Genomic DNA, 46,925 nt, shown 5'->3' with positions numbered 1-46,925 from the left:
CCGCCGATCATGGGGGTTCATGCCGAGGCGAGCCGGCGCCGGAGCGCGTCGATCGCCGCCGGGATGCCCGACGGGTCGGTGCCGCCGCCCTGCGCGAGGTCGGGCTTGCCGCCGCCCCGGCCACCCACGGCCGCGGCGAACGAGGGTACGAGCTTGCCCGCGGCCAGCCCGGCGTCGCGGGCGGCCGAGGTGGTGGCCACCACGAACGAGAGCTTGTCGCCGTCGGCGGAGAACAGCGCGACCACACCCGGCCGCGCCCCCAGCCGGCCGCGCACGTCCGACGCGAGCGCGCGCAGGTCGTTGCCGCCGATGCCGTCCGGCGCGGCGACGGCGACGAGCGCGGTGCCGGCGACGTCCTCCGCGGAGTCGGCGAGCGCACCGGCCGAGGACAGCACGGCGTCGGCGCGCACCTTCTCCAGCTCGCGCTCGGCCACCCGCAGCCGCTCGACGACGCCGCCGATGCGCTCGGGCAGCTCCTCGGGCTTGGCCTTGAACTGCTCGGCCAGCTGGGAGACGAGCACGTGCTCCTTGGCGAGGAACCGGAACGCGTCCAGCCCGACCAGTGCCTCGACCCGTCGCACGCCCGAGCCGATGGAGGCCTCCGACAGCAGCTTGACCAGGCCCAGCTGCCCGGAGCGGTGCACGTGCGTGCCACCGCAGAGCTCGCGGGAGTAGTCGCCGATCTCGACGACGCGCACCCGGTCGCCGTACTTCTCGCCGAACAGAGCCATGGCGCCGATGCGGCGGGCCTCGTCCTGCGTGGTGACGAACGCGCGCACCTCGTGGTCGTTGAGCAGGACGTCGTTCACCTCGTCCTCGACGTCGGCCAGCACGGAGGCGGGCACGGCGCCGGCGGGCGAGGTGAAGTCGAACCGCAGCCGGCCCGGCGCGTTGAGCGAGCCGGCCTGCGCGGCGGCGTCGCCCAGCGCCTTGCGCATGCCGGCGTGCACGAGGTGGGTGGCCGAGTGGGCGCGCGAGATGGCCTGGCGCCGGGTGACGTCGACCTCGGCCTGGACGGGCGCGTCGATCGTCACCTCGCCGTCGGTGACGGTGCCGCGGTGGACCGACAGCCCCGCCACCGGCGACTGGACGTCGGTGACCTCGACGCTGAAGCCGTCCCCGCGGATCCAGCCGGTGTCGGCCTGCTGGCCGCCACCCTCGGCGTAGAACGGGGTGCGGTCGAGCACGACCTCGACGGCCGTGCCCTTCCCGGCCGCGGGCACCCCCACGCCGTCGACGATGAGGCCGACGACCCGCGACTCGCCGGTGACGTCGGTGTAGCCGAGGAACTCGGTGCCCCCGGCGGCGTCGAGCACGGCGCGGTAGGCGGTGCCGTCGCTGTGGCCGGTCTTGTGCGCCTTCGCGTCGGCCTTGGCGCGGTCGCGCTGCTCGGCCATGAGCGTGCGGAAGCCCGGCTCGTCGACGGTGAGCCCGGCCTCGGCCGCCATTTCGAGGGTGAGCTCGATCGGGAAGCCGTACGTGTCGTGCAGCTTGAACGCCTGGTCGCCGGGCAGTCGGGTGCTGCCCGCCGCCTTCACGGTGGTGACGGCCGTGTCGAAGATCCGCGAGCCGGCCGTGAGCGTCTGGAGGAAGGACTCCTCCTCGTTGCGGACGACGGCGGAGATGCGCTCGAAGTCGGTGGCGAGCTCCGGGTAGGAGGGCGCCATCGCGTCGCGGACGACCTCGGCGAAGGAGTTCAGCACCGGCTCCTGCACCCCGAGCAGGCGAGCGGAGCGGACGATGCGGCGCAGCAGGCGGCGCAGCACGTAGCCGCGGCCCTCGTTGGACGGCGTGACGCCGTCACCGATGATCATCACACCGGAGCGCGCGTGGTCGGCGATGACGCGGAACCGGACGTCGTCCTCGACGTTCGCGCCGTAGCGGCGGCCGGAGAACTCCTCGGCGCGGCTGATCACCGGGCGCACGAGGTCGGTCTCGTAGACGTTCTCGACGCCCTGGAGCAGCGTGGCCACGCGCTCCACGCCCATGCCGGTGTCGATGTTCTTCTTGGGCAGCGTGCCGATCGGCGGGTGCTCCTCCTTGGGGCTCAGGTCCCCGCGGATGTCCTGCATGAAGACGAGGTTCCAGATCTCGAGGTAGCGGTCCTCGTCGGCCTCGGGTCCCCCACTCGTGTCGACACCGTCACGGCCGTGCTCGGGGCCGCGGTCGAAGTAGATCTCCGAGCAGGGCCCGCCGGGGCCGGGCACGCCCATGTCCCAGTAGTTGTCCTTGCCGCCGCGGCGCTGGATGCGCGACTCCGGCAGGAACTTCCGCCACAGCTCGAGCGCCTCGTCGTCGGTGCGGTAGACGGTGGCCCAGAGCTTGTCCGGGTCGATGCCGAAGCCCGCCCCGGAGGTGATCAGCTCCCAGGCGTGCTCGATCGCGCCGGCCTTGAAGTAGTCGCCGAAGGAGAAGTTGCCGGCCATCTGGAAGAAGGTGTTGTGCCGCGTGGTGCGGCCGACCTCCTCGATGTCGCCGGTGCGCACGCACTTCTGGATGGACGTGGCGCGCGGGTAGGGCGCGGGCGCGTCGCCGAGGAAGTAGGGCTTGAACTGCACCATGCCGGCGTTGACGAACAGCAGCGTGGGGTCGTCGAGGATCAGCGACGCGCTGGGCACGCGGGTGTGCCCGGTGGAGACGAAGTGGTCGGTGAAACGGCGGATGATCTCGTGGGTCTGCACGGGAATGGCCTTCGGATGCTGGGGTCGAGTGGGAGACGGGGACGGCAGGAGCCGGGAGAGATCAGGCCCCTGCCCGTGGCGCTCGCGCCCGCTTCTCGGGCGCCAGCGCCTCGGAGTAGGTCGGAACGTGGTCGCCCGTGCGCCGCTCCACCAGCTGCGTGAGCTCCTGCTCGCGCTCGCTCATCCCGGCGCGCACCTCGGCACCGAACGCGCCGAGGCCGGCCCCGAGCTCGCGCAGGCCGTCGGCGATGTTGGCGCCGATGCCCGCGGGCGTCAGGGCCTGCGCGGCGGCGGTGGCGCGGCGGGAGGCGTACACGCCGGCGGCCACTCCCACGCCCAGCCAGAAGAGCCGCTTCACTTCTTCTTCCCCCGACGCAGACGCCCGGGACGCGAGCGCAGCGAGTGCTGGCCGGCGTCCTTCCCGGCCCGGCGGGCCTTCACGGCCTTGTTCAGGCCGTAGGAGAACGCGGCGGCGCGCACGAGCGGGCCACCCATCGTGGCCGTGAACAGCGACGTCAGCACCGAGACGTTGCTCGTGACGGTGCGGGCGCTGGAGGTGATGCCGTCGACGCGCTCCAGCTGGGTGTTGACCTGGTGCAGCGTGGTCTGGGCGTTGTCGAGCAGCGGCGCGCTGCCCTCGTGGGCCTTGCGGATCGCGATCGTGGCCTCGTCGAGCGTCCTCCCCAGCTTGAGCAGGGGTACGGCCAGCAGCACCACGAGGACGACGAAGGCCCCCGCGGCCACCAACGCAGCGATCTGGCCAGCCGACACGAAGCTCTCCTCACCTACCGCACTCGACACCTCACCGACCGGGAGATGATCGCCGATCAGGCTACTCCCCGGACGGTGCGGCGCCGGACGGGGTCACACCTCGGGGACCACCGTGAGCGGCACGTAGTCGGCGGGGTCGACCTCGTCGTCGTCCGGGCCGCCGATGACGCCGCGCAGCCGGTTGAGCGCACGGTGCTGCGTGACCCGGACCGCACCCGGGGTGGATCCGACCATCCTGGCCGTCTCCTCCGCCGAGAGCCCGACCGCGATGCGCAGGACGAGGACGTCGCGTTGACGGGGGGTGAGGCAGTGCAGCAGGCCGCCCAGCCGCTCGACGCGCTCGGCGGCCAGGAGGCGCTGCTCGGGCCCGTCGAGGACGAGCTGGGTGTCGGGCAGCTCGGCCACCGGCTCCGACTTGTTGCGACCGATGGCCCGGAACGCGTCGGTGACCTTGTGGGCGGCGATGCCGTAGACGAACGCACGGAACGACAGGCCCTTGATGGTGTAGCTCGGCAGCGCACCGACCACGGCGAGGCATACCTCCTGCGCGACGTCGTCGGCCGAGCCGATCGCGGTCTCCTGGCGCCCGAGCCGGCCGCGGCAGTAGCGCAGGACGAGCGGCTGGATCTCGGCCAGCAGGCGATCGCGTGCCCCGCGATCACCCGCCACGGCGTCGGCCACGAGGCTCTCCAGCAGCGCGGGCGTCCCGGTGGTCGCCCCGGCGATCTCCGCGATCTCCGCGATCTCCGCGACGAACTGGACGTCGCCGACCGGGTCGACGAGCTCGATCGGCCCGACCGCTTCCTTCACCGGCTGGGACTCGGGGTAGGCGAGAGCGCTCATCGGGCGGTGCCGTACGAGGCGGTGCTGGTGCTGGTGGCGATCGTCTCGCCGGAGTACGCGGACATCATGGGTTCCCCTCCCCTACGCCGGCGACTACCGCCGGCGTGACACGGATGCGTGTCACCCGACCGGTTTTCTGGGGCCGGGTTCCACATGGCGCAGCCGTACCGTCGTACGCACCGAGGAGAGAGCGCAGGACCTGCTGGATACCTGCGATGTCCCCCGACTGCAGGTGCCCTGCTGTTCCCTCGGCGCCGCCGCGCAATCACCGTGCCCTGTGACTGTCCGACGTCGTTCTACCTTCAAGTAAGCATTTTGGGTGACACCCCAGTTGGAGTCAAGAGAAGTTTGGCTTCGGATTGGTTACTCTGCGCGCGATGCCTGCCTCCGACGAGTCCCACGAGGACGACCCCAGGGCCCGCGCCGCACGCACGAAGCGTGACCGCACCCGACGCGCTCTGCTCGACGCCGCCGACTCGGCCTTCGGCTCCCGGGGGTGGGCCCGCACGCGCATGGAGGACATCGCGCAGTCGGCCGGGGTCAGCGCCGCCACGGCCTACAACCACTTCCCCACCAAGCACGCCCTGCTCGGGCACGTCTACCAGCCGCTCGTCCGGCCGCTGATCGTCCAGGCCCACAACGACATCGCCGCGGGCCGGTCGATGCTGGACGCGATAGACGACCAGGTCAGGGCCCTGTGCCGGGTGACGGATCGGAACCACGAGCTCACGGCGGCGCTCTGGTCGGCCGTGCAGGAGTACACGATCCGCGTCGGCGGCGCTGCGGACCCGGACGACCAGGACGACCCGCGGACGCTCGTCCCGATCCCGGAGGCCCTGCTGCTGCTGATCGCCCACGGGCAGGAGACCGGCGAGCTCCGCCCGTACCCGTCGGCCCTGGAGATGAGCACCCTGGTGGTCAACCTGCTCCTGCTGCGCAGCGTCAACCGGCCCGGCGAGACGCCGCAGACCACGGCCGAGCTGCTACTCACCGTCATCTTCGGATCACTGCGCCCCGACCTCATTCTGATCACCGACAGCGACGAGCGGCCGTTCCGACGCGCCCAATAACGTAGGACGCCCTACTACTGACCGTGTACGGCCACCCCCCGAACGGGCGAACGGCCACCGTTGCTCCGTGCGCGAGTCGACGGTCTCCCGTGCGCGAGTCGGCGGTCTCCCGCCCGCGAGTCGGCGGTTCTCCGCCCGCGAGTCGGCGGTTCTCCGCCCGCGAGTCGGCGGTTCTCCGCCCGCGAGTCGGCGCGTTCCGGTCCGCGGGTCGCCGGGTCAGGGCGAACGGGTCGACCTCCGGAAACCGCCGACTCGCGCTCCGGAAACTGCCGACTCGCGCACGGAGAACCGCCGACTCGCGGGTCAGGGCAGGTCGGACAACGCGCCGGTCAGGGCGTCGACCGCCTCGTGCAGCTCCCGCTCGGTGATCACCAGCGGCGGGGACAGGCGGATCGTCGAGCCGTGGGTGTCCTTGACGAGCACGCCCCGACGCATCATCGCCTCGCTGACATCGCGACCGGTACCCAGCCGCGGGTCGACGTCGACCCCGGCCCACAGCCCGGTCCCCCGCACCGCGACGACGCCGTGACCGACGAGCGCGGCCAGCCGCCCGTGCAGCACGTCGCCCAGACGCCGGGCGCGGGCGAGCATGCCGGCTGGTCCCTCGTCGGCGAGCAGGGTGATGACCGCGCGGCCGACGGCGCAGGCCAGCGGGTTCCCGCCGAACGTCGAGCCGTGCTGGCCGGGGTGCAGCACGCCGAGCACGTCGGCGTCGGCGACCACGGCCGAGAGCGGCATGATCCCGCCGCCGAGCGCCTTCCCGAGCAGGTAGACGTCGGCGTCCACGCCGGTGGCGCGGGTGGCCAGCAGGTGCCCGGTGCGCCCGAGGCCGGACTGCACCTCGTCGGCGACGAACAGCACGCGCGCCGCGTCGCAGACCGCCCGGACGGCCGGCAGGTAGCCCGCGGGGGGGACGACCACGCCGGCCTCCCCCTGGATCGGCTCGACCAGCACGGCCACGGTGTCGGGGGTGATCGCGGCCTCGAGCGCCGCGGCGTCGCCGTAGGGCACCACGACGAACCCCGGCGTGAACGGGCCGAAACCGCCGCGGGCGTCGGGGTCGGTGGAGAAGCCGACGATGGTGGTGGTGCGGCCGTGGAAGCCCCCGGCCGTCACGACGATCTGCGCGCGGTCCACCGGCACGCCCTTGACCTCGTAGCCCCACTTGCGGGCCACCTTGATCCCCGACTCCACCGCCTCGGCGCCGGTGTTCATCGGGAGGACCGTCAACCTGCCCGACCAGGACTCGCGGTAGGACCCAGGGGCCGGCGGTCCGGAGTTCTCCGCATGCCTGCCGAGGAGCCCCGACAGCTCCGCGCAGAACGGCCCCAGCTGGTCGCTGCCGAACGCGCGGCTCGTCAGCGTCACGCGGTCGAGCTGGCGGTGTGCGGCGGCGAGCAGGTCCGGGTGGCCGTGGCCGAAGTTCAGGGCGGAGTATCCGGCGAGGCAGTCGAGGAACTCGCGGCCCTCGACGTCGGTGACCCGCGAGCCGTGCGCCTGCGCCACGACGACCGGCAGCGGGTGGTAGTTGTGCGCCGAGTACTGCTCGACGAGGTGCTCGTGGTGCTCGGTCGCGGTCTCCGTCGTGGTCATGCCCGAACCTCCAGGGTGCAGCACTTGGGTCCGCCACCGCCCTTGAGCAGCTCGGACAGGTCGATCGGGACGGGGGTGAAGCCGCGCTCGGCGATCGCGGCGGCCAGACCGCCCGCGGCGACGGGGAGGACGACGTTCCGCCCGTCGCTCACGGCGTTGAGCCCGAGCACGTCGGCGTCGGCCGGTCCGGCCTCGAACGCGTCGGGGAACCGCATCCGCAGCACGGCCTGCGACGCCGGGGAGAACGCCGCGGGGAGCCAGGCGATCGTCGAGTCGTCCAGCACGGCGATCGCGGTGTCGAGGTGGTAGAAGCGCGGGTCGACGAGCTCCAGAGGCACGATCTCGCGGCCGAGCACTCGCGCGGCCTCGACGTGGGCGAGCGGGTCGGTGCGGAACCCGGTGCCGGCGAGCACGAGATCGCCGACGGCGAGCAGGTCGCCCTCCCCCTCGTTGACGAACTCCGGATCGACGACGCGCGCGAACCCGTGGCCCCGGAACCAGGCCAGGTGCGACGCGGCCTCGGCCGCCCGCTCGGCGTGGCGGAACCGGGCGCCGAGCACCACCCCGCCGACGACGGTGGCGCCGTTGGCCGTGTAGACCATGTCGGGCAGCCCGGCGACGGGGTCGAGCAGGTCGACGCGGTGGCCGAGGTCGACGTAGGTCGCGCGGAGGTTCTCCCACTGGCGGACGGCGAGGTCGCGGTCGACGGGGACGGTGACGTCCATCCACGGGTTGATCGCGTAGGTGACGTCGAAGTGCTCGGGCCGGCACATGACGTAGTGCCGGCGGGTGGCGGTGCGCCGGGTGGACGGGGCGGGAAGAACGCTGGTCACGGGCTCGCTCCACGGTTGAAGGCGGGGTGGGCCGCGGCCTCGATGCCGGGGTGGCTCAACGGTAGGAAGCGCGCCATCGGCGGACAATCAGCGGATGTTGTCCCTGGGCGACCGATCGTTGCGTGTTCTCCGGGAGTGACGACGGATCGTTGCGTCAGCTCGCCGGGCGGTGCGGCGCGGCCGGGCGGCGGAGCAGCGGGCTCAGGACGAGCACCGATTTCGTCCGCGAGACGAACGACGCCGCGCTGATCTTCTCCAGCACCTGCTCGAAGTGGCGCATGTCGACGGCGAGGATGCGCAGCACGGCGTCGGCCTCGCCCGAGACCGTGCTGGCCTCCACCACCTCCGGGAACCGCTTGACCGCGGCGCGGATCGTCTCCGGCGCGGTGCGGGCGCGGCAGTACAGCTCGACGTAGCCCTCCACCGACCAGCCCAGCGCGCCCGGGTCCAGCCGCACCGTGAAGCCGGTGATGGCGCCGCCCGCCCGCAGCCGGTCGACCCGCCGCTTCACCGCCGACGCGCTCAGCCCGACCTCCGCGCCCAGGTCGGCGTAGCTGCGCCGCGCGTCGTCCACGAGGAGGGCGACGATCTGCTCGTCCAGGCCGTCGAGATTCACGGCAGTATCTTGCCCATGTACCGAGTCGACTCCGAGGTCGGACAGCTCCGTCAGGTGATCCTGCACCGGCCGGGCCTGGAGCTGAAGCGCCTCACCCCGGGCAACAAGGACCGCCTCCTGTTCGACGACGTGCTGTGGGTGCACCGCGCGCAGGAGGAGCACGACCGGTTCGCCGAGGTGCTGCGCGAGCGCGGCGTCACCGTGCACCTGTTCGGTGAGCTGCTGCGCCGGACCGTCGCGCTGCCCGAGGCCAAGAAGTACGTGCTCGACAGCATCTTCGACGAGCGCGTGTACGGCCCGATGGCGATCGACGCGCTGCGCAACTGTTTCGACGCCATGGACGACGACACGCTCACCGAGCACCTGATCGGGGGCATCACCAAGCGTGAGGTGCGCGACCGCATCCCGGAGCCGCGCTCGGTGGCGTTCCACGTGCTCGATCCCGACGACTTCGTGCTCGAACCCCTGCCCAACCACCTCTACACGCGCGACACGTCGGCCTGGATCCATGGCGGTGTCTCGATCAACAGCATGCGCAAGCTCGCCCGGATGCGCGAGACCGTGCACTACGAGGCCGTCTACCGCTGGCACCCGCTCTTCGCCGACGGCGACTTCGAGGTGTGGTCCGAGGGCGCCGTCAACGGGCCGGCCACCACCGAGGGCGGCGACATGCTCGTGCTCGGCGGCGGCGCCGTGCTGATCGGGATGAGCGAGCGGACCACGGCGGCGGGCGTCGAGCGGCTGGCGCGGCGGCTGTTCGCGGGCGGCGAGGTGGACCGGATCGTCGCACTGCGGATGCCCGAGACCCGCGCGCTGATGCACCTCGACACCGTGATGACGATGGTCGACCCGGAGACGTTCACGAAGTACGCCGGGCTCGGGATGCTCCCGGCGTACACGGTGCGGCCGGGTGACAACGACAAGGAGCTCGACGTCACCGACCACGAGCCCCGGGACATGCACGCCGCCATCGCCAAGGCGCTGCACCTGCCGGAGATCCGCGTGCTGACCGCCGAGCAGGACGTGCACGCCGCCGAACGCGAGCAGTGGGACGACGGCTGCAACACCCTCGCCGTCGCGCCCGGCGTGGTGATCACCTACGAGCGCAACGTCACCACCAACGCGTTCCTGCGCGGCCACGGGATCGAGGTGCTGGACATCCCGGGAGGCGAGCTGGGTCGGGGCCGGGGCGGCCCCCGCTGCATGAGCTGCCCGGTGCAGCGGGACGCGGTGTGAGGGCTTGCCGGAGTGCCAGTAAAGCCACTTTGCTGGCACCAGATGACAGGAAAGCCACTTTGCTGGCACCGGGGGGCGCTCCGTGAAGCTCGCGTCCAAGGTCCGCGATCTCACCGGGCCCGGCCACACCGACCGCTTCGACATCGGGGGCACCGACCTCGGCGCCACCGTCACCGCCCCGGACGGGCGGCTGGTCTCGGTCTTCGGTGACACGTTCGCCCGGGCCGGCGTGGGCGGGCGCGGCTGGCGGGCGCCCGTCGTGCTCTTCGGCGACCCCGCCACCGCTACCACCGGCATCGAGTGGACCGGCTCCGCGGGCCGGGGCGAGCGGGCGCGGCAGGTGGTGCGCTACGTCCACAGGACCGTCCGGCGGTGGGGGCGTCGGGTCCGGCGTGTCACCACCGTGCTCCCCACCGACCTCATCACGATCGGTGACACCATCTACCTGCACGTGATGGTGTGCCGCGAGCTGGGCAACGTCCGCTGGACGGAGCTGCACCGCTCACGCGACAACGGCGCCAGCTGGCGCCCGACGGGCGTGCGCTGGGCCGCCGGCCACCACGACGGCTTCTTCCAGATGCTCACCTGGGAACGCGGCGACGACGGGTTCGTCTACGTGCTGTCCACCGGTTTCCAGCGCGACAAGGGCCTGATCCTGCAGCGGGTGCCCGAGGACCAGCTCGCCGACAGGGACGCCTGGGAGGGCTGGGGGCTCACCGACGCCGACGGCTGGGGCTGGGGCCGGCCACCGACCGTCGCCCTGACCGGGCGGTTCGGGGAGCTGTCGCTGCGCCGCGTCGAGGGCCGCTGGATGCTCGCGTTCTTCGACCAGGAGCACTACGCGATGGACGTCATGGCGCTCGGCTCCCCCACCGCCGACCTGTACACCGCCCCCCGCGCGACGGTGCTGCGCGGCTGCAACTGGGAGGACGAGGACCACGCCGCCGGCCGGGTGGCCCAGCTCTACGGCGGCTACATCGTGCCCGGGAGCACGCTCGCCGACCTGCACCTCGTCGTGAGCCAGTGGAACACCGCGACGAACTGGCCGTACCGGGCGATGCAGTTCCACGTCGACGCCAGCGGGCTGGTGGCCACTTCCCCGTAGGTGGCCGTGGCCCCCGTGCCCGTCGCGCCGCCTACTGGACACATGATCAGCACCGCCTCGGCCGTCGGCATCGCGCTGGTGGCGCTCGGCCTCGTCCTCACGCCCGGCCCGAACATGATCTACCTGGTCTCGCGGTCGATCACGCAGGGCCGACGGGCCGGGCTGGTGTCGCTGGTGGGGGTGGCGATCGGGTTCGGGGTCTACCTCGCCGCCGCGACGGCCGGGGTGGCGTCGGTCTTCGCGACGGTTCCGGTGGCGTACGAGGTGCTCAAGGTCGCCGGTGCCGGGTACCTTCTGTTCCTGGCGTGGCAGGCGGTGCGGCCGGGCGGCACCGCCGTGTTCGCGCCGAAGGAGCTCCCCGTCGACACCCCGCGCCGGCTGCTGGTGATGGGCCTGGTCACGAACCTGCTCAACCCCAAGATCGCCGTGCTGTACGTGGCGCTGCTGCCCCAGTTCGTCGACCCCGCCCGCGGTTCCGTGGCGGCGCAGAGCCTGGTGCTGGGGTCGATCCAGATCGCGGTCGCGCTGACCGTCAACGCACTGATCGTGCTGAGCGCCGGCGCCCTGGCCGCGTTCCTGGGTGGACGCCCCGCCTGGCTCCGCACCCAGCGCTGGGTGATGGGCGGGGTCCTGGGCGCCCTGGCGGTGCGCCTGCTCGCGGACCGCACCCGGGCGGCGCCCTGATCCATGCCCGTTCGATCAGCGGCCGCGGATCGCGCGCCTCAGCTTCTCCAGCCTCTCGCGCAGCGTGCGTTCGCCGCCGTGGGGGGTGGGGCGGTAGTAGTCCTTGCCCACCAACGCATCCGGCGGGTACTGCTGCGTGACCACCCCGGCGGGGTCGCTGTGCGGGTAGCGGTAGCCCACCGCGTTGCCGAGCTTCTCCGCACCCGCGTAGTGGCCGTCGCGCAGGTGCGGGGGCACCGCCCCGGTCGCCCCGGCCCGGACGTCGGACATGGCCTCGTCGATCCCGACGATCACGGCGTTCGACTTCGGGGCCGTCGCGAGATGCAGCGTGGCCTGGGCCAGCGCGATCCGGCACTCCGGCAACCCGACGAGCTGCACGACCTGCGCGGCGGCCGTAGCGGCCTGCAGCGCGGTCGGGTCGGCCAGGCCGATGTCCTCGCTCGCGTGCACCATCAACCTCCGCGCGATGAACCGCGGGTCCTCCCCCGCCACGAGCATGCGGGCGAGGTAGTGCAGCGCGGCGTCGGGGTCGGAGCCGCGGATGGACTTGATGAACGCGCTGATGACGTCGTAGTGCTGGTCGCCCTGGCGGTCGTAGCGGACGGTGGCCTCGGTGACGGCCCGCTCGACCCCGACGACGTCGATCACGGTCTCGCCCGTGCCGACCACGCCGTCCGCGGCGGCCTCCAGGGCGGTCAACGCCCGGCGCCCGTCCCCGCCGGCCAGCCGCACGATCGCGTCCTCGGCGTCCTGGTCCAGGGTGACCGTGCCGTTGAGGCCCCGCTGATCGGTGACGGCCCGGCGCAGCAGTTCACGCACGTCGTCCTCGGTGAGCGACTGCAGCTGCAGCACCAGCGACCGCGACAGCAGCGGCGACACCACCGAGAACGACGGGTTCTCCGTGGTCGCGGCCACGAGCAGCACGAGCCGGTCCTCGACGGCGCCGAGCAGGGCGTCCTGCTGGGTCTTGGAGAAGCGGTGGACCTCGTCGATGAACAGGACGGTCTGCTGGTCGTGGTGGTCGCGGCGGCGACGCGCGTCGGTGATCACCTCGCGCAGCTCCTTCACCCCCGAGGACAGTGCCGACAGGGCGACGAAGTGCCGCGAGCCGACCTGCGACAGCAGCCGCGCGATCGTGGTCTTGCCGGTGCCGGGCGGGCCGTAGAGCAGCACGGACGCCGCCGCGCCGCCCTCCACGAGCCGGCGCAGCGGCGCGCCGGGGCGGAGCAGATGCTCCTGGCCGACCACCTCGTCGAGAGTCCGGGGGCGCATGCGGGCGGCCAGGGGCGCTGTGACTTTCCGCGCCTCCGGCGCCGCGACTTTCCGCGCCTCCGGCGCCGCGACTTTCCGCGCCTCCGGCGCCGCGACTTTCCGTGCCTCCGGCGCCGCGACCCTTCGCGCCTCCGGCGCCGCGACCCTTCGCGCCTCCGGCACGGTGGCCCCGACCCGGTCGACGGCCGGAGACGGCTCTGGCTCGTCGATGTCGAACAACCCTTCGCCGGTCACCACTCCACCCTGCCACCGGCCGCCGACATCGTCGGAGGTGCCCATGCCGGTCGGGGCCCGGTGGGAACGTCCGAGGCGTCGGAGGGAGAGACGAACCCGGCCCGGTTCGCGGCAGCAGACATCCTCGTCGACGTGGAGATCCTGTCCGCCACCGTCACTCCCGACCCGGACGCCCGCACCACCCGATTCTCCCATATATCGGGAATCGAGTTCCGATCTGCGGGACCGCCCGGCATCATCGACGGCAGGCCCCACCGCGGCCCGCGCCCACCCGCCCTGTCGATCCAGGACGTGACCACCCCGTCCGATCGACCGTGAGGTTCCCGTGATCACGCTCTCCACCAGGCTCGATGCCGTCCGCGGCTCCGCCATCCGCGACCTGCTCACCCTCACCGCCCGCCCGGAGGTCCTGAGCCTCGCCGGCGGCCTTCCCGCCGCCGACCTGCTGCCCCGCGAGCGCATCGCCGAGGCCGCCGCGGCGGCACTCCACGACCCCGCCTCCGTCCAGTACGGCGAGACGGCCGGCCTCGCCCGCCTGCGCGAGGTGCTGGCCGAGCACGAGTCGCGCCGCTGCGGGAGGCCCGTGTCCGACGTCGTCGTCACCACCGGCTCCCAGCAGGCCCTCGACCTGCTCGCCCGCGTCCTGCTCGACCCCGGCGACACCGTGGTCGTCGAGGACCCCGTCTACGTCGGGGCGCTGCAGGTGTTCCAGGCCGCCGGCGCCGCGCTGCACACCGTGCCGCTGGACGGCGACGGCATGCAGGTCGACGTGCTGGCCCAGCGTCTCGCGGCCGGCCTGCGGCCGAGGCTGGTGCACACGGTCAGCAGCTTCCACAACCCGCGCGGCGTCACCATGAGCCCGGAACGCCGCCGCGAGCTGGCCGCGCTCGCCGACCGCCACGGCTTCCTCGTCGTCGAGGACGACCCGTACGGGCTGCTCGCCTTCGACGGCACCCCGCCCGTCCCGGTCGCGGCGCACGGCGAGCGGATCGTGCGGCTGGGCAGCGCGTCGAAGATCCTCGCCCCCGCCCTGCGCGTCGGGTGGATCACCGGTCCGGCCCCGGTCTGCGCGGCCGTCGAACGCCTCAAGCAGTGCACCGACCTGTGCACGTCGTCACTCACCCAGGCGATCGCGGCCGACCTGCTCGCCGACACGGCCTGGTTCGGCGCGCACCTGGAGCGCGTCCGCACCGTGACCGCGGCCCGCGCCCGGGCGTTCTGCGGCGCCGTCGCCGAGCTGTTGCCCCAGGCCGGCTGCACGGTGCCGACCGGAGGCATGTTCTGCTGGCTCACCTTCCCGGACGGCACCGACACCGCCGCACTGCTGCCCAGGGCGCTGGAGCACGGTGTCGCGTTCGTTCCCGGCAGCGCGTTCGCCGTGGACGCGACCCTGCCGTCGTCGATGCGCTGCTGCTTCGCGTCCCTCCCGGCGGGTGACCTCCGCGAGGCGGTGGGGCGGCTCGCGGCGAGTGCGACGTAGGGTCGGTCCGTGCGGCAGATCCTCGAACTCCTGGAGCGCGACGCCCAGCTCTCCCCCGACACCATCGCGACGATGCTGGACCTCCCGGTCGAGCAGGTGCGCGAGGCGATCTCCGGATGGGAGGCCTCGGGCGCGATCCGCCGCTACAAGGCCGTGGTCGACTGGGACGCCGTCGACGAGGACCCCACACGCGAGACCGTCACCGCCTTCATCGACGTCTCCCTGGCCCCCGCCCGCGGCGTCGGGTTCGACGACGTGGCCGCCCGCATCGCGCGGTTCCCCGAGGTGCGCAGCGTCTACCTCGTCTCGGGCAGCCAGGACCTGCGCTGCACCGTGGACGGCGCCACGATCCGCGCGGTCTCGGACTTCGTGTCGCAGAAGCTCTCCACCATCGACCGCGTGCGCTCCACGGCCACGCACTTCGTCCTCAAGACCTACAAGCGCGACGGCGACGACTTCGCCAAGGCCGAGCCCGACCACCGTCTGCCGGTCACGCCGTGAAGCCGCTGAACTCGGTCATCGCCGCCTGCCCGCCGTCGGGCATCCGGCGGTTCTTCGACATCGCCGCCGATATGGACGACGTGATCAGCCTCGGCGTCGGTGAGCCCGACTTCGTCACGCCGTGGCGCGTGCGCGAGGCCGGCATCTACGCCCTGGAGCACGGCTACACCACCTACACCTCCAACGCGGGCCTGCCCAAGCTCCGCGAGCTGATCTGCGCCGATCTCGCCTCCCGCTACGGCGCCACCTACGACCCCGGTGCCGAGTGCCTGATCACCACCGGCGTCTCCGAGGGCCTCGACCTCGTGTTGCGGGTGCTGCTCAACCCCGGTGACGAGGTGATCGTCCCGGAGCCCTGCTACGTCGCCTACGAGCCCTGTGTGGCGTTCGCCGGTGGCACCCCGGTGCGCGTGCCCACGCGCGCCGACGACGGCTTCGCGATCGACGCCGACGTGGTGGCCACCGCGATCACGCCGAACACGAAGGCCATCCTCATCGGCTCGCCGGCCAACCCGACGGGCGCCGTGCAGCCCCGGGCGGCGCTGGAGGCCCTGGTCCGCCTGGCCGAGGAGCACGACCTCTACCTGATCTCCGACGAGATCTACGACCGGCTCACCTACACCGGCGCGCACACGTGCCTGGGCACGCTGCCCGGCGCGCGCGAGCGCACGGTACTGCTGGGCGGGTTCTCCAAGGCCCACGCCATGACGGGCTGGCGGGTGGGCTGGATCTGCGCGCCCGCCGCCGTCGCGGAGCTGTGTGTGCGGGTGCACCAGTACACGATGCTGTGCGCTCCGCACGTCTCCCAGCTCGCCGCCGTCGAGGCGCTGTCCGGGTCCGACGACGACGTCGAGGCGATGGTCGCCGACTACGACCGGCGCCGGCGCGTGTTCGTGAAGGGGCTGCGCGAGATCGGGCTCGACTGCCCCGAGCCCGGTGGCGCCTTCTATGCGTTCCCGTCGATCCGCGCCTCGGGCCTGGACTCCGAGACGTTCGCGGAGAAGCTCCTGCAGGCCGAGCACGTGGCCGTGGTGCCCGGCGGGGTCTTCGGGCCGTCGGGCGAGGGCCACGTGCGGTGCTCCTACGCGACGGCGCTCCCCCAGCTGGAAGAGGCCCTGGTCAGGATCGACCGGTTCCTGCGAGCCCTGTGACGTCCGGTAGTCGGACGTCAACGCACCGCACCCTTCGCACGCCGTTCACAGCACCGCAAAGTGCGGCCGCCACTCTTCGGTGGCATGGAGACCCACACATGCCCTCTCTGCGCCCTCGCCCGCACCACCGCTGATGCCGCCGGGCTCAGCTGGAGCAGCCAGCACGAGCGCGACCGTACCGTCACCTGGATCTGCCCCACCTGCACCCGCGCGCAGCTGTGGCTGATCGAGGCCGGCCTGCCCGTCACCGGCGACTTCACCGCACGCGAGCTCGACCAGGCCGCCTGACCAGCTCCGACACCAACCCCTGTACGACCACCGGGCCGAGGTCGCGGCTGCGGTGGACCAGCCACGGCACACCCTTGGCGACCAGCCAGGCCACGCGGTGCGCGGCCGTCACCTCCCGCCCACCCGCGCACTCCAGACCCACCGGACGCGGCACGGCGAACCCCGCCCCGGCCAGCAGCGCCGCGAAGCCGGCCGCGAGCATCCGGTGCCCCTGCTCCGAGGGGTGCAGCCGGTCCACCGCCCACGCGGACCGCTCGTAGGCGCCCGGCAGGTCGCCGACGTCCAGCACGTCCACCCCCGGCCCGGCCATCCCGTCGACGACGCCGTTGAGGGCCTCGATCCGGCGGCCCAGCGCCCGCCGCAGCGGGGCGGGCAGCCGGAACACCCGCGTGTGGTCGTGGTAGCGCACCAGCAGGACGTGGGCGCGGGCGTCATGCAGCTCGCGCACGATCGCGGCGGCGTCGGACCGCATCGCCGCGGGGTCGAAGTCCGACCGCAGCGTGTCGTTCATCCCGACGAACAGCACCACGACGTCCGGGGCCGCGGCCAGCGCCACCGGGAGCTGCTCGCGCCGCACGTCGGCCATCCGGGCGCCGGTGCGCGACGGGTTGACCAGCACCGACGCGCCCAGGGCGTCGCGGAGCAGGACGGGGAAACCGCGCCAGCCACCACCCGGAGCCGGGTCGCCGAGGCCGACGGAGGTGGAGTCGCCGAGCGTCACGAGGGTGCGCGCGACGCGCAGCACCGGGAGGGGCGGAGTGATCCATGCCGGCACGGCCGACACGATCACCGACGTGGGCTCACCGGCGGTGTGCGCAGGGTGACGCGTCGGCGTCGGATCGGGGAACTTACGCGGCGGTGCGGAAGGCCGGGTAGACCGGCAGCGCGTTGGGCGAGTCGGGGAACCGCTTGCCCAGCGCCTCGGCCACCATCGTGCCGAGCTCGGCCGTGGCCGGGCGGTCCGCCGACTCCGCGGCCACGGCGAGCTGGCGCCAGTAGTGGGCGAGCGCCGTGCTGATCCGCGGGGAACGGGTGGCGTCGGGGCCGACCGGCAGGTCCTTCACCCGGATCCGCGGCAGCATCCACCAGGTGCACAGCCACACCCACAGCAGGTGGGCGTCGAGCAGCCGCTGCTCGAGCACGCCCGGCACGTCCAGGTCGGGCCACACGGCGGCGACCTCGTTGCGCCAGGCCTCCAGCATCGTCTCGGCCATGCCGTCGGGCAGTGCGAAGCTGGCCTCGCAGCCCGGGAACGGCACGCGGAAGTAGGCGGCGTCGAGGGAGATGTCGCGGAAGCAGCCCCATTCGAAGTCGACGAACCGCACGCCCTTGCTGGTGACGAGGTTGTTGTCCGGGCAGGTGTCGGACGGGCTGAACGCGCGGTAGCGGGTGCCGCCCAGCAGCCGGGCGGTGTCGTAGGCCTCCCGCGTGGCGGCGGGCGGCACGTGCACCCCCAGCTCCTGGGCGAGCAGCCCGGCCACGCCGGCGAACGCGGCGCGGGCGTCGTCGGCCATCGGATCGCGCCACGTGCGTTCCCCGAGGCGGCGCAGCAGGGCCCCGAAGTCGTCCTCCCGGCCGGCCGTTGCCGCCTGCATCCGGCCCAGCCCGCGCGCCCAGCTCAGCAGGCAGCGCTGCGCGGCGGCGGGATCGGGGCCGAAGAGCTTGTCGGCGAGCGTGGAGCTGCGGCCGAGGTCCTCCAGCACGAGCAGCCGCGCCTGGGGGTCGTGGGCGATGAGGATGGGGCTGGGGCGGGCGTCGGCGGGCAGCGCCGTGAACAGCTGGCAGCTGGCCACCTCGTAGCGGAAGGGATCGGGACGCCCCGGCGTGGGCTCGTCGAGGTAGTGCTTGACGACGAGCGTGCGGGGCAGCGAGAAGGGGTTGCGGGCCACGCGGGCCCGGGCGACGACCGACCGGTCGCTGCCGCCGAGGTCCTCCGGATCGGCCAGCACGACGCCGGCCCCGGCCCTGCGGGTGAGCAACCGCTCCGCCGCGGCCAGCGCCGCGAGCACCGGCCTGGGGAACCTGCCCAGGTCGTCGTCCATTGCCTGCGACCCTACCCCGCCGACAGCCGCCGCCGTCCCCGCCCACGCATGCCGGGACGGCGCGCGAGCATCAGGACCAGCACGGCCGCGACGACGATCCCCACCACGTTGACGACCAGCTGCAGCGCCGACCCCAGGGCCTCGGCGTAGCGGCCCTCGACCAGCGCGACCGAGGCGAACGCGGCCGCCGGCACGGTGGTGACCGAGATGAACACCCCCACCAGCGACGCCGACTTCGCCGAGGTCAGCGCGAGCATCCCGGCCGCGCCCGCGAGCAGGGCGACGATGAAGGAGAACGGCCCGACCTTGTAGATGAAGTCCACCTGGTCGAGGTTGTCCAGGGCGGAGGTCGACAGGAACCCGACCGCGTCGAACAGCAGGGTGGCCAGCGCCGTGACGACCATGGCCAGCGGGAAGCCCGCCGTGAGGGCGATCACACCGCGCCGCACGAGATCGCCGCGCCGCAGCACGAGGCCGACGGCCACCGCGGCGAGCGGCCCGAACTCCGGGCCCAGCACCATCGCGCCCACGACCGTGACCGACGAGTCGGTGATCGCCCCGATCGCGGCCAGCAGGCACGCGATCGTCAGGAACGCCTGGTAGCCGATCGACAGCCGCGAGTCCTCGCCGGTGCGGGCCACCAGCTCGTCCCAGATGACCGCGTCGTTGGGGTCGCCGGGCACCGCCTCCTCGGCGGCGTCGGCGTGGTCGGACAGGGTGGTGTCGATGATCTCCAGCGTGACGCCGCCGCTGTGGTCGACACCGAGGTCGCGAAGGCCGGCGAGCACGTCGTCGACGGCCTCCCGGGTGACGTCGGCCTCGACCAGGTCCCCCGCCGGCTCCACCGCCACGCCCGGCTGCACCGTGACGTGGGTGGCGCCGGGCTCGGCGATCAGGAGGTCGCGGACCGCGTCCGTCCGGTCGGACGGCGCGATCACCCGAAGATGTTGCACAGCCTGCGATCAGGCCTGCTTCGGCGGGGCCGGCTTGGCGTCGACCCCGGCCTCCTTGCGCTGTTCGGGCGTGATCGGCGCGGGCGCGGAGGTCAGGGGGTCGAAGCCGCCGCCCGACTTCGGGAACGCGATGACGTCACGCAGCGAGTCGGCGCCGGTGAGCAGCATGCAGATGCGGTCCCACCCGAACGCGATGCCGCCGTGCGGGGGCGGGCCGTAGGCGAACGCGTCGAGCAGGAAGCCGAACTTCTCCCGCTGCTCGGCCTCGTCCATGCCCAGCAGCGCGAACACGCGCTCCTGGACGTCGGAGCGGTGGATACGGATGGACCCACCGCCGATCTCGTTGCCGTTGCAGACGATGTCGTAGGCGAACGCCAGTGCCTCCGACGGGTCCTCCTCGAACCGGTCCATCCAGTCGCCGTTGGGCGAGGTGAACGGGTGGTGCACGGCGGTCCAGCCCAGCTCGTTGCCCTTGTCGTCGCGGATGCGCTCGAACATCGGCGCGTCGACGATCCAGACGAACGACCACGCGCTCTCGTCGACCAGCCCGCAGCGCTGCGCGATCTCGCCGCGCGCCGCCCCGAGCAGGGCGCGGGCGTCCGACGGGTGCCCGGCGGCGAAGAAGATGCAGTCACCGGGGGCGGCGCCGACGGCCTTGGCCAGCCCGTCGCGCTCGGCCTCGGACAGGTTCTTGACGACCGGCCCGCGCTCGTCGACCGTGCCGTCCTCGCCGATGAGCACGTAAGCGAGCCCGCGGGCGCCGCGCTGCTTGGCCCATTCCTGCCAGCCGTCGAGCGTGCGCCGGGCCTGCGACGCCCCGCCCGGCATGACGACGGCGCCGACGTAGGGATTCTGGAACACCCGGAACTGGGTGTCGGCGAAGTACTCCGTCATGTCGGTGAGCTCGATGGCGAAGCGCAGGTCGGGCTTGTCGGAGCCGTAGCGGGCCATCGACTCGGCGTAGGTGAGCCGCGCGATCGGCCGCGGGATCTCGTAGCCGAGGAGCTCCCTCCACAGCGCCGCGGTGATGGTCTCGCCGAGCTCGATGACGTCGTCCTGCTCGACGAAGCTCATCTCGATGTCGAGCTGGGTGAACTCCGGCTGGCGGTCGGCGCGGAAGTCCTCGTCGCGGTAGCAGCGCGCGATCTGGTAGTAGCGCTCGGTGCCGGCCACCATCAGGAGCTGCTTGAACAGCTGCGGGCTCTGCGGCAGCGCGTACCAGGAGCCGGGCTTGAGCCGGGCGGGCACGAGGAAGTCGCGGGCACCCTCGGGCGTGGAACGGGTGAGCGTGGGCGTCTCGACCTCGACGAAGTCGCGGTCGTGCAGCACCGTGCGCGCCACCCGGTTGGCCTCGCTGCGCAGGCGCAGGGCCGCAGCGGGGCCGCTGCGGCGCAGGTCCAGGTAGCGGTGCTTGAGCCGGATCTCCTCACCGACCTCGCTGTAGCCGTCGATCGGGAACGGCAGCGGCGCCGACTCCGACAGCACGGTGAGCGCGGTGACGGTGACCTCGATGGCGCCGGTGGGCAGCTCGGGGTTGTCGTTGCCGTCCGGGCGCAGCACGACCTCGCCGGTGACCTGCACGCAGAACTCGGAGCGCAGGCGGTGGGCCCGCTCGGCCATCTCGCCCTCGCGGAACACGACCTGGGCCGATCCGGAGGCGTCGCGGAGGTCGATGAAGATCACGCCGCCGTGATCACGGCGGCGGGCCACCCACCCGGCGAGGGTCACGGACTGTCCGGCGTTCTCGGCACGCAGGCTGCCGGCGGGGTGGGTACGCATCACGGTGCGAGGTTATCCGGGCACCCCCGGCACCCGGCCACCAGGTTTGCCGCACCGCCCACCGCGACCGGCCCAGCGCTCGGCACGTGATGTCACGATGAGCTCGTCGACTCCTTAGCGTGACGTCTACCCCTCTGATTACTACGGAGAGTGCTCGACATGCGCCGAGGGGTAGCAGGGTCCGCGGGTCCCTGGCCGGGCTTCCCCTCCGCGCGGAGTCGGCCGCCCGGAGGCTCGGAGGACGCCACGCGGCGACGCTCCGGCCGCGGCGGCGGCGCGTCGCGTTCGCCCTCGCCGCCCCGGTCGTGATGCTCGCGGCCGGTGGATGGTCCTAGAGCAGGCTCAGCTGCTCCCCCTCGTCGGTCGGTGGATCGGCGACCACCGCGCCCACCCCGCGGAGCACCGGGAAGCTCCCGGCCAGCCCGTGACGGCGCAGCAGCGGCGTGACCCGCTCCCCCAGCGCACGCCGGTACTCCGGGTCGACGTAGGCCCCGCGCCGGTAGAGCCGCGCGTACCGCTCGACGAGGCCGGGGTGCTCGCGCGCCAGCCAGGCCAGGAACCACTCACGGGTGCCCGGGCGCAGGTGCAGGGCCATCACGCTGGCCCCCGTGGCGCCCGCGGCCGCGATCGGCCCGAGCAGGGCGTCGAGGGCCTCGGCGGAATCGGTGAGCAGCGGCAGCACCGGGGCCACCATCACCCCGCACGGCAGCCCGGCGTCGGTGATCCGGCGGACGAGGTCGAGCCGCGCCGCCGGGGACGGCGTGCCGGGTTCGAGGCGGCTCTGCAGACCGCGGTCGACCAGCGCGATCGACACCCCCAGCCCGACCGGCACGTCGGCGGCCGCGGCCGTCAGCTCGGGGAGGTCACGGGCCAGGACGGTGCCCTTGGTCAGGACCGAGAACGGGGTGCCCCACCGGGCCAGCGCGCCGATGACGCCCGGCATCAGCCGGTAGCGGCCCTCCGCGCGCTGGTAGGGGTCGGTGTTGGTGCCCATCGCCACGGCCTCGCGCTCCCACGACGGCCGTTTGAGCTGCCGTTCCAGCACGCGCGCGACGTTGACCTTGACGACGATCTGGCTGTCGAAGTCGGCCCCGGCGTCCATGTCGAGGTAGGTGTGGGTGTTGCGCGCGAAGCAGTTGTGGCTGACCACGCCCTCGGCCACGAAGTCGCCCGTGCCGGTGGTGATGTCGTACATGGTCATCGTCAGTCCCAGCGGGCGGACGTCGACGACCTCGAGCTCGGGCCCGCCGGTGACCGGCACCCCACCCACCGGGTGCCGGTGGCGCCCCACGGCCGGGTCGGCCACCTGCACCAGCCGCGTCAGCGACGCGGGCCCGCCGACCACCCGCACCACCCGCTCGCCGCCGCGGCGTCCGACGGCGAAGCGGAACCCGAGCCGGTGCAGGGCACCGGCGGCGGACCCGACGAGCTCGTCGTCGACCCCCGCCCCGACCACCAGCTCCCCGGCCTCGACCCGGCCGCGGGCGTCGATCAGCCCGCCCAGGAACCCGGCGCACCACTCCGAGCCGGGACGCTCCGGAGCGCGCACGACGTCGGCCAGCACCGGTCGGGGACGCGGTCGCAGCGCGACCCGGCCCGGTTCCGGCGCCCCGACCGCGACGGGGCCGTGGCGCGCGGGTGACCCGGCCGCGAGGAAGTGGTGGGCGCGGCCCAGTGCCTCGAGCTCGACCTGCGCCGAGGGGAAGCCGTTCCCGTCGTCGTGCACGCCGTCGCCGCGCACCAGTCCGGCCAGGTAGCCCTGGCGGTAGGCCGGCGTGTGCGGCCGGGGCCCCGCGACCTGACCGGGCCCCAGCAGCGCGCTCCCCGGTTCCAGCCGCGGCCGCCGCCCGGACCGGCACCAGCCCGCCGCGACGTGCCGCCAGCCCCGGTCGGTGAGGAACCGGTGCTCGCCGCTCGCGACGATCTCGGTGCCGCCCGCCAGCCGCACGCGGTGCGCGGGCTTGGTGGTGGACCAGTGGGCGAGCACGGTGGTGGGCACGTAGGTGCGCCGGCCGTCGACCTTCGTGGTGCCCATGACCGCGTCGCCCACCCTCAGCTCCGCGATGGGGCGGGTGCCGCCGTCCGCGAGGAGCACGCGGGTGGGGCCCGCCAGGCAGTAGACGCAGGCGTGGGAGCAGCCGCGGTAGGGGTTGACCGTCCACCGGAACGGCATCGGTGACGGCCCCGGCACCCGGTTGAGCACCGACCGCGCCTCCACCTCGTGGAACACCGTGCCGGCGAACTCCGGCGTGCGCACCGTGCGCAGCAGGCCACGCATCCCCGGCAGGGCATCGTCGGACCCGACGCCGTCCTCGAGAACCTGCTGCCCGCTCCACCGCATGACTCTAGTCGAACACACGTTCGAGTCGAACGCAACGGTTCACTGTCCGTCGCCGACGGCCCGGTGCGGACCCCCCGATCGTGTGACCCGCATCCAGGCGGATCCCCGAGCGCGACGCACAGCGGGGTTGGCAGGATGGGTCGATGCCGACCGCCCGGGGGGTCTCCCCGACGCCCGACGACGCCGGCCGGCACCGCCACGGCCGCCCGGGCACGGTCCCGCTGACCCCGCCCCGGGGCATGCCCCCGCAGCCCCCGCGCAACGTCGCGGCGCGCCACTCCGAGGCCCGCACCGAGCCCGTTCCGGTCGTGCCTCCCGACGAGCTGTGGTCCAGGCCCGCGGGGCTCCGCAAGCAGGAGGAGCCGGCACCCGATCACGATCATGGCCACGGCCACGGCCACACCCCCGCGGCCCCGGCTGGACGCCGCGTACGGCTGTTCATCGCCGCGCTGCTCGTGCCGTGCGCGATCGCCACGCTCGTCGGGCTCGCCGTGCTGTGGCCCACCGCCGCGGCCCCGGCCGCCAACTCGGGCACGCCGGTGCACGGCCGGATCACGGCCACCAAGGTCTCGGAGTGCTCCCCGGGCAGCGGCGACAACGGTTGCCTGGCGCTCGTCGTCCACATGACCGACGGGCCACTGCCCGGTCGCGACCTCGCCCAGCTGGTCCCGGTCGAGCCCAGCACGCCCCGGTACGCGGTGGGCGACGAGATCGTGTTGAGCTTCTCCGGCGGCAACCCCGACGACCCCGGCTCGTACTCGGTCGTCGACTTCGAGCGCGGCGCCTCGCTCTGGTGGCTCGCGGGCCTCTTCGCCGCCGCCGTGCTGGTGCTGGGCCGCTGGCGCGGGCTCGCGGCGCTCGTGGCCCTGGGCCTGAGCTTCGTGGTGCTGATCGTGTTCGTGCTCCCGGCGATCCTGCAGGGCCACAACCCGCTCGCCGTCGCGATCGTCGGCGCCTGCCTGATCATGTTCGTGGTGCTGTATCTGACCCACGGCCCGTCCGCCCGGACGTCGACGGCCGTGCTGGGCACCCTGGTGTCACTGGCGCTGATCGGGGCGCTGAGCTACGGCTTCTCCGTGGCCTCGGAGCTCACCGGGCTCGACGAGCAGACGAGCACGCTGATCCAGTCGCTCGGCACCGCCGTGGACGCGCGCGGCCTGCTGCTCGCCGGGATGGTCATCGGCGCGCTGGGCGTGCTCGACGACGTCACCGTCACGCAGACCAGCGCCGTGTGGGAGCTGCGGCGGGCCGACCCCACCATGAGCGCCCGGGGCCTGTTCGCCTCGGCGATGCGGATCGGCCGCGACCACGTCTCGTCGGCGGTGAACACGCTCGTGCTGGCCTACGCGGGCGCGTCGTTGCCCCTGCTGCTGCTGTTCACGCTGTCCGGGCGCGGCCTCGGCGACGTGATCACGAGCCAGGACGTGGCCACCGAGGTGGTCCGCACGCTGGTGGGCAGCATCGGGCTGGTGGCCTCGGTGCCGATCACCACGGCCCTGGCGGCCCTGGTGGCGAGCCGGGAACGCCACTGACCGCGTCATGGCCGACCGGGTGTGCTGCTCGCAGGGGTTACGGGGCCCGCGCGGAGGATGCGGGGTCTGCGCGGACGGCCCGGGCCACGATGTGGGCCTCGCCGTCGACCTCGCGCTGGAGGAGGACGTCGAGGCCGGCGAAGGCCCCCTCCAGTTCGCCGGCCGGGGCGCGGAAGGGGCCGGGCTCGTCGTCGACCTCCGAGAGCACGGTGACCACCAGCAGGCCACCGGGCGCGAGCCGCTCGACGAAGGTCGGGTAGAGCGCGGGGTCGCGGAACCGCTGGCAGACGACGACGTCGTAGGGCCCCGCGCAGACCGGGGGAAGCCCGAGATCGAGGTCGGCGCGGACGGCCCGCACACCCTCGACCTCGGCGACGGTGGCGAGCGCCACCGGGGACACGTCCACCGCGTCGACGACGAACCCGCGCTCGGCGAGCCACCGCGACACCGCCCCACGCCCGCACGCGACATCCAGCGCGAGCCCGCCGGACGGCAGCAGGTCGAGGCGCCCCCGCAGCGCGTCGGGCGGCAGCGGACCCACCGCGTCGACGGCGCCGTGCCGCGCGTCCCACCGCCGGGCGTCCTCGTCGCTCACCGTGCGGCTCCCACGTGATCGCCACGGACCGCACACCGACGCCCTGACGAGGACGTCAGCGTGCGGCGCGCCGCGATCACCGGCCGGCCGCTCACCCGATGATCGCCGCCGTCGATCAGCGCGCCCGCCCCTGCGCCGCCGCACCCGTTGCGCGTCGTGCGGGATCGGGAGGCGCCCCGACGTCGCAGCCCGCCGCGCACGTCGCAGCCCGCCGGCGTGCTGCGACGACACCCCACGGGCTGCGAGGTGCTCACGCGAGGCGGGTGAGCAGGTCCGCCACCACCGCGTCCAGGGCCACCGACTCCTGGGAGCCCGCCACCAGGTCCTTCACCCCGACCGTGCCCGACTCCAGGTCGCGATCGCCCAGCACCAGCGCGAACCGGGCGCCGGAGCGGTCGGCGGACTTCATCGCGCCCTTGAGGCCGCGGCCGCCGTAGGACAGGTCGACGCGCACCCCGGCCGTGCGCAGCTCCCCCGCCAGCACGACGAGCCGCTGCTGGGCCGCGTCGCCCAGCGGCACCCCGAACACCTCGCAGCGGGCCTCCGACCAGGGCGCGAGCCCCTCGGCGCGGCACGCCAGCAGGGTGCGGTCGACGCCGATACCGTAGCCGATGCCCGACAGCTCCTGGCCGCCGAGCGTGGCCATCAGCCCGTCGTAGCGACCGCCGCCGCCGATGCCCGACTGCGCGCCGAGCCCGTCGTGGACGAACTCGAAGGTGGTCTTGGTGTAGTAGTCCAGGCCGCGCACCATCCGCGGGTTCTCGACGTACGCGACGCCCAGGGCGTCGAGGTGCTTGAGCACGGCGGCGTGGTGCTCGGCCGAGACGGGCGAGAGGTGGTCGAGCAGCAGCGGCGCGTCGGCCATCAGCGCCTTCACCTCGGGGCGCTTGTCGTCCAGCACCCGCAGCGGGTTGAGCGCGGCGCGGGCGCGGGTGGGCTCGTCGAGGTCGAGGCCGGCGAGGAACTCCTGCAGCAGCTCCCGGTAGGCGGGACGGCAGTCGGCGTCGCCCAGCGAGGTGAGCTCCAGCCGGTAGCCGGTGAGACCCAGCGCGCGGAAACCCTCGTCGGCGATCGCGATGACCTCGGCGTCGAGCGCGGGGTCGTCCACCCCGATGGCCTCGACGCCCACCTGCTGCAGCTGCCGGTAGCGGCCGGCCTGCGGGCGTTCGTAGCGGAAGAAGGGTCCGGCGTAGCGCAGCTTGACGGGCAGCCCGGCGCGGTCGAGGCCGTGCTCGATCACCGACCGGACGACGCCCGCCGTGCCCTCGGGCCGCAGCGTGACCGAACGCTCGCCGCGGTCGGCGAAGGTGTACATCTCCTTGGACACGACGTCGGTGGACTCCCCGACCCCCCGCGCGTAGAGCCCGGTGTCCTCGAACACGGGCAGCTCGATGAGCCCGTAGCCCGCCCGGTCGGCCGCGGTGAGCAGGGTGGAGCGGACGTGCTCGAACCCGGCCGAGGACGGCGGGTAGTACTCCGGGATGCCCTTGGGGGCGGCGAAGGTGCTCACATCCCACGTCCGGGAGCCGGCGTGCCGAGGTCCTGCAGGTACGGGTTGGACGCCCGCTCGCGACCGATCGTGGTGGTGGGCCCGTGGCCCGGCAGGACGACGCCCGAGTCGTCGAGGGTGAGGATCTTGTCGCGCAGGCTGGCCTGCATCTTCGCGAAGTCGCCGCCGGGCAGGTCGGTGCGCCCGATGGAGCCCGCGAACAGCGTGTCGCCCGCGATGATCACCTCGACCCCCTCCTCGGTGGGCGTCGTGAAGATCACCGAGCCCTCGGTGTGGCCGGGCGTGTGGGCGACGCCGAGGGTGAGCCCGGCCAGCTCCAGCGAGCCACCGTCGGCGAGCGTGCGGACCTCCTTCGGCTCCCGCAGCTCGATCCTGCCGCCGAAGAACGCGGACGCCTGGGTGGACATGCCCTTCATCGGGTCGGCGAGCATGTCCTTGTCGTCCGGGTGGATCCAGGCGGGCACGTCGTGGCCGTCGCAGACCGGGGCGACGGAGAAGGTGTGATCGAAGTGGCCGTGGGTGAGCAGTACCGCCACCGGCGTCAACCGGTGCTCGGCGAGCAGCGCCTCGAGGGGCTCGACGGCGTCCTGGCCGGGGTCGACCACCACGCACGCCTCCCCCGCGGCGGACGCCACCACGTAGCAGTTGGTCTGGAACGACCCGGCCGGAAAACCTGCGACAAGCACAGCCCAACCCTAGACAGCGAGGGCCACGGGGTTCTCTCAGGATGGCTGGTTATCCTGCGCGCGATCGGGCGAGCGAGGGAGATGTGTCGGTGGCGACGAACCAGATGCGGCGTGAGGCGGCGAAGCGCAAGCTCGCCCGGCAGCAGGAACGGCGCGTGCAGCAGGCGAAGCGACGCCGGCAGATCGCCGTGATCACCTCCGTCGCGGTGGTCGTCGTCGTGGTGGTGGGCGTGGTGCTGCTCACCACGCTGCCCAGGAGCAGCGACACCGCGGCCGCCCCCTCCGACGCCGCCACCCCCACGTCGCAGGCCGCGGCCGCCCTGCCGCCCGGCAGCTGCGCCTACCCGCCCGAGGGCTCGGCCGCCAAGGCCAACAACCCGCCCACGACCAAGGACGTGCCCACCACCGGCACCAGCACCGTCGCGCTCACCACGTCGGCCGGCCCGATCCGGCTCACCCTCAACGCCGCCGAGGCCCCCTGCACCGTCAACAGCTTCCTGAGCCTGGCGCGCCAGAAGTACTTCGACGGCACGACGTGCCACCGCCTCACCACCGGGGCCGGCCTCAAGGTGCTGCAGTGCGGGGACCCGACCGGCACCGGCTCGGGCGGACCGGGTTACACGATCACCGACGAGGCACCCAAGGGGCTGGCCCCCGCCGCGAACGGCACGGTCACCTACCCGCGCGGCACGGTGGCGATGGCCAAGACGTCGGCGCCCAACTCCGGCGGCAGCCAGTTCTTCCTCGTCTACGCCGACTCGACGCTGCCCCCCGACTACACGGTGTTCGGCACCATCGACGCCCCCGGCCTGGCGACGCTGGACAAGATCGCCAAGGCGGGCGAGGACGACTCGAACGGTGCCGGCGACGGCAAGCCGAAGGTGCCCGTCACGATCACGTCCGCGGTGGTGGGCTGACGCGCTCCTCGGCGGGGCCATGACGATCCGCCCGGCGCCCGGGCCGGCGGCGGCACGCCGGTCGAGCCGGTCGCCGTCCCGACCACGACGGGGAGCCGTGCGTCGCCGGGTGTCGACCGCGATCGGCCTGTCGTTCCTGGCGGCCTGCTCGGCGCCCGGTCCCGTCGCCCCTCCGCTCGGCCCCGCCGTCACCGTCGAGCAGGGCGCGGTCACGGGCCTGGCCGACGGTGACGTCCTGCGCTACCGCGGCCTGCCCTACGCCGCCCCGCCCGTCGGTCCGCTGCGCTGGGCCCCGCCGCAGCCCGCGTCGGGGTGGACCGGCACCCGGGACCACACGCGACCCGGTCCCCGCTGCCCCCAGCTCGCCGCCGCTCCCGGCACCCCGCACCCTGACGGCGGCGAGCACGGACGAGGACTGCCTGACCGTCGACGTCACGGTCCCGGCGGGCACCACCGCGGCGTCGACGCTGCCCGTGCTGGTGTTCCTGCACGGCGGCGCGTTCAGCGCAGGGTCGGGCGGCGACGTCGATCCCCGACGCCTGGCCACGGCCGGGCCGATGGTCGTGGTCACCGCGAACTACCGGCTCGGGATGCTCGGCTACCTGGGTCTGCCCGGGCTCGACGGCTCCGGCGACTTCGGGCTGCTCGACCAGCAGGCGGCGCTGCGGTGGGTGCAGCGCAACGTCGCCGCGTTCGGCGGCGACCCGGCCGCGGTGACGCTGGCCGGGGAGTCCGCGGGCGCCGACAGCGTGTGCGCGCAGAGGGCCTCGCCGACCGCGGCGGACCTGTTCCGCCAGGCGGTCGTCCAGAGCGGCGAGTGCGGCACGGCCGACCTCTACCGCGTGGTCGTCCCCGCCGCCGGCCCGGCGAGCGCCACCTGGAAGCCGGTGGACCAGGTGGTCCGCAACGGGCTGGCCGCGGCCGCGCGGCTGGGCTGCCCCGACCCCGCGACGGCCCTGGCCTGCCTGCGGGCGCAGCCCGTCGCGCGTCTCGTCCACGGGACGGGGGTGTACTGGAGCCCCGCGGTCGGCACGCCGACCCTGCCCGCCCGGCCGGAGGACCCCCGCCCGATGCCGACGCTCATGGGCACCGACCAGGACGAGGGCACGCTGTTCACCGCCGCGTTCTTCGACAACGCCGGCGCCCCGCTCACCGTCGACCGCTTCCGGTCCATGCTCGCCGCCGTCGCCCCGGACCCCGCCGCGGCCGGCGGCGCCTACCCCGCCCTCGGCCGCTCCCCCGGCCGGGCCTGGGCCGACGTCGTCACCGACCGGGCGTACGCCTGCCCCGCGCTGGCGGCCTACGGGAAGGCGCAGGCCCCGCTCTACGCCTACGAGTTCGCCGACCCGACCGCGCCGTCGACGTTCATCGGGCTGCCGCCGACGCTGGCCGGCGGCGCCACGCACGGCGCCGAGATGGCCTACCTGTTCGACCTCGTGCCCGGGCAGCCGGCGTTCACCCCGGCCCAGCGGACGCAGGCCGACCGGATGGTGGCGGCCTGGGCACGGTTCGTGGTCGCGGGCGACCCGAGCGGTGACGCCCGCACCTGGCCCCGCTGGAGCGGCGCCGGCCAGGTGCTCTCCATCGGCGCGACCACCATGGCCGCCCGCCCGGCCGCGGACGTGGCCGCCGAGCACCACTGCGGCCTGTGGGGCGGCTGAGCCCGGCGCCGTCCGACCAGGACCACACCCGCGACCACGCCCACGGCGGGATCACGGTGCGATCTTCGGCCGGCCTCGCGGCGCGCCTGGCTCCCCGCTCGCGCCGCGGCCCCCCGGTCACGACGGCCCGGCCACGTCGGGTGCCCTGCCGCGGCCCGATTCTCGACGTGCAGCTCACCCGGCGTTCCGTCAGCTCGCGCTCGTCACCCGGTACACGTCGTAGACGCCCTCCACGTTGCGCACGGCCCCGAGCACGTGGCCGAGGTGCTTGGGGTCGCCCATCTCGAAGCTGAAGCGCGAGACCGCGACCCGGTCGCGCGACGTGGTGACCGACGCCGACAGGATGTTGACCTTCTCGTCGGCCAGCACCTTCGTGATGTCGGAGAGCAGCCGGTGGCGGTCGAGCGCCTCGGCCTGGATCGCGACGAGGAACACCGAGCCCGGCGACACCGACCACGCCACGTCGACGATCCGCTCGGCGCGGCTCTGCAGCTCCTGGGCGTTGGTGCAGTCGGTGCGGTGCACGGAGATGCCACCGCCGCGGGTGACGAAGCCGAGGATGTCGTCGCCGGGCACGGGCGTGCAGCAGCGGGCGAGCTTCGTGTAGAGCTCGCCGATGTCGGCCTCGCCGTCGCGGACGACGACGCCGGCCTCCCCCGCGGCCCGGCGCAGCCGCACGGTGGACGGGGTGGCGCGCTCGGCGAGGTCCTCCTCCGCCTGCTCCTCGCCCCCGAGCAGGGCGACGAGCCGCTGCACGACGTGGCGGGCGCTCGCGTGGCCCTCACCGACGGCGGCGTAGAGCCCGGAGAGGTCCGGGAAGTGCAGCTCGTGCGAGAGCGCGGCCATGGCGTCGGCGGAGACCAGCCGCTGCAGCGGCATCGACGTGCGGCGCGCCTCGCGGGTGATGGCCTCCTTGCCCGCCTCGATGGCCTCCTCGCGACGCTCCTTCGCGAACCACTGCTTGATCTTCGTCTTGGCCCGCGGGGACGCGGCGAACGCCAGCCAGTCGCGGCTGGGGCCCGCCCCCTCCGCCTTGGACGTGAAGATCTCCACGACGTCGCCGGACTCGAGCTTGCGCTCCAGCGCCACGAGCCGGCCGTTGACGCGGGAGCCGATGCAGCGGTTGCCGACCTCGGTGTGGACGGCGAACGCCAGGTCGACGGGCGTGGAGCCGGACGGCAGCGTGATCACGTCGCCCTTGGGCGTGAAGACGAAGATCTCCTTGGTGCCCAGGTCGAAACGCAGCGACTCCAGGAAGTCGCCCGGGTCGGCGGCCTCCCGCTGCCAGTCGAGCAGCTGGCGCATCCACGACATGTCGTCGAGCTCGACGCCGCTGCCGCCCGACTGCCCCCGCGCGATCTCCTTGTAGCGCCAGTGCGCGGCGATGCCGTACTCGGCGGTGTGGTGCATCTCGTGCGTGCGGATCTGCACTTCCAGGGGCTTGCCGTCCGGCCCGATGACGGTGGTGTGCAGCGACTGGTAGACCCCGAACCGCGGCTGGGCGATGTAGTCCTTGAACCGGCCCGGCATCGGCTGCCACAGCGCGTGGACCATGCCCATGGCGGCGTAGCAGTCGCGCACCTCGTCGACGAGCACGCGGACGCCGACCAGGTCGTGGATGTCGTCGAAGTCCTTACCCTTGACGATCATCTTCTGGTAGATCGAGTAGTAGTGCTTGGGGCGGCCCTCGACCTTCGCGTTGATCCGCGCGCCGTCGAGCTGCGTGGAGACCTCGCTGATCACCTGCTTGAGGTAGGTGTCGCGCGAGGGCGCGCGGGTGGCCACGAGCCGCACGATCTCCGAGTACTTCTTCGGGTGCAGGATCGCGAACGACAGGTCCTCGAGCTCCCACTTCACCGTGGCCATGCCCAGCCGGTGCGCCAGCGGGGCGAGCACCTCGAGGGTCTCGCGGGCCTTCTTGGCCTGCTTCTCCGGCGGTAGGAACCGCATGGTGCGCATGTTGTGCAGCCGGTCCGACAACTTGATCACCAGGACGCGGGGGTCCTGCGCCATGGCGACCACCATCTTGCGGATGGTCTCGGCCTCCGCCGCGCTGCCCAGCTCGACCTTGTCGAGCTTCGTGACGCCGTCGACGAGGTGGGCGACCTCCTCGCCGAACTCGTCGCGCAGCCGGTCGAGCGAGTAGTCGGTGTCCTCCACCGTGTCGTGCAGCAGCGCCGCCACCAGCGTGGTGGTGTCCATGCCCAGCTCGGCCAGGATCGTGGAGACGGCCAGCGGGTGGGTGATGTAGGGGTCGCCGGACTTGCGCTTCTGCCCCTCGTGCTTCTCCTCGGCCACGTCGTAGGCGCGCTGCAGCAGCGCCAGATCGGCCTTGGGGTGCATGGCGCGGTGGACGCTGGCCAGCGGTTCCAGGACCGGGGCGACGGGCCCCACCCGCTGTGGCGTCATCCGTCGTGCGATGCGGGCGCGGACGCGCCGGGTGGCCGAGGGCCGCGAGCTCACCCCGTCGGCCTCGGCTTCGGACACCGGGGCGGCGGGCTGAACATCGGTCACCCTGGGAAGGATAGTCCCGGACCGGTCAGACGGTGAGCAGGGCGTGCACCGGGATCGGGGCCAGCGCGTCGCGGCCGCCCAGCGCCGTGAGCTCCAGCAGCACCCCGAAGCCGACCACGTCGACGCCGGCGCCGGCCAGCAGCGCCGAGGCCGCGGCCGCGGTGCCGCCGGTGGCCAGGACGTCGTCGACGACGAACGCGCGTGCCCCGGGGGCGATGACGTCCGCCGGCAGCTCCAGGGTGGCCGTGCCGTACTCGAGCTCGTAGGTGCGCGACCCCGCGACGCGCGGCAGCTTGCCCGCCTTGCGCACGGGCACGATGCCGGTGCCCGCCACCAGCGCGACGGCGGCGCCGAGCAGGAACCCCCGCGCCTCCACCCCGACCACGACATCGGCCTCCCCCACCAGCGACGCCAGCTCGGTGGCGATGGTGGCGAAGGCCTCGGCGTCGGCCAGCACGGGCGTGACGTCGCGGAAGAGCACTCCCGGCTGCGGATGGTCGGGAACGTCGCGGACCAGCCCGAGGACGTGGGCGAGCTCCAGCACCGAGTCGTCCGGGACGGTCTCGGCGCTCAACGGCTGCGCTTCCCCGTCGGACGCGACGCCTTGCCGGACGGCCGGGCCGCGCGCGAACCCGACTTGCCGGGCCGCGCCGGCGCGCTCGACGCCGCCGCCATCGCCCGCTCGCGCCGCAGCTCGGTGGCGAGCACGGCGTCGTCGGCGAGGTCCGGCTCGTCGCCGTCCGCGTCGGTGGCCTGCGCCGACGCCCGCGCGCGCCGGGCCGCGACCCGCTTGGCCTGCTGCTGGTAGCGCGGGTCGCGCATCTTGAGGTCGACGAGCAGCGGCGTGGCCAGCATCAGCGACGACAGCGCACCGGCCACGATGCCGACCATCTGCACCAGCGCCAGGTCGGCCAGCGTCCCGACCCCGAGCACGCCGACACCGACGATCATCAGGCCGATGACCGGCAGCACCGCGATGAGCGAGGTGTTGATCGAGCGCATGAGCGTCTGGTTGAGCGCCAGGTTGGCGGCCTCGCCGTAGGTGCGGCGGGTGAGGCCGAGCAGGCCGCGGCCGTTCTCCTTGACCTTGTCGAACACCACGACCGTGTCGTAGAGGGAGAAGCCCAGGATGGTGAGCAGGCCGATCACCGTGGACGGGGTGACCTCGAACCCGACGATCGAGTAGATGCCCGCGGTGACGACGACGTCGTGGATCAGCGCCACGAGCGCGGCCACGGCCATCGCGCGTTCGAAGTAGAACGCCAGGAACAGCGTGACCAGCACGAGGAACACCGCCAGCGCGATGATCGCCTGCTGGGTGATCTGACCGCCCCAGCTCCCGCTCACCGCGCTGTCGCTGATGACCTGCTGGGACGGTGTGCCGTCCGTGCCGCGGGGCTTGAACGAGTCGAACAGCGCCTGCTTGAGTGCGACCGTCTGGGCGGGCGTGAGCGAGTTGGTGCGGATGAGGACCGACTGCGACGCCCCGGTACCCGCGGTCTGGATCGACTCCGCGGGCTCGCCGATCGCCTTCTCGACCACCGGGCCCACCGTCTCGGTGGTGGCCGGCGCCGACGTGCCCGACGCGGGGAACTGCACCTGGGTGCCGCCGGTGAAGTCGATGCCGAGGTTGAAGCCGCGGAACACGATCGACACCAGGCAGATGACCACGAGCAGGCCGAACGCGACGTACCAGGTCTTCCGCTTCCCGACGATGTCGAACGCGCCGGTGCCGGTGTAGAGCCGGGAGAGGACCCCTGACGTGGCCATGTCAGGCCCCCTTCGAGATGGATACGGACTTCGCCGCGGTGGCGGCGGCCTTCTTGCGGTCGGCCCCGATGCGCGCGACCGCGCCCAGCCCCGACAGCGTCGGGCTGGAGAACACCCGCGAGTTGGACGCGAGCGCCACCAGCGGGTGCGTCACGAGGAAGACGACCACGAGGTCGAGCACCGTGGAGAGGCCGAGCGTGAACGCGAAGCCCTTCACCTGGCCGACGGCGAGGATGTAGAGCACGGCGGAGGCGAGGAAGCTGACCGCGTCGGCGGAGAGGATCGTGCGGCGCGCCCGCACCCAGCCCCGCGGCACGGCGGAGCGGAACGATCTGCCCTCCCGCATCTCGTCCTTCAACCGTTCGAAGAAGATCACGAACGAGTCGGCCGTGATGCCGATGGCCACGATGAACCCGGCGACGCCGGCGAGGTCGAGGGTGAACCCGATCCAGCGGCCCAGCAGCACCAGCACGGCGAAGACGATGGCGCCCGACAGCACCAGCGACAGGATCGTCAGCAGGCCGAGGACGCGGTAGTAGAACAGGCAGTAGACGAAGACGAGCAGCAGCCCCACGCCACCGGCGATGAGGCCGGCCTCCAGCGAGGCGAGGCCGAGCGTGGCCGACACCGTCTGGGCCTCGGACGACTCGAACGACAGCGGCAGCGAGCCGTAGCGCAGCACCCCGGCCAGGTTGTTGGCCGACGCCTGGTTGAACTGCCCGGAGATCTCGGTCTGGCCGTAGATGGCGCTGTTGATGGTCGGGGCCGACACGACCTCGCCGTCGAGGGTGAACGCCACCTGCTTGCCGATGTTCTTCGACGTGTAGTCACCCCAGATGGCCTGGCCCTCGCTCTTGAAGGTCAGGTTGATGATGTAGCCGGCGCCCTGCGGGTTCGGGGAGGCCGCGGCCGTCGCGATCTGCGTGCCCTCGAGGAACGACGGGCCGAGCACGTACTTCTCGGTGCCGTCCTGGTTGCAGGCGACGAGCGGCTTCGTCGGGTCGTCGTAACCGCGCAGCGGGTCCTTGGCCGAGCAGTCCAGGGCGGCGAGCGCCGCCTGCTGGGTGGCGGGATCGCTGCTCTGCCGAAGCTTCCGGGCGGCCTCGATCGCGGCGGCGACCTGCGGGTCGGCCGGATCGGCCTGCGTGCCGGCACCGGGCGTGGTCGGCGCCGGGGTGGGGGTGGGCGACTGCAGCGGATGGGAGAACGCGACCGGCGCGACGGCGCGCTGCACGGGCGCGGACGGGTCCGCGGCCCCCTGCGGCTGGTTCGGGGCCGGTGCGGCCGGGGCCGGGGTGGCCGCGGGAGCCCCGCCGGCCGGGGTTCCGGTGGTGGGCGTGCCCGCGGTGGGGGCAGCGGCGGGCGCGGCCGGGACCGGCTGCCCGATGACCTCGCGGAAGCGCAGCTGGGCGGTCTGCCCCAGCGATCGGGCCTGCTCCCCCGCGTCGCCGGGGACGGTGATCGTCAGGTTGTTGCCGTCGAGCACGACCTCGGCGCCGCTGACCCCGAGCCCGTTGACGCGCTGCTCGATGATCTGCTGGGCCTGCACGAGCTGGTCGCGCGGCGGAACGGCCCCGGACTCGGTGCGCGCCACCAGCGTGACGCGGGTGCCGCCCTGCAGGTCGATGCCCAGCTTGGGAGCGGGCTTGCCGTCGCCGGTGAAGAACACCAGCGCGTAGAGCACGACCACGACGCCGGCGAAGGCCGCGAGGTAGCGCGCGGGGCGGATCTGCCCCGGGGTGGTTGCCACTGCAGAGGTTCTCTTCCTGACGTCACCGCGACCCCGGTGCGGGTCGGCGGCGGAGGGGGTGGGTCAGCTGCGCGCGGTGCCGTTGCCGGTGTCCTCGACCGCGGGGGCCTTGTCGAGAGAGGGGGCCTTCTCCAGCGACGGGGACAGCTCGACCGGCGCGTCCGTGGAGTCGGCGGCGTCGTCGGCGGTGTAGTGATGCCCGTCGATGGCGTCGTCGAGGGCGACCTTGTCCTTCACGGCGGCACGCACCCAGGTGGTGACGACGCCGTCGGCGATCTCCAGGTCGATGGTGTCCTCGTAGGAGGCGTCGACCACGGTGCCCCGGAGCCCAGACGTGGTGGTGACCACGTCACCGGGCTCCAGCGAGGCCTGCAGCGCCTGCATCTCCGCCACCAAGCGCTTCTGCTTCCGGCCGGACAGGAAGATCGGGATGAACAGCAGCAGGATGATGAAGGGGAAGATCAGCGAGAGGTCCATGGTCTCCGTAACTCCGCAAGTCGAGGGCCACCCGAGTCTGCCAGCCCCCGCTTCAGAACAACGCCGAGGGGCCGCCCGGGGTGACGTCGGGCGGCGCGGCGATACCCAGATGGGCCCAGGCCGCCGCAGTGGCCACCCGGCCCCGGGGCGTGCGCGCCAGCATTCCGGCGCGTACGAGGTAGGGCTCGCAGACCTCCTCGACGGTACCCGCTTCCTCCCCCACGGCCACGGCCAGCGTGGACACCCCCACCGGCCCGCCCCCGAACGACCGCACCAGCGCGCTCAGCACGGCGCGGTCGAGACGGTCGAGGCCGAGCTCGTCCACGTCGTAGACGGCGAGGGCGTCGCGGGCGACCTGCCGGGTGACGGCGCCGTCCGCGCGCACCTCGGCGAAGTCGCGCACCCGGCGCAGCAGGCGGTTCGCGATGCGGGGCGTGCCCCGGGAGCGCCCGGCGATCTCCTCGGCCCCGTCGCGGCGCAGGTCGACGCCCAGGATCGGGGCCGCGCGGCGCAGCACCAGCTCCAGCTCGTCGGGCTCGTAGAACTCCATGTGCGCGGTGAACCCGAAGCGGTCGCGCAGCGGACCGGTCAGCGAGCCGGACCGCGTGGTGGCCCCCACCAGCGTGAACGGGTTGATGTCGAGCGGGATCGACGTGGCGCCCGGGCCCTTGCCCACCATGACGTCGACGCGGAAGTCCTCCATCGCGAGGTAGAGCAGCTCCTCGGCGGGGCGGGCGATGCGGTGGATCTCGTCGATGAACAGGACCTCGCCGGGCATGAGCGTGGTGAGGATGGACGCGAGGTCGCCGGCGCGCTCCAGCGCGGGGCCCGACGTCATCCGGATCGCCGCTCCCATCTCGGTGGCGACGATCAGCGACAGGCTCGTCTTGCCCAGCCCGGGCGGGCCCGAGAGCAGGATGTGGTCGGGCGGGTCCCCGCGCCGCCGCGCCCCCTCCAGCACGAGCTCCAGCTGCTCCCGCACCCGCGCCTGCCCGATGAACTCGCGCAGGTTCCGCGGCCGCAGCGTGGCCTCGACGAGCAGGTCGTCAGCCTCGGGCTCGGGCCTCAGCTCACCCACGGCCGGGCCCACAAGACCACACCACACGAGCCACCTGGTCACCGACGGCCGTCAGAACGGGCCCGCGAACCGCCATGAGTGACCACGGGACGGGGACGGGGGCGGGGGCGGGGGCGGGGGCGGTCACGAACGGCCCAGGGCGGCCAGGGCCGTGCGGAGCAGGACGGCCGCGTCGGCGTCGGCGTCGCCCGCCAGGGCCTTGTCCACCGCGGTCTCGGCCGGCTTGGCGGTGAAGCCCAGGCCGACCAGCGCCTCCACGACCTGGTCACGACGGGGATTGCCGCTCGCCGTCACCGGGAGCTGCGACGGGGGGGCCGCCGGGGGCGCGACCTTGTCCTTGAGTTCCAGCACCATCCGCTGCGCGACCTTCGGGCCGATCCCGGGCACGCGGGTGAGCGTCTTGACGTCGCCCTCGGTGAGCGCGCGGCTCAGGTCGTCGGGGGCGAGGACGGCGAGGGTGGCCAGCGCCATCCGCGGCCCGATCCCCGCCACGGACTGCAGGAGCCCGAACACGTCGCGCTGCTCGTCGTCGGCGAAGCCGAAGAGGGTGAGCGAGTCCTCGCGCACCACGAGCGACGTGGCGAGCCGGCCCTGCTCCCCGCGCCGGAGCCCGGCGAGGGTGTTCGGCGTGGCGAACACCGCCAGACCGACCCCGCCGACCTCGACGACGGCGTGGTCGAGCCCGATCTGCAGCACCTCACCGCGCACCGAGGAGATCATCGGCCCGCCACCTCCCTCGCCGCCGCGGCCACCCGCGCCTTGTGGATCTTCGCCAGTTCGTCGGCGCGGGCCTTCGCCTCCGCCATCCGGTCCATCATCGGGGCCCGCCAGCAGTGGCAGATCGCCAGGGCCAGCGCGTCGGCGGCGTCGGCGGGCCGCGGGGCCTCCGCCAGCCGCAGCACGCGGGTGACCATGGTGGTGACCTGCTCCTTGCCCGCCCGGCCCTCGCCGGTGACGGCCGCCTTCACCTCGCTCGGGGTGTGGAACGCGACCGGCAGGCCCGCGCGGGCGGCGAGCAGCGCCACCACCCCGCTGGCCTGGGCGGTACCCATCACGGTGCGCACGTTGTGCTGGCTGAACACCCGCTCGATGGCCACCACGTCGGGCCGGTGCAGCGCGATCCAGCGCTCCACCTCCGCGCCGAGCGCGAGCAGCCGCCGTTCCAGCGAGGCGTCGGCCGGGGTGCGCACGACATCGACGGCGACGCACCGCACCTGACGCCCGCCCGGGGAGTCGACCACACCGAGCCCGCACCGGGTCAACCCCGGGTCGACGCCGAGCACCCGCACACGCACTCCCCTCCGCGAACAGCCGTTCGAGGGGGAAGGCTACCGGTGGGCCCCGGACACCCCGCGAGGACGCGCCGACGGCTCACCCCGCCGCGACCGGACCCTCGAGCCAGGCCGCGACCTCCCGGCGGTTGCGCAGGCGGACGACCGGCGGCCCGTCCGGCATCGCCAGCACCTTCCGGACCCGCATCCCGGTCTTCGGATGCACGCGCCACGCCCAGCGCAGGAGGTGGTCGCGGTCGGTGACCACCGTCCACAGCGGGGGTTCGACGTTGCCGTTCCACAGCTCGGTGCGGCGCAGGCGACGCACCACCGTGCGCGCAACGAGCTGGCGGGCGACCTGCCGGCGGGTGAGGTCCAGCCAGACCAGCAGGTCGGCGCGGGCCAGCAGCAACGGCCGGACGGCGCCGTACTGCCACTCGCACACCCACGCGTCGGTCGCGGCGAACGCGGCCACGTCCGCGGCGAACTCCGGGCGCGGCACCCAGTTCGGTCCGTGGTGCAGGGCGTCGAGCTCGTGGTACGGCACGCCGAGCCGGGTCGCGAGAGCGGCGGAGAGGGTGGACTTGCCCGAGCCGGCGTTCCCCGTGACGAGCACGCGGCGCGGGCGGGTCGGCAACGGGTCGGTGGCTCCGAACAGCGGCACGGCGGCATCATCCCCTGCCGTGGCGTCGGCAAGTACCGTCTGCCCGGTGGACGTGGTGATCGAGGCGCTGCTGGTCTCCGCGATCCACGCCTACGAGGGCCGGCCCGCGGACGGTCCCCGCCCCGACCCGGTCCCGGTGCTGCGCGAGCGGGTGGAGGTCCGGGCCGGGCTCGGCCTGGTCGGCGACCGCTACTTCGCCCACCCGGCCCACCGCCGTGCCGCGGTCACGGTGTTCGCGGCCGAGTCGCTCGACCCCCTCGCCACCGACCTCGGCCTGCCCGGCGTCCCCGACGCCGCGCTGGCCCGGCGCAACATCGTGCTGCGGGGCGCCCGCGTCGACGACCTCGTGGGCCGCGAGTTCAGCCTCGACAGCGGCGAGGGGCCCGTGCGGTTCCGGGGCCACCGCCCGGCGCAGCCCTGCCGCTGGATGGACGTGGTGATCGGCCCAGGGGCGTGGAAGGCGCTGCGGGGCCGGGGAGGGGTGCGCTGCGAGCCCGTGGACGACGGGTGGCTGCGGCTCGGCCCGGCGACGCTGCAGGTCCTCGGGCCGTCGCCGTAGTCAGGCGGCTCCGTTGTGCGGAGCGGGATCGCGGACCACCTCGGCCGGACCGGCCAGCCGGACCTGGTTGCGCCCGGCGCGCTTGGCCACGAAGAGGGCGGCGTCGGCCGCGTGGATCAGCGCCGAGACCTGGGTGAGCGGGCCGGGACCGACGACCGACACCCCCACCGACGCCGACACCGTGCTGACCGTGAGCGGCCCGTCCGGCGTGGCGATCTCCACCCGCAGGTCCCCGATCCGCCGGCGGATGCGCTCGGCCACGTCCACGGCGTCGGCGACGGGCCCGGCCCGGTCGTCGGCGGTGAGCAGCACGACGAACTCCTCGCCGCCGAACCGCCCCACCAGGTCGTCGCTCCGGACCTCCGCACCGACCGCGTGGGCGGCGGCGGTGAGCACGTGGTCACCGGCCAGGTGCCCGTAGGTGTCGTTGATCGACTTGAAGTGGTCGAGGTCCACGACCAGGACCGCGGTGGGCCGGGGCCCCCGGCCGGCCCCCCGACGGAAGATCGCCTCCACGCTCCGGTACCAGGCCGCGATCGTGAGCAGCCCGGTCTTGGCGTCGGTGTTCGCGGCCTTCTCCAGCTGACGGACCAGAGCGGCCCGGTGCAGCACCACCAGCGGCGGCACCACCCCCAGGGCCAGGAGCGGGTTGATCAGCAGCGCGGCTCCGGTCAAGGCGCCCAGGCAGAGGGTCGCGAGCTCGAGCATGTTCTCGTCCCAGGAGGCGAACATCGTGGAGACGCTGGCCTCACGGCTGCTCAGCGCGATGGCCCCGGCGACCAGGCAGGTGTTCACACACGTGTAGACGACGATGGCGAGCAGTACACCGGGCAGGACGACGGCCGGCGCCGCGTCGATCAGCGACCCCGGGCCGATCACGTAGTGCAGGACCGCACTGCCGGCGAAGCACGCCAGCACCACCGTCGACATGCTGAACAGCTGGCGGTAGAGCCGCGTGCGCAGTCGCCAGGCGCGGACCCAGAAGTAGCCGTAGACCAGCGCCGCGACCAGCCCGGCGTCGAAGGCCGGGAGCACGATGACGGCGGCGAAGGTCCAGATCGAGCTGAGATCGACGATGTTGCCGTGCGCGATGCGCCGCCGAGCCCGTTCCACCCCGAGCGCGATCTCGGCGTGGGCGACCCCGGCCAGCACCAGCACGACGGCGGCCACCACCTCGGCGAGGGCGGGGCGGGGCTGCCTGGCGAGCAGCACGCCGCCGAGCACGACGGCGGTCAGCTCGACCATCAGCACCGGGTAGAGGGTGCGCGCCGGCTCCTGCCACACAGGCCACCGGCGCACGGCTCCGGTCCACGGGTTGCTGCTGCTCGAAGCCCCGTTCCCGGTTCCCATTCGTACCCTCTCCGTGTCAGCGGCTGCTTGCAGATAGTACGGACCACCCGGTCCGGTTGCGCCAGTCGCGGCAGCACGACCTTCACGTCCATCACGTCCACCGGGCGACCGGTGCCGAGAAGGAGGAGACGCGGACATGCGCAACCACGGCTGGAGCTGATCACGACCCCTTTCGGGAACCCACGACCACGGGAGGAGGTGCGGACATGCGCAACCACGGCTGGAGCTGATCACCACCCGCCGGGGACCCACGACCAGCAGAGGAGGTGCGGCATGCGGAACCACGGATGGAGCTGACCACGGCAGACGCCCGACGTTCGAGGTCGGGCGCCGGCAGCAGCATGTGGATGCTGCCGGCGCCCGACCGTCGGCGGGGCGTCACCCGGCCGGTTCGTCGGCGAAGCAGCGCAGGACCAGGCCGGTGCGCGGCTTGGGCACGAACAGCGTGGACTTGCGTGGCATCAGCACCCCCCGCGCCGCGAGGTCGAGCACCACGGCGGCCGGGGTCGGACGCACCAGCGCGGCCACGCCCTGCGTCTGCCGGGCGGTGGCCAGCGCGGACGCGACCGAGTGCCGCAGCAGCACCGACCCGGCCCCGTGCCACCGGGCCTCCACCAGGCCCGCGTCCACCAGCGCGACGTCGAGATCGTGCCAACCGGGCGGCGCCTCGCGCAGCAACAGGTCGCGGTCGGGCTCGGTGAGCCGTACCCAGCGCGCGCCGTCGGTGAGCAGCACGAGGGTGTCGTGCGCCGACACGAGCAGGGTCCACGGGTCGGCCTGCGGGTCGAGCGGCTCGGCCCGGAACGCGTCCGAGGCCGCCGCGACCGCCCGGTCGAGGGCCAGGCCGGGCACGACGCGGTGGATGGACTCCACCCGCGGCCCGTGCGGGACGGTGGGCACGAGCAGCGCGAGGCCCCGGTCCCAGGGCCCCGGCCCGGCCTGGGCGGCCTGGTCCTGCCGGGCGCTCGCCCACCGGTGGTGGCCGTCGGCGATCACGGCCCGCCGGCCGGCGAAGTCCGCGCGGACCACGGCGATCGGCGCGGGATCGGCCACCCGCCAGAGCCGGTGCCGCACGCCGCCGTCGTCGGTGAGGTCCAGCAGCGGCTGCTCCTGCGCGACGACCCGGTGGGCCAGCTCGTCGGCGGCCCCCGGCTCGCCGTCGTGGGTGAGCACGACCGGTTCGAGATCGGCCCGGGTCGCCTCCCGCAACGCGAGCCGGTCGGCGACGGCGGCCGCCACCGTGGCCTCGTGCGGGGACACGACCCCGTTGGCCGGCAGCCCGACCGCCGCCAGCCACCCGCGCGTGGAGACCGTCTCCTCCTCGGCCAGGTCGTAGACGTAGAGCGCGGGCCGGTCGTCGACGACGAGCGTGCCGTCGCGGCGCCAGAGCGCGAGCCGCCGCGCGGCGTCGGCGGCCCCGAACGTGGGCAGCGTCAGGTGCACGATGCTGTGCTCGTCGGCCTCCGCCAGGCGCTCCCGCTCGTCGGGCGGGATCAGGTCGTAGGCGGGCGACGTCAGGTGCGGCAGCTGCGCCGGGTCGCGGTAGCGGGTGGCGACGAACGGCTGGACGTCGAGCCCGGCGGGTGATCGGTCCGTGGCCATCGGCGGAGGTTAACCGCCGGCGGGTACGGCCCCGCCCCGTGATCGCCGCCGGCCGCACGCCGCCGTCCCGGGCAGGGCGCTGACGTGCGACGGGCGCCGATCATCGGAGAGCCGGACCACGCTTGATCGCGACGCGCCGCACGCTGCGGCCCTGGCCGGGGCGCTGCGGTGCGACCGCGTCCGATCATGTGGCCGCGGCCCGGCGGCACGCTGCGCCCCGCCCCGGGCAACTGCTCCGCGAGCTCCGCCCCGCCCCGACGACCGCTCCGCGAGCTCCGCCCCGCCCCGACGACCGCTCCGCGAGCTCCGCTCAGTGGGCCGCGTCGTCCCAGCTGCGCCCGTACCCGACCGAGACCTCCAGGGGCACGCTCAGCTCCGCCGCCGCCGCCATCTCCCGGCGCACCAGCGTCTCGACCTGCTCGCGTTCGCCCTCGGCCACCTCGAGCACCAGCTCGTCGTGCACCTGCAGGAGCATGCGGCTGCGCAGCTTCTCGTCGGCCAGCGCGCGGTGCACGCCGAGCATGGCGACCTTGATGATGTCGGCGGCGCTGCCCTGGATGGGGGCGTTGAGCGCCATCCGCTCGGCCATCTCGCGGCGCTGCCGGTTGTCGCTGGTGAGATCGGGCAGGTAGCGGCGGCGGCCCATGATGGTGGCGGTGTAGCCGTCCTTGCGGGCCTGGTCGACCACGCCCCCGAGGTAGTCGCGCACCCCGCCGAAGCCCTCGAAGTAGTCGTCCATGAGGCCGCGGGCCTCCTCGGTGGGGATGCGCAGCTGGTTGGACAGCCCGAACGCGGAGAGGCCGTAGGCCAGCCCGTAGTTCATCGCCTTGATCTTGGCGCGCTGGGCCGCCGTGACCTCCGTCGGCTCGACCCCGAACACCCGCGCCGCGGTCTCGGCGTGGAAGTCGTGCTGCGAGCGGAACGCCTCGATCAGCGCGGTGTCCTCCGACAGGTGCGCCATGATCCGCATCTCGATCTGGCTGTAGTCGGCGGTCATCAGCTCCGAGTAACCCGCGCCGACCACGAACGTCTCGCGGATGCGGCGCCCGGCCGCGGTGCGGATGGGCACGTTCTGCAGGTTCGGCTCGGTGGAGCTCAGGCGCCCGGTGGCCGCGATGGTCTGGCTGTAGGTGGTGTGGATGCGCCCGTCCTCGGCGACGGACTTGAGCAGCCCCTCGACCGTGACCCGCAGCCGCATCGCGTCGCGGTGCAGCAGCAGGTGGGACAGGAACTCGTGGCCGGTCTGCTCGAAGAGCGTCTGCAGCGCGTCGGCGTCGGTGGTGTAGCCGGTCTTGGTGCGCTTGGTCTTCGGCATGTTCAGCTCGTCGAACAGCACCACCTGCAGCTGCTTGGGCGAGCCGAGGTTGATCTCCTTGCCGATCACCTTGTAGGCGTCCTGCGCGGCCTGCTGCACCTGGGCGCCGAACTCCGACTCCAGGCCCGAGAGCAGCTCGCCGTCGACCGCGATGCCCGCGGCCTCCAGATCGGCCAGCACGTACTCCAGCGGCAGCTCCAGATCGGCCAGCAGCCCGCCGGCGGCCTTCTCGGCCAGCTCGACGTCGAGCGCGTCGGCCAGCTCGGCGATCGCCGACGCCGACACCATCTGCGCGTTGGCGACCTGGGCGTCGGCCTCCTCTTCACCACCGAGCAGCGACAGCTGCCCGGTCTCCTCGGCGCCGTCGACCCGCAGCTCGCGGCGCAGGTGGCGCAGGGCGAGATCGGCGAGGTCGAACGTGCGCTGCCCGGGCCGCGAGAGGTAGGCGGCGAGCGCGGTGTCGCTGGTGAGCCCGGCGAGCGTCCAGCCGCGCGCGCGCAGCGCGTGCAGGGCGGCCTTGGCGTCGTGGGCGGCCTTCGGCACGGTCGCATCCGCCAGCCACTCCCCCAGCGCCTTCTCGTCGTCGGGGGTGAGCGTGGTGACGTCGAGGTAGGCGGCCTGCGGCACCCCGGCCGAGGCCCCGGCGGCCCGCGCCTCGACGGTGGGCTCGCCCGCGGCCAGCCCGATGCCGACGAGGTCGCTGCCGGTGGCCAGCCCGGTGAGGCCGTGGAACGAGAGCCCGACCCGGCGCCCGTCGCTCGCGTTGGCCTCCAGCCAGGCCCGGACGCTGCCGGGCTCCAGCGCACCGCCCTGCACCTCGATGCCGCCCTCGGCCTCGGGCTCGGCGCTCTGCAGCGTGGCGAACAGCCGCTCGCGCAGGACGCGGAACTCCAGCTCGTCGAACAGCCGGTGCACCGCGTCGCGGTCCCACGGCCGCACCTCGAGCTGAGACGGCACGGCGTCGAGCGGCACGTCGCGGACCAGCTCGGTGAGCTGGCGGTTGAGCAGCACCCCGGCGAGGTGGGCGCGCAGGGCGTCGCCCGCCTTGCCCTTGACCTCGTCGACGCGGTCGACCAGATCCCCCAGCGAGCCGAACTCACGCACCCACTTGGCCGCGGTCTTCTCCCCGACTCCGGGGATGTTGGGCAGGTTGTCGCTGGGGTCGCCGCGCAGCGCCGCGAAATCCGGGTACTGCGCCGGGGTGAGCCCGTAGCGCTCCATGACCTCGGCGGGGTCGATGCGGCCCAGATCCGACACCCCGCGCTTGGGGTAGAGCACCATGACGTTGTCGCTGACCAGCTGGAACGCGTCGCGGTCGCCCGTGGTGATGAGCACCTCGAAGCCGTCGGCCTCGGCCTGGGTGGCGAGCGTCGCGATGACGTCGTCGGCCTCGAAGTTCTCGACGGCGAAGAACGGGATGGCCAGCGCGGTGAGGACCTCCTTGATGAGGTCGACCTGGCCCCTGAAGTCGTCGGGGGTCGTGGTCCTGTTGGCCTTGTACTCGGTGAACCGCTCGGACCGGAACGTCTTCCGTGAGACGTCGAACGCCACGGCGAGGTGGGTGGGCACCTCGTCGCGCAGCAGGTTGATGAGCATGGACGTGAAGCCGTAGACCGCGTTGGTGGTCTGCCCCGTGCCCGTGCGGAAGTTCTCCGCGGGCAGCGCGAAGAACGCCCGGTAGGCCAGCGAATGGCCGTCGAGAAGGAGCAGCCGTTTGCCCGTGGACGAGGGGGCGGCGGGCTTCGGGGCGCCAGGGCTTCTGGACACGGGGGTACGGGCTGCGGGGCTCATCGACGGCGAGTCTAGGACCGGCCACCGACAGTTCCTTCACGTGTCCGGGAACGCACGGGCATACTCGCCCGTTCACACCGCGAGTGCCCGTCCGATTCCTCCCGTTAGGCTCGGCCGGGCCAGCTCGAATCCGGGGGGAACGAGCCCCCCACAACAGATGTGGAGCTACTACGTTGAGCGTCAGCCTCAGCAAGGGTGGAAACGTCAGCCTCACCAAGGAGGCGCCCGGCCTCACCAACGTGATCGTCGGTCTGGGCTGGGACGTCCGCACCACCACGGGCACCGAGTTCGACCTCGACGCCTCCGCCATCGTGCTCAGCGCCGAGGGCAAGGCCGTCTCCGACAAGCACTTCATCTTCTTCAACAACCTCACCAGCCCCGACGGCACCGTCGAGCACACCGGCGACAAC

General features: G+C 73.5%; 42 protein-coding genes and 1 pseudogene. 15 read left to right on the top strand and 28 right to left on the bottom strand.

The genetic code is table 11. The annotated features are described in order from the left end of the window. Positions 1-17 precede the first annotated feature (17 nt). From alaS to shbA, 4 genes are all read right to left on the bottom strand, one after another. Complete coding sequence (gene alaS / locus BGP03_RS31375) at positions 18-2,681, bottom strand: alanine--tRNA ligase (RefSeq protein ID WP_298800633.1); 2,664 nt, start codon at positions 2,679-2,681, stop codon at positions 18-20. A gap of 61 nt (positions 2,682-2,742) precedes the next feature. Then, positions 2,743-3,039 (bottom strand): DUF6167 family protein, encoded by a 297-nt coding sequence (locus BGP03_RS31370; RefSeq protein WP_296377544.1) that lies wholly within the window; start codon positions 3,037-3,039, stop codon positions 2,743-2,745. After that, complete coding sequence (locus BGP03_RS31365; protein ID WP_296377545.1) at positions 3,036-3,452, bottom strand: DUF948 domain-containing protein; 417 nt, start codon at positions 3,450-3,452, stop codon at positions 3,036-3,038. Before BGP03_RS31365 ends, BGP03_RS31370 begins: the two co-directional genes overlap by 4 nt. Before the next feature lie 93 nt (positions 3,453-3,545). Beyond that, complete coding sequence (shbA, locus tag BGP03_RS31360; protein ID WP_363094835.1) at positions 3,546-4,295, bottom strand: RNA polymerase sigma factor ShbA; 750 nt, start codon at positions 4,293-4,295, stop codon at positions 3,546-3,548. A 377-nt stretch (positions 4,296-4,672) separates the two neighbouring features. Between shbA and BGP03_RS31355 the strand changes: the two genes are divergently transcribed. Next, complete coding sequence (locus tag BGP03_RS31355) at positions 4,673-5,365, top strand: helix-turn-helix domain-containing protein (protein ID WP_298800635.1); 693 nt, start codon at positions 4,673-4,675, stop codon at positions 5,363-5,365. Between the two features lie 303 nt (positions 5,366-5,668). On the opposite strand, the gene rocD is transcribed toward BGP03_RS31355, so the two are convergent. From rocD to BGP03_RS31340, 3 genes are all read right to left on the bottom strand, one after another. Further along, positions 5,669-6,958 (bottom strand): ornithine--oxo-acid transaminase, encoded by a 1,290-nt coding sequence (gene rocD / locus BGP03_RS31350; RefSeq protein WP_298799863.1) that lies wholly within the window; start codon positions 6,956-6,958, stop codon positions 5,669-5,671. Next, positions 6,955-7,791, bottom strand: coding sequence for a dimethylargininase (gene ddaH, locus BGP03_RS31345; protein ID WP_363094832.1), 837 nt, complete (start codon positions 7,789-7,791; stop codon positions 6,955-6,957). Before ddaH ends, rocD begins: the two co-directional genes overlap by 4 nt. Before the next feature lie 154 nt (positions 7,792-7,945). Next, positions 7,946-8,407 (bottom strand): Lrp/AsnC family transcriptional regulator, encoded by a 462-nt coding sequence (locus tag BGP03_RS31340; protein WP_298799862.1) that lies wholly within the window; start codon positions 8,405-8,407, stop codon positions 7,946-7,948. 15 nt (positions 8,408-8,422) lie between these two features. On the opposite strand from BGP03_RS31340, the gene BGP03_RS31335 reads away from it, so the two are divergent. The 3 genes from BGP03_RS31335 to BGP03_RS31325 all read left to right on the top strand — a co-directional run bounded on the left by BGP03_RS31335 (position 8,423) and on the right by BGP03_RS31325 (position 11,432). Then, a complete protein-coding gene (locus tag BGP03_RS31335; RefSeq protein WP_363094829.1) occupies positions 8,423-9,643 on the top strand; it encodes an arginine deiminase in 1,221 nt (406 codons plus the stop codon). A gap of 82 nt (positions 9,644-9,725) precedes the next feature. Next, entirely contained in the window at positions 9,726-10,748 is a 1,023-nt protein-coding gene (locus BGP03_RS31330; RefSeq protein ID WP_298799861.1) for a DUF4185 domain-containing protein, read from the top strand. A 42-nt stretch (positions 10,749-10,790) separates the two neighbouring features. Further along, positions 10,791-11,432, top strand: a complete 642-nt coding sequence (locus BGP03_RS31325) for a LysE family translocator (RefSeq protein ID WP_298799860.1) — start codon at positions 10,791-10,793, stop codon at positions 11,430-11,432. A gap of 15 nt (positions 11,433-11,447) precedes the next feature. Here BGP03_RS31325 and BGP03_RS31320 read toward each other — a convergent pair whose 3' ends face one another. Then, positions 11,448-12,938, bottom strand: a complete 1,491-nt coding sequence (locus tag BGP03_RS31320; RefSeq protein WP_298799858.1) for an AAA family ATPase — start codon at positions 12,936-12,938, stop codon at positions 11,448-11,450. Between the two features lie 60 nt (positions 12,939-12,998). On the opposite strand from BGP03_RS31320, the gene BGP03_RS31315 reads away from it, so the two are divergent. From BGP03_RS31315 to BGP03_RS31295, 5 genes are all read left to right on the top strand, one after another. Further along, entirely contained in the window at positions 12,999-13,256 is a 258-nt protein-coding gene (locus BGP03_RS31315) for a hypothetical protein (protein WP_298799857.1), read from the top strand. A gap of 7 nt (positions 13,257-13,263) precedes the next feature. Beyond that, positions 13,264-14,418 (top strand): PLP-dependent aminotransferase family protein, encoded by a 1,155-nt coding sequence (locus tag BGP03_RS31310; RefSeq protein ID WP_296377553.1) that lies wholly within the window; start codon positions 13,264-13,266, stop codon positions 14,416-14,418. 9 nt (positions 14,419-14,427) lie between these two features. Then, complete coding sequence (locus BGP03_RS31305; protein ID WP_296377554.1) at positions 14,428-14,919, top strand: Lrp/AsnC family transcriptional regulator; 492 nt, start codon at positions 14,428-14,430, stop codon at positions 14,917-14,919. Continuing rightward, the gene (locus BGP03_RS31300; protein ID WP_296377555.1) at positions 14,916-16,070 is read left to right on the top strand and encodes an aminotransferase class I/II-fold pyridoxal phosphate-dependent enzyme; all 1,155 of its coding nucleotides are present in this window, start codon (positions 14,916-14,918) and stop codon (positions 16,068-16,070) included. The genes BGP03_RS31305 and BGP03_RS31300 overlap by 4 nt, the downstream gene beginning before the upstream one ends. An 84-nt stretch (positions 16,071-16,154) precedes the next feature. Then, a complete protein-coding gene (locus BGP03_RS31295; protein ID WP_296377556.1) occupies positions 16,155-16,358 on the top strand; it encodes a hypothetical protein in 204 nt (67 codons plus the stop codon). Here the strand turns inward: BGP03_RS31295 and BGP03_RS31290 are convergent. From BGP03_RS31290 to BGP03_RS31270, 5 genes are all read right to left on the bottom strand, one after another. Then, the gene (locus BGP03_RS31290; RefSeq protein ID WP_296377557.1) at positions 16,327-17,133 is read right to left on the bottom strand and encodes an SGNH/GDSL hydrolase family protein; all 807 of its coding nucleotides are present in this window, start codon (positions 17,131-17,133) and stop codon (positions 16,327-16,329) included. The genes BGP03_RS31295 and BGP03_RS31290 overlap by 32 nt on opposite strands. Positions 17,134-17,206: 73 nt before the next feature. Further along, positions 17,207-18,400, bottom strand: coding sequence for a hypothetical protein (locus BGP03_RS31285; protein ID WP_298799856.1), 1,194 nt, complete (start codon positions 18,398-18,400; stop codon positions 17,207-17,209). A gap of 11 nt (positions 18,401-18,411) precedes the next feature. After that, positions 18,412-19,353, bottom strand: a complete 942-nt coding sequence (locus BGP03_RS31280; RefSeq protein WP_296377559.1) for a DUF389 domain-containing protein — start codon at positions 19,351-19,353, stop codon at positions 18,412-18,414. A 9-nt stretch (positions 19,354-19,362) separates the two neighbouring features. Further along, positions 19,363-21,135, bottom strand: a complete 1,773-nt coding sequence (aspS, locus tag BGP03_RS31275; RefSeq protein WP_298799855.1) for an aspartate--tRNA ligase — start codon at positions 21,133-21,135, stop codon at positions 19,363-19,365. 328 nt (positions 21,136-21,463) lie between these two features. Further along, positions 21,464-23,473, bottom strand: coding sequence for an intein-containing Rv2578c family radical SAM protein (locus BGP03_RS31270; protein WP_298799854.1), 2,010 nt, complete (start codon positions 23,471-23,473; stop codon positions 21,464-21,466). A 143-nt stretch (positions 23,474-23,616) separates the two neighbouring features. Here BGP03_RS31270 and BGP03_RS31265 point away from each other — a divergent pair, with 143 nt between their 5' ends. Next, the gene (locus BGP03_RS31265; protein WP_298799853.1) at positions 23,617-25,005 is read left to right on the top strand and encodes a YibE/F family protein; all 1,389 of its coding nucleotides are present in this window, start codon (positions 23,617-23,619) and stop codon (positions 25,003-25,005) included. A gap of 37 nt (positions 25,006-25,042) precedes the next feature. On the opposite strand, the gene BGP03_RS31260 is transcribed toward BGP03_RS31265, so the two are convergent. From BGP03_RS31260 to BGP03_RS31250, 3 genes are all read right to left on the bottom strand, one after another. Continuing rightward, entirely contained in the window at positions 25,043-25,600 is a 558-nt protein-coding gene (locus tag BGP03_RS31260) for a methyltransferase domain-containing protein (protein ID WP_298799852.1), read from the bottom strand. Positions 25,601-25,850: 250 nt separating this feature from the next. Further along, entirely contained in the window at positions 25,851-27,110 is a 1,260-nt protein-coding gene (gene hisS, locus BGP03_RS31255) for a histidine--tRNA ligase (RefSeq protein ID WP_296368538.1), read from the bottom strand. Beyond that, positions 27,107-27,796: an MBL fold metallo-hydrolase gene (locus BGP03_RS31250; protein ID WP_298799851.1), complete on the bottom strand. Its 690-nt coding sequence runs from the start codon at positions 27,794-27,796 to the stop codon at positions 27,107-27,109. The genes hisS and BGP03_RS31250 overlap by 4 nt, the downstream gene beginning before the upstream one ends. An 89-nt stretch (positions 27,797-27,885) precedes the next feature. On the opposite strand from BGP03_RS31250, the gene BGP03_RS31245 reads away from it, so the two are divergent. The 3 genes and pseudogenes from BGP03_RS31245 to BGP03_RS31240 all read left to right on the top strand — a co-directional run bounded on the left by BGP03_RS31245 (position 27,886) and on the right by BGP03_RS31240 (position 30,374). Then, the gene (locus BGP03_RS31245; protein WP_298799850.1) at positions 27,886-28,713 is read left to right on the top strand and encodes a peptidylprolyl isomerase; all 828 of its coding nucleotides are present in this window, start codon (positions 27,886-27,888) and stop codon (positions 28,711-28,713) included. Between the two features lie 19 nt (positions 28,714-28,732). Continuing rightward, positions 28,733-29,068 (top strand): annotated as a pseudogene (locus BGP03_RS36135) (carboxylesterase family protein); the annotation flags it as partial. Between the two features lie 34 nt (positions 29,069-29,102). Continuing rightward, positions 29,103-30,374, top strand: a complete 1,272-nt coding sequence (locus BGP03_RS31240) for a carboxylesterase family protein (protein WP_363094888.1) — start codon at positions 29,103-29,105, stop codon at positions 30,372-30,374. Between the two features lie 189 nt (positions 30,375-30,563). On the opposite strand, the gene BGP03_RS31235 is transcribed toward BGP03_RS31240, so the two are convergent. The 9 genes from BGP03_RS31235 to BGP03_RS31195 form a co-directional block, all read right to left on the bottom strand. Then, on the bottom strand, positions 30,564-32,861 hold the full coding sequence (locus BGP03_RS31235; protein ID WP_296368563.1) for a bifunctional (p)ppGpp synthetase/guanosine-3',5'-bis(diphosphate) 3'-pyrophosphohydrolase: 2,298 nt from the start codon (positions 32,859-32,861) through the stop codon (positions 30,564-30,566). A gap of 52 nt (positions 32,862-32,913) precedes the next feature. Then, positions 32,914-33,429, bottom strand: a complete 516-nt coding sequence (locus tag BGP03_RS31230; protein WP_298799864.1) for an adenine phosphoribosyltransferase — start codon at positions 33,427-33,429, stop codon at positions 32,914-32,916. 29 nt (positions 33,430-33,458) lie between these two features. Further along, positions 33,459-34,658 (bottom strand): protein translocase subunit SecF, encoded by a 1,200-nt coding sequence (gene secF, locus BGP03_RS31225; protein WP_296368532.1) that lies wholly within the window; start codon positions 34,656-34,658, stop codon positions 33,459-33,461. Position 34,659: 1 nt separating this feature from the next. Beyond that, complete coding sequence (gene secD, locus BGP03_RS31220; RefSeq protein ID WP_298799848.1) at positions 34,660-36,408, bottom strand: protein translocase subunit SecD; 1,749 nt, start codon at positions 36,406-36,408, stop codon at positions 34,660-34,662. Between the two features lie 63 nt (positions 36,409-36,471). Further along, positions 36,472-36,885, bottom strand: coding sequence for a preprotein translocase subunit YajC (yajC, locus tag BGP03_RS31215; protein ID WP_296368528.1), 414 nt, complete (start codon positions 36,883-36,885; stop codon positions 36,472-36,474). A gap of 52 nt (positions 36,886-36,937) precedes the next feature. Next, positions 36,938-37,963, bottom strand: coding sequence for a Holliday junction branch migration DNA helicase RuvB (gene ruvB / locus BGP03_RS31210; RefSeq protein ID WP_296368526.1), 1,026 nt, complete (start codon positions 37,961-37,963; stop codon positions 36,938-36,940). A 123-nt stretch (positions 37,964-38,086) separates the two neighbouring features. Then, positions 38,087-38,683 carry a Holliday junction branch migration protein RuvA gene (ruvA, locus tag BGP03_RS31205; protein ID WP_298799847.1) on the bottom strand — a complete coding sequence of 199 codons (597 nt, stop codon included), beginning with the start codon at positions 38,681-38,683 and terminating at the stop codon, positions 38,087-38,089. After that, positions 38,680-39,252, bottom strand: coding sequence for a crossover junction endodeoxyribonuclease RuvC (gene ruvC / locus BGP03_RS31200; RefSeq protein WP_296368522.1), 573 nt, complete (start codon positions 39,250-39,252; stop codon positions 38,680-38,682). Before ruvC ends, ruvA begins: the two co-directional genes overlap by 4 nt. An 82-nt stretch (positions 39,253-39,334) precedes the next feature. Next, positions 39,335-39,898, bottom strand: a complete 564-nt coding sequence (locus BGP03_RS31195; protein WP_296368520.1) for an AAA family ATPase — start codon at positions 39,896-39,898, stop codon at positions 39,335-39,337. 46 nt (positions 39,899-39,944) lie between these two features. Between BGP03_RS31195 and BGP03_RS31190 the strand changes: the two genes are divergently transcribed. Further along, a complete protein-coding gene (locus BGP03_RS31190; RefSeq protein WP_296368517.1) occupies positions 39,945-40,457 on the top strand; it encodes an MOSC domain-containing protein in 513 nt (170 codons plus the stop codon). Here BGP03_RS31190 and BGP03_RS31185 read toward each other — a convergent pair whose 3' ends face one another. From BGP03_RS31185 to polA, 3 genes are all read right to left on the bottom strand, one after another. After that, positions 40,458-41,756: a GGDEF domain-containing protein gene (locus BGP03_RS31185; protein ID WP_296368515.1), complete on the bottom strand. Its 1,299-nt coding sequence runs from the start codon at positions 41,754-41,756 to the stop codon at positions 40,458-40,460. A 429-nt stretch (positions 41,757-42,185) separates the two neighbouring features. Continuing rightward, positions 42,186-43,409, bottom strand: coding sequence for a DUF1015 domain-containing protein (locus BGP03_RS31180; protein WP_298799846.1), 1,224 nt, complete (start codon positions 43,407-43,409; stop codon positions 42,186-42,188). A gap of 310 nt (positions 43,410-43,719) precedes the next feature. After that, positions 43,720-46,515, bottom strand: a complete 2,796-nt coding sequence (gene polA / locus BGP03_RS31175) for a DNA polymerase I (protein ID WP_296368512.1) — start codon at positions 46,513-46,515, stop codon at positions 43,720-43,722. Positions 46,516-46,688: 173 nt separating this feature from the next. On the opposite strand from polA, the gene BGP03_RS31170 reads away from it, so the two are divergent. After that, a partial coding sequence (locus tag BGP03_RS31170) for a TerD family protein (protein ID WP_299738459.1) occupies positions 46,689-46,925 on the top strand: 237 nt, incomplete at its 3' end.

The sequence above is a fragment of the Pseudonocardia sp. 73-21 genome (genome assembly GCF_001899645.1).
Taxonomy (GTDB): domain Bacteria; phylum Actinomycetota; class Actinomycetes; order Mycobacteriales; family Pseudonocardiaceae; genus Pseudonocardia.
The sequence above is the reverse complement of the archived record's forward strand: the minus strand, read 5'-3'. Positions and strand labels throughout refer to the sequence as shown.

Coding starts and splice junctions, on each gene's coding strand:
- rocD (WP_298799863.1), bottom strand. CDS start 6,958: ATGACCACGACGGAGACCGCGACCGAGCACCACGAGCACCTCGTCGAG.
- BGP03_RS31295 (WP_296377556.1), top strand. CDS start 16,155: ATGGAGACCCACACATGCCCTCTCTGCGCCCTCGCCCGCACCACCGCT.
- BGP03_RS31265 (WP_298799853.1), top strand. CDS start 23,617: ATGCCGACCGCCCGGGGGGTCTCCCCGACGCCCGACGACGCCGGCCGG.
- shbA (WP_363094835.1), bottom strand. CDS start 4,295: ATGAGCGCTCTCGCCTACCCCGAGTCCCAGCCGGTGAAGGAAGCGGTC.
- BGP03_RS31335 (WP_363094829.1), top strand. CDS start 8,423: ATGTACCGAGTCGACTCCGAGGTCGGACAGCTCCGTCAGGTGATCCTG.
- BGP03_RS31180 (WP_298799846.1), bottom strand. CDS start 43,409: ATGGCCACGGACCGATCACCCGCCGGGCTCGACGTCCAGCCGTTCGTC.
- BGP03_RS31285 (WP_298799856.1), bottom strand. CDS start 18,400: ATGGACGACGACCTGGGCAGGTTCCCCAGGCCGGTGCTCGCGGCGCTG.
- BGP03_RS31325 (WP_298799860.1), top strand. CDS start 10,791: ATGATCAGCACCGCCTCGGCCGTCGGCATCGCGCTGGTGGCGCTCGGC.
- polA (WP_296368512.1), bottom strand. CDS start 46,515: ATGAGCCCCGCAGCCCGTACCCCCGTGTCCAGAAGCCCTGGCGCCCCG.
- ruvA (WP_298799847.1), bottom strand. CDS start 38,683: ATGATCTCCTCGGTGCGCGGTGAGGTGCTGCAGATCGGGCTCGACCAC.
- BGP03_RS31355 (WP_298800635.1), top strand. CDS start 4,673: ATGCCTGCCTCCGACGAGTCCCACGAGGACGACCCCAGGGCCCGCGCC.
- BGP03_RS31270 (WP_298799854.1), bottom strand. CDS start 23,473: ATGCGGTGGAGCGGGCAGCAGGTTCTCGAGGACGGCGTCGGGTCCGAC.
- secF (WP_296368532.1), bottom strand. CDS start 34,658: ATGGCCACGTCAGGGGTCCTCTCCCGGCTCTACACCGGCACCGGCGCG.
- yajC (WP_296368528.1), bottom strand. CDS start 36,885: ATGGACCTCTCGCTGATCTTCCCCTTCATCATCCTGCTGCTGTTCATC.